We start from the raw sequence: 57413 nt of genomic DNA on the forward strand, positions 1-57413 counted from the left end.
TGTGGGGGATCACGCTCTCACGCCCCCTAACTATCATCGCCTTGGTAAGCCGTTACCCTACCAACTAGCTAATAGTACGCACGCTCATCCCTTACCAATAAATCTTTACTAAACATCCCATGCGGAACATTTAGACTATACGGTATTAATCCCAGTTTCCCGGGGCTATCCCGTAGTAAGGGGTAGATTGCGTACGCGTTACTCACCCGTGCGCCGCTTTCCGGCCCCCGAAGGGACCTTCTCGCTCGACTTGCATGTATTAAGCCTCCCGCTAGCGTTCATCCTGAGCCAGGATCAAACTCTCCATTGTAAAGTTCTTATACCCTATGCCGTAGCATAGGATTGTATGTTGACTTAACTACCGAAAGAGCTCGATGCTGTATAAAAATTAATCAGGGCCATAGTCACAAATCCAGTGTCGCAAACCTTCCTCGAAAAGAAGATCCGGTCGCATTCGTTAATTCTACGGCGTTGAACCTCGCCTGCCATTGATGTCAAAGATCGTGGCGCCGGCAGGTCACCTAAGACCCTCGTTTCAGTCGCATCAGCCCCCTATGGGCCCACGCTGAAACACCAGCTTTTTTCTTCATTTGTTCGCCTTGCCTCCAAAGCGGCTGCAAAAGTACAGCAAGTTTTTTAACTGTGCAAGTGATGGATAAAATTTCTTTTCAAATCATCCGCCCGCCTAGTCAATTTCCCACCGCTCGTTCGCGGGGGCCGCAAAGGTACGATGAGCGATCTTTACTTTCCAAATGTTTCAAAAGAAATTTTCGAAAACTATTCGGAGTAAATTTCCGTCCGGCGCGATCCTTTTCTGCCGAGGCCGTTGCCATCGACGCTTGTAAAAGAATCAGTAATCTGGAAGGAACACCGGCGCCTTTAAAAGGTCCGGTATTGATCGCGCACTTCTCGTTTGCGGGACGGCAAAGATACATAGCCGAGGGGAACTCCTGCAAACTGTAGGTTACTTTTTTCTCTTTTGATTTCAAGTTTTCGGGTCCCGCCCGGACGCGCCGGGGTGGTACCTACGTCCTCAAAGCAAGTGACGCTCTCTCTATCAGAGTGATAGCACTTGACCACGCCACTACGCTCAGCGCGTGAGCTACGGAATACTAAATTCGGTGGTATGCCTGCTGACCAGGTGGCTCGTGTCTAATAGCGTGAACCCATTACCCGGAAAGCATCTTACCTGCGCTCCGACGCCATGCATATATATATAAGGATACGGATTACCCGCCAGCGATGGCCTCCCCTACCCTTTCGACGGCCGCTAAGACTTCTTCCTGCGCCACCTGCAGATGAAAGCGCCGGGACCGAGCGACCGTAGCCAGGACTACCAGTTCCGGCACACCGCTCCGAGCGATAGCCTTCGGATCGTGAATACAAGTGTATGCACTACGCATCGTCGTGATACAGGCCGGGTCAATACGATCGCTCAGGGATTCCACCGTGGCAAGCACCTGGCGGTCGTAAGCCTGAAGATCCGGGCGTAGGACGTTATTGCGAAATGCGAATACGGACGCCAGAAGCGCGCGTAATTCAATGTCTTCAACCAAGTTGACATCCCCGGTATTGACCATGACATCAAAGGTCGTAGGGGAAAAGGTCCGAAAGACGCCCTTATTCAATACCCCATTCATTCGTTGCAATCCGGACTGGAGGCTATCCGGATCGGTTAACCCAAAAAGGCGGATAGCCGCTTCGAGGTCGGCTAAGTCTTTGTTGACGTCGGCCAGATTCATGACATTGGATACCCGCTCCGCTTCGAGGTCCTGGATAATGGCGGCGTAGTAGGCCTGTAACCGGCGATCGTCCTTGCGGGCACCATTACACCGATCGACGCTGGTGGCGATAACCAAACCGACGATGATAAGGGAAACCTGGAGGAGGTAGTCGAGTAATCGTTGCCGAAAGGGCAGGCGTTTTGGGGTAGGCACGCTCCAAAATACAGCGGATTGCAGACATGAAAAAGCCCGGTCCCACGCAAGCGCGAGACCGGGCGAAAAGGTGGGTTCCAAAGGGAACCTGAGCTGATTTAACCTTCTTGTATTTCTTTAGGTAACAAAAAAGAAGGTCAGATCACGAAGTAGTTTAGTTAGACACGGGCTTCACCGTTTTGACGATACGGGCAGCCACCTTGTAGGGGTCGGCGGCACTGTTGGGCCGGCGATCTTCCAGCCAGCCCTTCCAGCCACGCTCGACTGTAGCGATGGGGATACGGATGGAGGCACCGCGATCGGAGATACCGAAGCTGAATTCGTGGATGCTCTGCGTTTCGTGCTTACCGGTCAGGCGCAGGTGATTGTCGTGACCATAAACGGCGATGTGCTCCTTGGTGTAGGGACGGAATGCCTCGCATACTTTCTCGTAGTCCGCCCGGTTGCCGCTCTCGCGGAGGAAGGAGTTGGAGAAGTTGGCGTGCATACCCGAACCGTTCCAGTCACCCTTGAGAGGCTTACAGTGGTACTCGACGTACACACCGTAGGCTTCGGCGGTGCGCTCGAGCAGGAAGCGCGCGAGCCAGATCTGGTCACCGGCTTCTTTGGCGCCTTTATCGAAGGTTTGGAATTCCCACTGTCCGGGGGCCACCTCCGCGTTGATACCTTCCACGTTCAGTCCGGCATCGAGGCAAGCATCGAGGTGCTCCTCGATGATCTCGCGGCCGAAGGCGTTGCGGGCGCCCACGGAGCAGTAGTACTGTCCCTGTGGAGCGGGGTCGCTACCGTCGGCGGGGAAGCCGAGCGGCTTGTTGGTGTCCATGTCCATGAGGAAGTACTCCTGCTCGAAGCCGAACCAGAAGTCCTGGTCTTCGTCGTCGATGGTGGCCCGGGCGTTGGTGGGGTGCGGGGTGCCGTCGGCGTTGAGTACCTCGGTCATGACGATGAAGCCATTCTTTCGAATGGGATCGGGCACGATCATGACCGGCTTGAGGAGACAGTCGGAGCTGCCGCCTTCGGCCTGTTGGGTACTGGATCCGTCGAAGGACCACATCGGGCAGTCTTCCAGCTTGCCGCTGAAGTCGGACTCAATGCGGGTTTTGCAGCGCAGGGTCTGCATGGGCTCGTTACCGTCGAGCCATACGTACTGTAGCTTGTGTTTGGTAGCCATAGATTATGTTAGGTTAAATCAGAAGGTTAAGTAATGAAGTTCTTTTTGCGGCGGGGCGCAGGTAAAAAGCCTTACCGGAAAGCCGTGCAACGTGTCCCCCGGCCGCATGTTTTTGGGATTAGAAGGAGTATATGGCGGCGAGGATGAAGGAAGCCACGCTGTCGTCTTCGTCACCGCCACCAAAATCGATGATCTGATCCTCGAAGGCGTAGGTAGTAGCAAAGTCGCTGCTGGAGTCCAGGCGGAACTCGGGCATGATGCGCAGGTCACCGATCGTGATGTTCCCGGTGGCGGTCAGTGCGGTCACGCTTCTGCCGTCAAGGTCGATCCCATCGGGTACGCTTTCCTGGAAGTACTCGCCGCGCAGCGAAAGGTCGAAACCGTCCGTGATCCCGATGGTGGAATAAAGCGCTACACCGGTAAATCCGTCGGAGTCGCCAATGGTAGCTTCGTCGACGAAGTTCTGCGTACTCTTATTGGTGGCGTTTATGCCGAACATCAGGCTTTCGCTGGCTTCGAAGGTCGCGGTCAGGTCGATCTGAAGTGTCGTGGCGTCATCGTCATTAAGGATATCTTTCTCATCCGTACCGTACAGGAAGTTCAGGTAGGCGGCCAGGCCACCGGTCTCCGCGCTCAGCTGGGCGCCGTAGTAGTAGCCCGGATCGTTGAAGCGACTGTCGGTGTTGTCGAAAATGCCAAGCATGGCGCCAAAGCCTTCAGCAATCGCGAAATCCGCTTTCAGTCCCGTATGGAAGAAGGGTCCGTAGCTGAACATGTAGCTGGTGCTGTAATTCATATTCGCCGGCGCATCGATAACTTCGTAACCAACGAAGGTGCCGAACTGACCGAAGGTAAAGGTGACCGCGTCGCTTGGTGAATAGGTCACGAAAAGCTGCTGAAGATTGGGGAAATCACCGTTAGCTTCATTGGCACGGGGACCGAATCCGACTTGTCCTACGAAGCCAACTTTACCGAAGGTTTTTTCCGCCAGCAAATTCACGTTACCAACACCAAACCCGCGAGTCTCCTGAGTGAAACTGGTCGGAAAGGCTAAAGGCGTATCGGTAATTTCATCGCTTGGATCCGAAAAAACATTCTGGAAGTAAGCATCCACATAACCGCTAAGCTGGAAGCTGGATTCTTCCTCCTCTTCTTCTTCAACGATCAAGACGTCGACGTCCTGAGCGATCAGTTGGGGACCAAAGCATAGAAGCAAAGCGAATAGGGATAGTTGAAAAGTTTTCATTGTATGTATAGTTGGGGAAAGTGGGAGTAAAGTGAGGTTTTTAGTACGGTAGGGGGTAGTAGGTAGGGGGTAGCAGGTAGTCTGTTAGAGCGTTAGTCTGTCAGACTGGTGGGTGTATTGTACTTCGACGCTTAGCGTACCGTACTCATCCGTTGGCGCAGTCGACGACTACCTACTACCGTACTCCTAATTACCGTACGACGCCGCTGCTCGATTCGGTGAGCTGGAATACGCCGTCCTCCTTGGTGAGGCTGTAGGCGTGCATGTCGTGCTCGCCGAGGTCGAGACCGTTGATCTCTTCTTCTTCGTCGACGCGGATACCGAGGGTGGCCTTGAGGATGCTGAAGATCAGGAAGCTGGTGGCGAAGGAGAAGATGCCGACGCTAAGGGTACCGATGAGCTGGGTGACCAGCTGGCCCATACCGGCGCTGGCACCGAAGATCCCGACGGCCAGCGTGCCCCAGATACCACATACGCCGTGTACGGAGGTTGCACCTACGGGGTCATCCAGGCGCAGGGTCTTGTCGAAGAAGACGATGCTCAAAGGAATGATGATACCGGCGATCATACCGATCAGGATGGCTTCGCCACCGCTCATGAGGTCGGCGCCCGCCGTGATACCGACGAGACCGCCCAGGATGCCGTTCAGCACCATGGATAGATCGTAGGTCTTAAAGAGGATGTAGCCCATGAAGAAGGCGGCGACTCCACCCGCGGCAGCGGCCAGGGAAGTGGTCACAAAGACGAGGCTGACACCATTTGCATCGGCACTCAGTACGGAGCCACCGTTGAAGCCGTACCAACCGAACCAGAGGAGGAAGACACCGATGGCGGCCAGGGGCATGCTGTGGCCGGGGATGGCGGTTACCGTTCCGTCGGAGCGGTACTTTCCGCGGCGGGCGCCGAGCAGGATAACGGCGGCCAGTGCGGCAAAACCGCCGGCGGCGTGAACCAGCGTGGAACCGGCGAAATCGTAGAAGCCCATTTCAGAGAGCCAGCCTCCACCCCAGTGCCACATACCCGTGATTGGGTAGCTGATGGCGACGAAAAGAGTAGCGAAAATGAGGAAGGGGACCAACTTGACCCGCTCGGCTACGGCACCGGAGACAATGGTGGCGCAGGTAGCGGCAAACATGGCCTGAAAGATGAAGTCGGAGTAGCCCGTGTAGGTGGCTCCTTCCTCGGCGGCGGCGGCGTACTGTACTACGCCGTCCACTTCGGGAATAGCGCCGGCGGCCCAGTCCATTACGCCGAAGGCGCCGATGAAGCCACCCGCGTAATCGTCGCCGGGATACATCAGGTTGTAGCCGATAAAGTAGTACGTCAGCAAGCCGATGCTGATGATCATGGAGTTTTTAAAGAGGATATTTACGACGTTCTTGCGCTGGACGAAGCCGGCTTCAAGACTGGCGAAGCCGAGGTGCATGATGAAGACCAAACAGGTCGCCACCAGTATCCACAGGTTGTTTACGGTAAACATTGCTTCCATAGCAGTATTATTCTAGTGTTATAAGATGAAGGAGGGGGTCTTACCTAGCGCAGGCCGAGGCAGTTGGGGGTAAAAAACAAGAATAGAAAGCAGTGGCTCGAGTGGTTAAATCGGCCCGGTGCAGTTGATTAAATCGCGCTTTCGTTTTGTTCGCCGGTACGGATGCGAACGATGCGGTCGAGATCGTAGACGATGATCTTGCCGTCACCGACCTTGTTGGTCCGACCGGCGGAAACGATAGCCTCTACGATGGCGTCCACCTTGGTGGAGGGAGCAAGAATGTCGAGTTGCAGACGAGCTATGTAGTCGGCGTCGTAGACGCTACCACGGTAGGTCAGCTGCTCGCCTTTCTGCAGGCCGAAGCCTTTGACTTCGGTGAGGGTGAAAAAATTGACGTCAATGGCCGCCAGGGCATCACGAATGCTCTCAAAGCGGGACAGACGGATGATAGCTTCAATCTTCTTCATAGAAGTGGTTATCTTTGGGCAAGTCGTGGTTAGCGATTTGCTCACGAAAAGAGGTGAACGGAGAAGTCTATCTGGTTAATCGGGCTCTACGAAGGTCGGACGTCTCTTCCCTTCGTTAGTACAAATATGACACTAACCCCGGCAGCTCACGCAGCAAACAACTTTTGCCATTTGTGACGCCTAAAACGGGCGATATTTTTAGAAGACGCTGATTTACAACCTTTTAACTCACCCCGCTTACCCATGCCAACGGCCGTAAAAGACCAGCTATGGAGACTGATAAAGTCTTTAAACAAAGCTGAAAAACGGAATTTCAAGCTCTATGCGACCCGGGCCGGCTCTACGACTGACAATAAATTCATTCAGCTTTTCGACGTTCTCGACCGCCTGGAAAGCCCCGACGACAATACAGTCACCAACCGCCTAAGCCTCTCTTCCGGTCAGTACAGCAACCTGAAAAGGCACCTTTACCAGCAGGTATTGACGAGTTTGCGGTTGATATACATCAACAAGGAAATCGATATCGAACTGCGGGAGCAGATCGATTTCAGTCATATTCTCTACGGTAAAGGACTTTACCTGGACGCCCTGCGTTCGCTGGAACGCGCTAAAAGCCGGGCGGTGGAACACAACCGAGACGTGCTGCATCTGGAAATTCTCGAATTCCAGAAACTGATCGAATCCCGCCACATCACGCTCTCCCGGCAGGTCGATAATAAAATGGATCTGCTCCTCAACGAATCGGCGGAGCGGAGCTATAGCGTGCTGAACACCAGCGAACTGTTCAACCTGAACATTCAGATCCACGGGCGATACATCGAATCCGGCCACAGTCGAAACGATGATGACCGGCAGGAGAACAAAGAATTCTGGAATAGCATCCAGACGCACCGCTTCGACCGGGAAACCGTCAGCAGTACGTTTCACCAAAAGATTAACCGCTTTCAGGCATCGATGTGGTACCACTACATCCAACTGAGTTTCGAGGATGCGCTCGAGTCCGCGATGAACGCCCTGACGCTGTTCCACTTGAGCACGCACATGACGGTAAAGGATCCCGACCTGTACCTGCGCTGCCTGTACTACGTTTCCGTCTTCGCCTATCTGTGCGGGGAGGAGAAGCGCATGCAACGTTACCTCAAAGTCACGGCGGCTTTTCTGAACGACGACCAGATCCAGTTCAACGAAAACAGCCTGTTGATTGGCCGGGTGTACATCGGTCTGATGCGGCTTAACGCCTTCTTCGCCGCCGGCGAGTGGGAGGCGGCGCAGACCTACGGCGCCAAACTGCGGAAGCAATACGAGGCCGGTGATTTCGTCCCGACCGACCACCGCTGGGGGCAGTTCCTCTACAAATTTGCCGCAACGGCATTCGTGCGCAAGAAATACAGTGAGGCGCTTGACTACCTCAACGACATCATCAATATGAAGTCGGGTATCCTGCGCGAAGACCTCCTGCTCAATGCGCGGCTGCTTCACCTGCTCTGCCACTACGAACTCGGCAACCGGGCACTGGTCGATTACCACCTGACCAACTTCAAACGACAGATGCGGCGCAGCAGCGAAACGGCCAAAATTCACGACCTCTGCGCTGCTACCCTACGCAAACTCATCAAGAGCGTAACCGGGGAGCACCCCCCTATTTACCAGAATCTGGATCGGAAACTACGGGAGGCCGCGCGTAGCGACCCCTTTGAACATAAAGCGTTGCTGTATCTGGATCTTACTCACTGGGTGAAACAGCATCTCCCACAACGGGAATCCGACCAACGGCAAAGCTCCGGGTCAGCCTTGCCTTACGGTGTTTCACCATCAGCTCCACCCGCTTGAGCTGGGCGTCGATGAAGCTCACTTCCCGGTTGTTTACCAGGAACAGGGAGCTTTCGCCCCCGCGGAACAGCGTTCGCTCTCCTTCCAGCAACTGGCTGTAATCGTCGGCATTACGTACGGCCAGCACGTACTGGTCGGCCGTGGCGTTGACCTCGTTGGTGGCCGCGGTAATTTTGGCCTCGATATCGGCGATCTTATCACTGAGTTCCAGTTGGGTTTCCGAAAGCTTCACGCGGGTAAGGGCCAGCTTACCGCGCTCTTTGCGAAGCAGGAGGGGTTGGCGGACGGTTACCCCCCACTTATAGTTGTTGCCACTTAATTCCTGAATGGGATCATCTACGCCGCCGGCCAGGAGCGCGTTGTACTTGACATCGACCTGCGGCTTCAGGTATTCGCGCTGCAGCCGCTCGTCTATTTCCAGATCGGCGATCTTCAAGCGGGTGCGGGTAAGCAAGGGGTTATCGTCTACCGGTTGGGGCGTAGCGCTTACGAGCGCAGCAACGGCTACTTCATCGATCGGGCGGGGCAGCGTGGTAGGTTCCAGTTCGACGGGTACCACGCCGTCAATCCAGAGGTAGGCGTTCATGCGGGCGCGGGCATTGGCCAGATCCAGCAGAGCCGTTTCCCGACCCAGCTGCCGGTTCTGAACCAGGATACGGGCCTCGAGCGTATCGATAGCCGGTCGGTTACCGGATTGCGCCTCGGCCAGGACGGCCGCGTAGCGTTGGCGAGCGGCAACCAGGGCATCGTCGTACACCTCCAGCGCGGCGGCGGCTCCCGCCCATTCCCAGTAGATTTGTCCGGCGGAGTAAAGCAGTTCGTTAAGCAGGATGAGGCGCTCCGCTACCGTAGCCTGCCGGTAAACCTGCGCCCGCCGCAATTCCGCCCGCCGCTCGTCAAACATCAGCCCCTGCCCGAGGGAAGCAGTCAGTCCGGCAGCGTAGAGACCCGATTCCGGTACGTTATGCTCGGGGTTAAGGTAGTATCCGTCGTTGCGCTCGTAGGCGGCGTTCAGTTCGATACCGAACCAGGTAGGAACCTTCACCCCACCCTCGATCACGCTGTAATACCGCGTTCCCTTAAAGTACTTCTGGCTGAGGTCGCCGTATATCTTCGGGTCGAAGAACCCACGCGCGCTCAGCATGACCGCCTCGGCCCGTTCCCGCTGTAGGTCGGCCCGCACGGACAGGGGGTGGTGCTGGTAGACCAATTCCAGGAAATCATCCTCCGACAGTACCGCGGGCAGGTCCTGCGCTACCACCGGTACGGCGAGGGTCAGCAAAGCCAGGAACCAGAAAAGCCGTAGACTTATCATTTCGGAACCTTGATTTTTGGTGGGGCGGGCGGAGCACTTCCCCCCTCGGGGGCGTAAAGGTCCGGCGGGAATCCGTTCACCTTCCGCCACAGCTCGTACCAGATCGGGACATTCTTCAACAGGATGAGGGCACTCGCTCCGGATCCGACGCGCAGCGCTTCCGGCCAATCGCGTTCGTCCGGGTCCGGGGCTACCATCATGCGGTATTGTCCGCCTACGTTGCTCGCCCGATCGATGGCTACGATCTTTCCGCGGTAGGTTCCGTAACTGGTATTCGGCCATCCGGAGAACACGATAGCGGGCCAGCCGTCAAACTGGATATTGACCTCCTGACCGATATCCATCAGCGGGAGATCGATCGGTCGCACGTATAGTTCAACCGCCAGGTCGTAGTCCGAGGGGACAATGGTCAGTATCTGCTCTCCGGCGGACAGGGTTTGGCCGATTCCGGCGGACATAATCTGGGTCACGTAGCCCGCCTGGGGGGCGCGTACGTAGTAGAGATCGGTCCGACGCTCGTAGTTGCTGAATTGATTCTGCAGGTCCGCCACCTTGGCTTCGGCATCGAAGCGACCGCTGAGTGCGGTATACCGGTCCGAACTCGTTTTGGCCAGGTCGTCACGCAGTTTCGCCTGGATGGCATTGAGTTCGACCCGGGCGTTGATGACTTTATTCCGGGAAGCGAGCAATTTGTTTTCCGCGCTGATGAGTTCGGCCTGGGCCTGCTGGTAGGTGACCCGGCGGTTCTCCAGGTCGGTGAGCGATTTCAGCCCCTGATCGTACAGGCTTTCGATCCGCTCGTACTGTTCGCGCGCTACTTCGGTATTCAGGCGGGTCGCCTCGAGATCCATGCTGTCGCTGGCGACGGTCAATTGAGCCTGCCGGAGTTCGTTGCGGGCCTGTTCGGTCCGTAGCCGGCCGGATTCCCGCAGGGCATCCATTTGGTCGGCCAGGGCGGCTACCTTGGAATTATAGGACTCCAGCGACATTTCCTGGGCGCGGACCTGGGATTGGGTCCGGTCCAACAGGCTCGTATCGAAGTAAGCATCCTTGGTTTCGGAGAGCCACAATAGGGTATCGCCTTCTTCGACAAAATCGCCCTCGCGGACGTACCACTGGCGTACCTGACCGCCGATCACGGTCTGGATCACCTGAGGTCGTTCGTTGGGGCGTAACGTGGTCAGCTCGCCCGTCGCCCGTACGTTCTGCGTCCAGGGAAGGAACAGGGCAATCAGGAACAGGACGGAGAAAATGATCAGCAGCCGCAACAGTACCCGTCCGGCTTTCCGATTTTCCACGTACTGTAGCGATGACAACCGGCTACGATCCACGTAGCGGTTCACGGAGTTGAGGGAGATGTTAAGCATGCTAAGAAGGGGTTTCCAGGCTAGACTCGGTGACGGTTCCATCCTCCATGCGCAACAGTCGGTGGCAGCAACTACCCAGGTAGTCGGTGCTGCTGACCGCGATCATGGTCCATGGATGGACGGGGTCGATCAGGAAGTCGATGATCTGTTGACGAATGGTTTCGTCGATGGGATCGAATACGTTTTCTAAAAGCAGCAGTTTCGGTTTGTCGGCGATCGCCCGGGCAATCAGCAAACGCTGAACGATACTGCGGGGCAGCTTGTCGCCCGTCGGGTCGAGTTTGGTTTCGTAGCCCTGCGGCATATTCTGAATGGCATTGGTGAGGCCGAGGTTCTCCACGGCCCACTGCACATTATCGAAGGTGGCCGCTTCCCGACCCATCGTAATATTTTCCAGTAGGGTGCCTTCGAATAGTTCGCCGTTCGTGAAACAGGCACCGATGACGGAGTGCAGCGCCTCGATGCTGAGATTTCCCTTCGGCAGGTGGTTGTACGCCACGGTACCCTGTTGGATGTCGTACAGCCCGGCGATGACATAAAGCAGGGTACTCTTGCCTGCTCCGTTTCCACCGGTGATCAGGATGCGTTCGCCTGCGGGTACGGAGAAATTGACGTCCCGCAGGACGGGTTTGGTTTTATTGGGATAAGTGAAAGTGACACCCTCGAGTTGAACGGAAATACCGCTGTCGCCCTTTAGGAGGTCCGCCCCCGCGTCGCCGTCCTTATTGTCCAGCTCCAGGTCCGTAACCTGGCCGATCTTCTCGAGTCCGGTCAGTACGTCGTAGATCGTTTCCAGGCTGAGTACCAATTTTTCAACCGAGGCCATGACGAAGAGGATGATGATTTCCGCCGCTACGAACTGCCCGATGTTCATCCGCTGCTGCATCACGAGCAAACCACCGATTGCCAGCAGGCCGAGGGCGACAATCACCTTGAAGACTACCAGCAAGGAATACTGGCGGATGAGGATCGTAAAGTGGCTCTCCCGGGCGCCCAGGTAGCTGTCTACGTGCCGATTCATCCGCTGCAGGGCCATGTCGGTCTTTCCGGCCAGCTTGAAGGTGCCCGAAGTACGGGCTAATTCTTCCAGCCAGTGAACGGCCGCGTACTTATGCTTGGATTCCTTCAGGCTGGTGGCCAGTCCGCTTTTGGCGGTGAACACGAAAATGAGCACCACCAAGATGACCAGAATGACCCCGAAAAGAATAAAGAAGGGGTGATAAACGGATAGCAGGAGCAGTCCCAGGAGTACCTGTAAGGAGGCCACGGAAAAATCGATCAGGATCTTCGACAGCCCCTTCTGTACGGTCAGTACGTCGAAGAAGCGGTTCATGAGTTCGGGCCCGTAGTGATTGTAGAGTACCTCGGTCCGGATCTTGGGGATCCGGTAAGCGAATTCGAAGGCGGCTCGGCTGAAGATCTTCTGCTGCAAATTCTCCACCACGCGGAGTTGCTGTATCTGCAGAACGCCAACCATCGCGATACCAAAAACTACCAGGCCGACCAGCACCATCCAGGCGGTGCTCACCCGCCCGCCCATGATCAGGTTGACGATCGCCTGGATACCCAGTGGCAACGACAGGTTGACGATACCGGCAAAAAGCGCATATACCCAGACGTTTTTCACCTCCGCCGAGTCCGGCCGCAGGAGTCGCCAGAAGCGTTGCAGCGGCGAAAGTTCGTTTTCAGTTCCGGTCATGATGGGCAATTATCTGATAGTCCGGAAAGCCATTTCCGTAAAAAAACACACGACCGAATCCTCTCCGTCCCGATTATCCGTAATCAGGGGAAGGTGTTCGGCAAAAAAGCGCTGAAGGTGCGCACCCTCGATGATGGTACTCACCAACATATGCGGGTAGGCAAAGTCCGGGTTGAGTTCCAAAATGATCCCGCTGACCTGCTGGATCAGCGATTTGTAATAGCTAAAGGCACCATCCTCGTTTTCGTCGTCGACGTGCCGGTTCAAATACACCTTCAAGCTTTCGGCCACGACGATGCGGTTCAACTTCACCTCGTTGATGTGACTGAAATTGCTGTCCTCGGCGATCTCCTCCGTCAGCAACTTGATTGCCCGGCGAAGGCGGTTTTCGGCATCCTCGACGTTGGCCAGGGTAAAGGCCAGACGGTATTCCATCCAGCCCCAATACCACATGACCAGGTACGTCAGTAGCTTGTGCTTATTCTCGAAGTACCGGTAAACCGATGCCTCCGTCGTACCCACGTGCAAACTGAGCTTGCGAAAGGTGAAGTTCTCCAATCCAAGCTTTACCAGCAGATCGATACTACCGGACACGATGCGGCGTCCGAGATCGCTTGTCTCCGGGTCCTTTAGATAGAGCTTGTCGGATACGGAAATGCTAATCTTTCCGGCTAGATGTTCCAATTAAATAGCATTACTATTAATAATGTAGGAATAACTATTAAACCCCCAAGTAGTTTAGTCACTCCAAAGAATTTTCGCTACCCTAACACCGTTCTTCCGGTATTGATCTATTCCAAAAAAATCACCTGACCGATTTGGCCGTGAAAAAACTTTTACCCCTGATAATCATTGCCGTATGCGTCGGACTCACCGGATACTCTTCCGGCCCCGCAAGCTCCTCCGAACAGGGATTCACCGGTGCCCCCAGTGCGGGAGGCGGTAAGGAAGGCACCTGCGGGAATTGCCACCGCTCGGGAAGCTACGGTACGCCCCAACTTCAAGCTCGCTTCGACGGGATGGAGGACTTAACCTACCGACCGGGTCAAAAGTACACCGTTACGATTTCCGTCCGGCCGGAGATGGGCGAACCCAAGGGCTATGGCTTCCAGGCGCAGTTTCTTGACGGGAGCGATCCCATTTTACAGCCCGCCGGCATCCTCACCGAACCGGACGCGGCTACCCAGATAGCCACCACCGGAAGCGGCCGCACCTACGCCGAGCACAAAAAGCCGAACAGCGACAGCCTTTTTACCTTCAATTGGACCGCCCCGTCGGCAGGAACGGGGGCCGTCTCCCTCTACTTAACGGGCAACCTCACCAACTTGGCGGATGGATCGCAGGGCGATAACGGATCCCGCGATCCGCTGGTCGTTACCCTCACCGAAGGCGATGCAATTTCAACATCGACTACGCATCCCACGCATCCTTTCCTAGCCGAAGCCCCCTACCCCAACCCGGCCACCGACAAGGTGACCGTCCCACTGAACCCTTCGGCAGGCGGTCGCTTCCGCTTCGATTTAATCGGGCCGGACGGCAGGTTGCTGGAATCCAGGGCGAAAGATCTGCCCGCGGGACTACAGACCGTTACGGTCGATTTATTGTCGCGCGCGAGTGGGGTGTACCATTACCGCATTTCGGGTCCGTCGGCTTCCGAGACCGTCAGGCTCTACCGGAAGTAGTTATTGGAGGCCACCTTCCAGGTCTGCCTGTATATCCGCTACGGCTTCCAACCCTACACTCATACGCACCAACCCGTCGGTTATGCCGACCGCCGCGCGCTCGGCGGGGCTCAGTTTGCTATGGGTAGTCGTGGCGGGATGCGTAAGAATGGTACGGGTATCGCCGAGGTTGCTGCTGCGGGTGCATAACTGGGCCTGGTTCAGCAGCTGCCGGGCCGCGGCTTCCCCACCCTTAAGTTCGAAGGTGACGATACCTCCACCGGCCCGCATCTGCCGGCGCGCCAGCTCGTATTGGGGGTGACTGGGGAGGAACGGATAGTGTACCTTTTCTACGCCGGGCTGCTCCATAAGCCATTCGGCCATGGCGAGCGCTGACCGACAGTGGGCATCCATGCGTACCGTCAGCGTTTCCAGGCTCTTGGATATCACCCAGGCATTGAAGGGCGACATGGCGGGTCCGGTATGCCGGCAGAAGAAAATGACCTTCTCCATGATCTCGGCACACCCGAGCAAGAGACCGCCCAGTACCCTGCCCTGCCCGTCCATCCACTTGGTGGCCGAATGCGTGATCAGGTCCGCACCGTAGTCGGCCGGACGCTGCAGGTAGGGCGTGGCAAAGCAGTTGTCCACGATGAAGGTAAGTCCGTGTGCCCGGCAGAAGGCCCCCGCCTTTTCCAGATCGACCAATTGCAGGCCCGGATTGGAAGGTGTTTCGGTGACGAACAGGCGGGTACGATCGGTCACCGCCGCCGGCCAACTTTCGGGATCGTTCGGCTCGACGTAGGTAAAGGTGACACCCCATTTCGGGAGGATCTGCGAGAGAATCTGGTGGGTGCTGCCGAAGACGGCGCGCGTTGCCACGATGTGGTCGCCCTGCTCGACAAGCGCTCCTAGACTGGCGAATACGGCCGACATCCCCGAGGCGGTCGCGAAACCGGCCTCCGTGCCCTCCAGGCTGCACGCCTTGGCGATCAGTTCGTCTACGTTCGGGTTGTTGTACCGGCTGTAAATGATCCCTTCTCCCTGGCCGGCGAAAGTATCCGCCATGGCCTCGGCCGAAGGGAAAGTGAAGCTACTCGTCAGGAAAAGGGGGGTACTATGCTCCCGGTAACCCGTGGGAGACATTTGCTCCCGAATAGCCCGGGTAGATGGATGCTTCTCTTGCATCCGCAATAATACTACATCTTCCGGGTGGCAACCGTCATGTAAGTGTTTAAAGCCGTACCGGTAAGCTCATCCGCCGAAGGTTGCCCTTTCAACTTCAGGTCTACGGTGGTTTGATACTCGGTCGAATAGAACTCGATCATCAGCCCGTCGTCGGTTCGCTCCACCGAACTCAGGTCCACGCTGCTTCCATTTACATTGATGGTACCGTCCAGTTCGTCCCCGGAACCGGTCAGACTAAGTACGCCCTTGACCGTACCACCGGGCGTATCCATCACGGTGATGTCCCAGTCGCCCGCATAGGTGGTATTGCCCAGATCGGGTTCGACCATTTCCTCCGGGGGGGAGGTCGCCGTACGGGGAGTGGAGCAGGCAGCCGTAAGCAAACAGCAGAACAGGATGGGTAAGTAGCGCATGATTGGTTGGTTTGCCGGGGAAGATAGGGGCTCCGCCAGGATTCGCACCGATCAATTCTCCGAGGTCTCCTCTTCACCGAAGGCAACGTCCATGGCCGCGCAGATCTTGGAAACGGCTTCCTGTATGTCCAGATCCGTGTGCGCGCTGCTGACGAAGCCTACTTCGTAACCAGAGGGGCCTAGGTAAACGCCGGTCTGCAGCAACTCGTGGTGGATCATCTTGAAGTACCGCATATTGGCCGGATCGATTTGATCGGCCCGTTCGATGCGCTCAGTGCCGAAGGCCAGCCAGAAGATGCTCCCGACGTGGGGTACGTGCAGCGGATACCCCCGCTGCCGGGCGTAGCCCTCGATCTGCTCGGCCATGGCGGAGGTCCGTTCGGCCAAGCGGTCGTAGAAGCCCGGCTCCAGGCATAGTTCCAGGGCGGCCAGACCGGCGGCCATGGCTACGGGGTTGGCCGAAAGCGTGCCGGCCTGGTACACCGGCCCTACCGGCGCGATGTAGTCCATGATCTCTTTGCTGGCCGCGTAGGCGCCCACCGGAAATCCGCCGCCGATCACCTTACCGAAGGTGATGATATCGGGCTTGACGTCGTACAGCCCCGCCGCCCCTTCGAAGCCAACCCGGAAGCCGGAGATCACCTCGTCGAAGATCAGCAGTACGTCGTGCTTCCAGGCCTTGATGCGCAGGCATTCCAGCCAGGAGCGATCCTGGATGAGCAGGCCGTTGTTGGCGGGAATCGGTTCCACGATGATACAGGCGATCTCGCCGGCGTGCTCCGTCAGGGTCCGCTCAAGTAAGTCGCGGTCGCCCAGGGGCAGGACAAGCGTATCCCGGGCAACACTCTCGGTTACGCCGGCCGACGAACTCGTACCGAAGGTGGCCAGGCCGGAACCGGCCTTCACCAGCAGGTTGTCGACGTGGCCGTGGTAGCAGCCGTCGAATTTGATGATCTTGTTCCGCCCCGTCACCCCGCGGGCCAGACGTAGGGCCGACATCACCGCCTCCGTACCGGAACTGACGAAACGGATCCGCTCCACGTAGCGGTGATTATCCAGGATGAGCTTCCCCAGTTGGTTACCCATCCGGTTGGGGGTGCCGAAACTCGTTCCCTTGATCACGGTTTCGATCACCTTTTCGCGAATGTGGGCATTATCGTGGCCGTGGATGAGCGGCCCCCACGAACAGCAAAAATCGAGGAAGCGGTTCCCGTCCTCGTCGGTCATGTGGCTTCCGTGCCCTTCGCGGATGAACAGGGGCGGTCCGCTCACGCTGCGGAAGGCCCGCACCGGGGAATTTACGCCACCGGGAAAATACGATTGGGCTTCCTCGAAAAGGTCGGCGGAAGTCTGGCGGGGTATGCGCTGTTCGAAGGTCATAAGCTTGGGCTTGGATACTGGCCGCAATGTTAGCACTTCCGGTGGTGGCGGCCGTCTGCCCCAGGTAAAGATGGTAGGCAGCGCGGCAATTTGTCCGGAACTTGGACCGGGCGGTCGGGCGGCTTTGGGGAGTGGTCAACGCACTATTTCTTCCGGCCAACATCACCGCACAGGGTGTAGCCGGTGCGCATAAGCTATATTACGCCCGCACCGGTATATACCGGACTGACAGATCGAAGCAAAAGAATGCAAGGACTTTGGAGAAGGCTTACGACCGCCGTGATTTTCGTGGTTATCATGATCTCGGGCATGTACACCGGCCCCTACACCTTCAATCTCCTGTTTCTGGTCATTGCCGGAGGCTGCCTGTATGAGTTCTTCGGGATGACGCTGGACCGGCATACCCGCCGCGATCGCATCCGCAAGGCGTTCGGCGTGGCCGTCGGTTTGCTGCCCTTCTTCCTCATCAGTGCCTTTTCCCTGGGTTACGTCAGCGACCCGGCCTCCTTCATCCAGGTAGCGAGCCTCCTGTTTGCTCCCTTCATCTTTACCGTCTTTATCTACGAACTGTACAGCAACAGCCAGGACCCCTTCGTCAATATCGCGTACATCGTCCTCGGTCTATTCTATATCGGCATTCCCTTCGCCCTGGTGGATTTCATCGCCTTCGACGGAGATACCTTTTACTATCGCGTGGTCTTCGGCCTCCTTTTGCTGACCTGGGTCAACGATACCGGTGCCTACCTCGTGGGGAGCAAATTCGGCCGGACGCCCCTCTTCCCCCGCATCTCCCCCAATAAGACCTGGGAGGGAAGCATCGGCGGGGCCCTTACCTGTGTACTCTTCGGCTACGTGCTGCACCTCGTCTTCGACGAGATCAACCTGATTCAGTGGATCGTACTGGCCGTTATCGTAGCGATCTTCGGCGGACTGGGCGACCTTGTCGAAAGTATGCTGAAACGCAGCGTGGGTGTCAAGGACAGCGGCAACCTCCTTCCGGGCCACGGGGGGCTGCTCGATCGCTTCGACGCGTTCATCTTCGTCATCCCCTTCGCGGCGGCCTACATTCTGTATTTGCGCTAAGCCCTTTGTTTTTGCGGCGGAGCGCAGGTAGAAACCTTAGTCGAGAACGGCGTCCTGGCCGCGCCGACTGAACACGAGGTACAGGATGCCGCACAACAGCCAGGCCGGCAGCGTCACGAAACTCAGGAAGACGTCAAACTGCACGGAGATAAAGTAGAAGATGCCGAAGCTGATCGCCCACGCCCAGAAGACGGCCGGGTTGTAGCCACGACCCGTCCGGGCTTCGTAATCGGGCAATTCACCTGCGCTCGCCGCAAAAAAGTGCTGAAAGACAATCACCGCGCCGACGGGCGCCAGAATGAAGCCGTAAAGCGCGACGAAGTCCAACAATTTCATGGCGAAGGCGGGAAATAAACCGGCGGCCGTGGCAATGCCACCGGCCAGCACCACGCCAACGGCGGCGCTGGCGCGCTTGGCCGGCAGCAGGGTCTGAAAGGCCAGCCCCGCGCGGTAGATGGTGGGGTTAGCCGTCGTCCAGCCCGCCAGCACCACCGCGATGATGCCAAACCAGCCGATGGCGTTAAAGGCGAGGGGGCCCGGCGCTACCGTAGGTGCGTCACCGGCGTTGAGGACGGCCTGGGCTTCCGGCGTACGCAGGTAAACGGCGTAGAGCAGGGCCGCGGCGATCCAGGCCATGTAATGCCCTACGTACATCCCGGCTGCCGTCGTCCAGCCCGCGCTGGGCTTACGGGCGAAGCGGAACACCGATAGGTCCGACATGCCGATGTGCATGGCCGCGTTGGCGAACCACGACCAGATGGCGACGTGCCAGAAAGTGTACTTGATGTTGTTGCCGATGGGCTGGCTCCCCTCCCCCCAGATGTTCCAGAACTCGGAGAAACTACTCACTCCCAACTGATTGAGGGCGACGATGCCCGCGGCCAGGAAAGCCAGCACGATGACCGGCGACATGTAGTTGGCGGCCTTGGCTACGGTGTCGTATCCGCGGGCGGCGATCAGCGTGATGAAGGCCCCGATAACGAGAACAACGACCACGTAGGTTAGGCTGGTCGGCAGACTGTCCGTCAGCTGCGGCATCTCCATGTCCAGTGGCACCCCGACCGCGGTGGCCGATACGGTGATCATCGATCCTGCCAGGAAGCAAAAGAGGATGCCGTTCGCCACGTTGTAAAATTTGACCAGCTTGGGGCCGCACAACTTTTCGAGGTGGTAGTACAGCGTCAGGCGGTACTTGGTGGCGATCTCCGCCGTCAGGAACCGCCAACTGAGTACCGCCAGGAAGTTTCCCAGCAGCAGCCCGATGATCAGGTCGAAGGCACTGACGCCCGTGGTCAGGAACAGGGGGCCGATCACGAACTCCGTACCGGCCGCATGCTCGCCGGCGTACATACCTAAAAAGCTTTTCCACCCCTTCCAGTTGGAACGGGGTACGGGCTGACGCTCAAATTCACCGCCGGCGATCTCTTCGATGATTTCTTCCTGGGTTTCCTGTTGCAGCATAATCGGGGTTGGGGTTAATTTGGGTATTGGGGAAGGGAAAAGACTTAGGCGTCCGCCGCTTTAATAATGAAGGGTTGGTGCTTCTTCAGCCCGTAATTCTTCTTCAGGAATTTCGAGTTGAGCCCCTTGTCGGAAATGCAGATGGCGGCACCGAGGGCCGAGCCCAGACTGGAGTCCGTCGTGTGCAACTCCAGGTCCCGGAAGCGGTGGGAGATAAGCTCTAAAAAGACTTGGTTATCGCTAAAGCCCCCGTCGATGAAGAGCGTCCGTACGTCCGTCGTTCCGATGGCCGTCTGGATGCTACGCGTCTGCAGCTCCACCAATTCCACCAGCAGATGGTGGTAGGCGTACTCGTAGGAATCCGTCGGGATACGGGTTTGGGCGGGGTTCCCGGGATAGTCGAGCTCCACGAGATGGAACCAGGGCTCAAAGTCCGCCATGATGCCGGTGTAGGCATCGCAGTCGAAGGAAACATCGCGGTGGCGGCTCTCCTCCACCCCGAAGTGGCGGGCGAGTGCTTCCACCTGTAGCTTATATTCCTGACCGAGGAAAAGGCGTGCGGCCTTGACCGGTTTGCCGTCAATGCGCATGTAGTTGATGCAATCGCGGCGCATGTCTTCCTCGGTCAGTTGCCCCGATCCGAAGGGGTTGAGGGAAACGCTCCACGTGCCGGTCGATAGTAAGAGAAACGGATTCCGTTCGCTCCGGATATAGGGCAGCAGAGCGGCCGAACTGTCGTGAATGCCGACCCCGATCTTGATCCGCCGCCCGTTGTAGTTCATATTGATGCTGGTCTCCGTCGAGACGATCGGCGGCATGATCCGCTGCAGTTGCTCGGCGTAGACCCACTCGTGGTAATCTCCCTTCGCATAATCCCACAGCGCCGTATGGCAACCGATGCTGGTGTACTCGCTGATCGGGATGCCGGTGAAAACGTAGCTCAAAAACTGGGGCAGGTGCAGGCTGTACTTGATCCGGGAAAACACTTCCGGTTTGCGGTGCTTCAGCCAGTACAGCTGCATACCCGAATTCAGCATTCCGGAGGTGGAACTGCCTGTCCGGGCCGTAAATTCCGCTTCCGGGCCGTACTGCTCGTAGAATTGAGCGATCAGCTCGGGGTCGTACGGTTTGGTATAATTGTACAGGGGGCCGACGACCTCCCCGTCCGGGTCCAGGTGTACGAAGCTGGCTCCGTAGGAAGAGAAGTTGATCGCGTGGACGTCAAACTCCCGGGTTTCCAAAATCCGGTCGAATACGTCGCGCAGCCACGACTGCAGCGCGGGGAGGTCTTCGGTGGGGTAGCCATCTTCGTCTTCGGTCTCCTCGAAGCGGACGTACTCCCGGTATACCTCCCGGTAATCGTCGTCGAACAGGAAGAACTTCTTATTCGTACGGCCTATGTCGAAGACCGCTGTTACGCTTGGCTTATCCATCCTACAATCCGGTAGCTACGGTATGCTTACCGCGTTCCCGAATGAGTTCCTCGCGAACGCCGAGGCTACGGTAGGCCCGTAACGGATCCAGTGCTCCTCCCCTGCTCAGCCGTGCGCGTTGTACCAGCGGCCGCACGTCGGTCCGGTAAGCATCCTGCAGGATCTCCTGCGCGAGCACCACGTCGTGGTCACGCTGGGCCGCCGCGAGTTTATCCTGGTCGATCAGCAACGCCTTGGCATAGGCTTCCTGGATGGCTTCCAGCGACTGGATCAGATCCTCCAAGGGATCCTTGATGTTGTGGCTCGCATCGATCATCCAGGCCAGGTCGGGATTCTGCGGGTTATTCCGCATACCGTAGACCAGTTCGTTGAAGATCAAAAACAGGGCGTAGGGCTTGATGCTGCCCACCGTGAGGTCGTCATCGCCGTACTTGCTGTCGTTAAAGTGGAAGCCGCCCAGCTTGCCCTTCAGCATCAGGGTAGATACGATCTGCTCGATGTTACTGTTGGGCAGGTGGTGGCCCAGGTCGACCAGGGTAAAGGCCCGGTCACCGCAGGCATTGGCGAGCATGAAACTGGTCCCCCAGTCCTGGATCACGGTGCTGTAGAAATTCGGCTCGTAAGGCTTGTATTCGATGAAGAGCTTCCAGTCCTTCGGCATACCGGCGTAGATCTGCTTGAGGCTGTCCTCGGTCTGCAGCAGGCTTCGCTGAAAATTGCGTTGCCCCGGGAAGTTGGTGCCGTCGGCCAGCCATACGGTCAGGCTTTTCGAGCCCAGCTTAGCCCCGATGTCGATGACTTCCAGGTTGTGCTCGATGGCCTGCCGGCGGGACTTTTCCGCCGTGGCACTGAGTGAGCCGTGCTTGTAGCTGAACTCCGCATCTGGCTGGTCCTGAAAGGTATTCGAATTGATGGCGTCGAAGGTCAGACCATGTAGTTCCGCCCGCTCCCGCACGGCTGCATAATCGGTGGGCGTATCCCAGGGGATGTGCAGGGATATCGCACCGGCCGTCTGCGTGAGGGCGTGCAGGATACCGACGTCATCTATTTTCTGTTCCAGGTTGCCGGGCTCGCCGTGAAAGGAAAAGCGACCGAAGCGCGTCCCCCCGGCCCCGAGCGCCCAGCTGGGCACGGCTACCTGGAAAGCCGCCAGGTCGTCCACGATCCGATCCGTACCGATACCCTGCTCCGCCAGGCGGTCGGAAAGGTGGGTGAAGTTATGGTGGTGGCGATCCAGTTGACGCTGGTCGAGGGCCCGGATTTGATCTTTATTTAGTTGCATGGTCTTGTGTTGTGGTAGATACCAGGGGTGAAGGAGATAAGGGGTAAGGGGGATAAGGGATAAGGGGTAAAGGGAGGTGCACCTCCTTAGCCCCTTTACACCCTATCCCCTTTACCCCTTCCCTATACTAGCGCACGAAGGCGTTCGCCATTCCTCCATCCACGTTGAGGATGTTGCCGGTCGACTTGTCCAGCATGGTGAAGGCGAAGACGCCGTCGGCGATGTCTTCCGGACGGATGATGCGGTTGAGGAGGTTCCGCTTGGCGTAGTGGGCGGGTAATTCCTCGACCGTGATGCCGTAGGCCTTGGCGCGGCCTTCCGCCCAGTCGCCCTCCCAGATCTTACTGCCGATGATGACGCCGTCGGGGTTGACGGTATTCACACGGATGGCGTATTCGGCCAGCTCCGCGGCCAGGAGGCGGGCCATATGCTGTTGGGCGGCTTTGGCCGTGCCGTAGGCTACGTTGTTGGGGCCGGATACCAATCCGTTCTTGCTCGCGATGGGAATGATATCGCCACCGAGCCCCTGTGATTTCATGATGTTAGCTCCTGCCTTGGCGAGTTCAAACTGCCCCTTGACCAGTACGTTCTGGAGGATGTCCCAGTCCTTTGCAGTGGTCTCGTGGAGCGGCTTGGAGATGGCCAGTCCGGCGCTGTGTACGACGATGTCTACTCCGCCGAATTCCAGACAGGCTTTGTCGAAGGCATCGGTGATCGAAGCCGAGTCGGTCACGTCACAGACGGCGTAGGTCGCCTCGTCCTTGCCGTAGGTGGCCACGGCCTCCTGCAGCCGATCTTCCGCGATGTCGGTCAGTACGACTACGGCACCCTCCGCGGAGAGCTTGTCGGCGATGGCTTTGCCGATTCCGCCACCGGCACCGGTGACGACGGCGATCCTGCGGGAAAGCGGCTTCTCCTTGGGTTGGCGTTGCAACTTCGCTTCCTCGAGGAGCCAATATTCGATGTCGAAGGCTTCCTGGCGGGGTAAGGACGTATAGGACGTAATGGCCTCCGCCCCCCGCATTACGTTGATCGCGTTGACGTAGAACTCGCTCGCAACCCGGGCCGTCTGCTTGTTCTTGGCGAAGGTGAACATACCGACGCCGGGGTAGATGATGACCACCGGATTGGGGTCGCGCATGGCAGGGCTGTTCGACCGCTTGTGCTGTTCGTAATAGGCTTTGTACTGATCCCGGTATTCGGCGAAGGCCGGCTTCAATTTGTCGAGCAAGGCAACGGGGTCGGATACGTCCTGCTGGGTCTGCAGGTCCAGGACGAGCGGTTGGATTTTGGTCCGCAGGAAGTGGTCCGGACAGCTGGTTCCCATGGGGGCCAGCCGCTGTAAGTCATAGCTGTTGATGTAATGGAGCACGGTGTCGCTGTCGGTGAAGTGGCCGACCATCCGGTTCTCGGAGGAAGCCAGTCCGCGCAGTAGCGGCATCAGTTTGGCGGCCTTGGCCTTGCGCTCGTCGGGCTTGAGGGACTTCACTTTTTCGCCTCCGAAGACCTTACCCTGCTCCTTGACCTTTTTCTCGATGTATTCGGACGCCATCTCGATGACTTCCAGGCTGTTCATATAGCACTCGTAGGAGGTATCGCCCCAGGTGAACAGGCCATGGCTACCGAGCACGATGCCGCGAATTCCAGGGTTCTCGGCGAGCGCCTTTTCCAGCTGGAGACCCAGGTCGAAACCGGGCCGCTGCCAGGGCACCCAGGCCATGGTATCCCCCCAGATATCCCTGGTCACCTGTTCGCTGTTCTCGGCCGCGGCCACGGCGATGACGGCGTCCGGATGGAGGTGATCGATGTGCTTGAAGGGCAGCAGGCCGTGCAGGGGGGTGTCGATGGACGGGGCCCGGCTATCGAGATCGTAGATGGCGTGATTGAACAGGCCGACCATCCGGTCCTCGTCCTGGAGCCCGCCGTACACCTTCTTAAGGTCCCGCAGGCGACCGGTATACAGGCCAGCGATACCGGCGCGGTTCAGGGTGCCGATGTCTCCCCCGGACCCCTTGATCCACATGACCTCCACTTCCTCGTTGGTCAGGGGGTCCTTTTCAAGGGTTTTGCAACTGGTGTTTCCGCCACCGTAGTTCGTGATCCGCAGATCGGAGCCCAGGATATTGGAACGGTACAGGAATAGCGCTACCTGGTCGTCGCCGAGCTTTTCGGCCTTTTCCTCGTCCCAGAGGTAATCGACGTATTTGAATTTGGTGGTTGCGGTGCTCATGGTCTTGTTGCAGGTTTCTATGTTATGGGCTCCAAATTAGCCGGATAGGTTATTTACCCTATCCTGTACTGTCCGGGGTGGCATCCAATTATAAATATTCTGCGGAACTTGCCTGCCGCATTCGCTTGCCATACTTCGGAGACCTACTTACCTTGCCCGTCCCCGACGGACTCTTTACCTGCGCTCCGCCGCCCTTCTTAAACCCCTTATGGCAGTCACCTACATCACCATCGCGGAAGAGTCCCGGATCCCGAAGTACCAGCAGATCGTCGACGGGATCATCGACGGTATCGCCCGCGGGGAACTCGAGATAGAAGACAAGATCCCGTCGATAAACGCCCTTAGCGAAGCCTTCGACCTGTCGCGCGACACCGTCGAGAAGGCGTACAACATCCTGAAGGACCGCAACATCATCACCTCCGTAAAGGGAAAGGGCTTTTACGTCACCCGTACCAAACTGGTTTCCAAGGTCAACGTACTGTTCCTGATCAATAAGCTGAGTTCGTACAAGATGCGGATCTACAACAGCTTCGTGAACCGGGTAGCCGGGGTGGCGCATACGGATCTCCATGTCTACCACTGCGACGATTCGATCTTTCTCAATCTGCTCTCCCGCGATCTCAACAGCTACGATTACTTCGTCATCATGCCGCACTTCAAGACGGCGGATCTCCGTCACGCGAGCTTCACCGACGACGTACGACAGGCGATCGACAGGATCCCTAAGAACAAGCTGATCATCATGGATAATCAGTTGGAATTAGCCGGCGACTACGCCGAAGTATACCAGGACTTCCAAAACGATATTTACGAAGCCCTGAAGGAAGGGATCGATAAGATCCAGCGGTACCGAAAACTCATCCTGGTCTACCCTACCCGCTCGGTCTATCCATACCCCAAGCGGATCCTGCACGGATTTCGGCAATTCTGCGTGGAGTACAAACTCCCATTCGAGATCATTGACGAAATCTACGAGGACACGATCCTGCACCGGGGTGACCTCTTCATCGTCATCGTGGAATCGGACCTGGTCAACCTGGTGAAGCAAATCCGGGACAAGGAATTTGAATTGGGGGTAGACGTCGGGGTGATCAGCTATAATGAAACGCCGCTGAAAGACTTATTGGGCATAACCGTGGTCTCCACCGATTTTGATGCGATGGGCACCACGGCCGCCGACCTCATCCTCGACCGCAGGTTCGAAAAGGTCAAGAACCCTTTTCGCTACATCGAACGAGAATCGCTGTAGCGGCCGTAGGCGCAATTACTTACCTAAGCTGAACTTGACCGGGAGCTTGAATTCCGTCCGAACCGCCTCGCCCTCTTGCATACCGGGGTTCCACCGTGCGCCGGATGCATTCATCCCCTTGACGATACGCAGTACCTCGGCGCCCATACCGTATCCCGGGTCGCGGTAGATCGATGCCTGACTGATAGTGCCGTCTTTCTCAACCACGAAGCTTACTACGGCCATTCCCTCGGCCTCGGCCTCCCGGGCTTCCGCGGGGTATTTCACGTTATGATAAACGTAGGTGAGCATCGCGTTATCCGCGCAGGCCTTGTAGTCGTCGCCCTCGGGGCAGTCCGCCTTGAAAGTAGGCATTTGCTCGACTTCCTCGTAAACGCCCTGCTCGTTCGGCTGGGGCGATTCGCCTTCGCTCTGGGCGTGCACGGCGATGGGGAGACTGAGGAGAAATAGGTAGATGAAATGTCGCATAGTCCGTGTTTTGATAGAACGATGCCATTCGTATACATTTTGGCGTGCGGCTTGGTAGAAAAAGCTACCGATCACCGGCTTCGCTACCGTGCCCGGTATCGGGATATATTTACTTTACGCCAAATCCCGACCATGATGACTCGCAAGGCCTTCAAAATGACCGTTTACGCCGATCGCATCGACGAATACAAGAAGCGGCACGATCCGATCTGGCCCGAACTGGCGGAAACCCTGAAGCGCCACGGCGTCAGTAATTACGCCATCTTCCTGGACGCCACCACGAATACGCTGTTCGGTTACGCGGAGATCGCATCGGAGGAGCAGTGGACCGCGATTGCCGAAACGGAGATCTGCCAGCGGTGGTGGACCTCGATGAAGGAACTGATGGAGACCAACCCCGATGACAGTCCGGTGAGCGTAGACTTAGAGCAAGTGTTCCATTTAGACTAGCGGCCGGCACCTACCCTCCGGGGGTACGATTCAGCCACCGACCATCCTCCCCGAGGCAGAGTTCGTCGCGGTCGGAACGCCAGTCGAGGTACCGCGCGATCACCTCGGTCTCGGCGGAAAGGAGCTTGAGGAGGTTGCGCAGTCGCCGTTCTTCGATATCGAGGAGAAGTTGCGGGTCGACGCCCGCGCGTGCAGATGCCGCGCCGGCGAGGCGGGCCAAGTCCTGGTCCTCCGATTCGAAGGCCCGTCGGAGCTGCTGATAGAAATCGATGGCCGTGAGCAGTTCGCGGCGGGAGGCGGCCCGGCGGGCGCTTTGCATTTGATCCTCGAGGGTTCCGTTGGCCTCGATCCACTCCCGTTCGAGTTCGAGGCTTCGCACCTTCAGCTGGCGGTCGCCGGAGTTCTCCAGGCGAAAAGCCAGGCCTACGTGAAAACGCTGATCGAGCTCATCGTTCGGATTGCCGCGGTAGCGGAACTGCACGAAATCCAGAATACCCCGCTCCTCGGCCTGCTCCAGTGCGATTTCCCGGTCGATAAGCGCCAATTCGTAATCGCGTTCCGCTTGGGCATACACGGGTGTCCGGGGGGAGACGAGCAAGGAAGTAATTTGCTCCGCCGTGGGCATTTCCGCAAAGGTTAGGCTGTCGCCGACGAGCCCGTATACTTGTCGGAGCCCTTCGTCTTCGGCGGTACCCTCCTGGCGGCGCAGGGTTAGGTCCGTCCGCGCCGTGCGCAGGTCGAACAGTTCGTCGTAGTCCAGCCGGAGCCGACCGATGTCCAGGTCGTAAAGGCGGCCGCGGTCGTCGAGCACGCGTTGCAGGGAGTCCAGAATCTTTCGATGGCGATCCTCGTGATAGAGTCGCAACCACGCATGGTACAGATCCTCGACAAGCTCGCAGCGGGCCTCGCTTTGCTCCAGATCCGGGGCCTCCCGCAGGGTACGGAAGAGGTCACGCTGGGCGCGGGCCAGCCCGGGGGCGGCAAACTGCAGGCGTGCGGTGTACTCCTGCCGAGCCGGATCAAAACGGTCTGTCTCCGTACGCAAATCGTAGGCCGTGATCAGGGGCGTTCGCAGGGGGCGCGTGTCCATCCGGCCCGGCACGTCATCCGGTGGCAGCGTTTGTGCAAAAAAGACTTGTACGTCGACCGTCTGCGCGGACAGCATGCCGGTACAGACAAGAAAAACCGGTAGAAAAAGGCAGAGCATCCTCATCGCTTCGCTGCCTTCCCGAGGTAGCGCAGTCCTACTTTCTCCTTTTGTAGAAAACGGTTGTCTACCGGTATGGCGACGGTCACCTCCCGCCCGTAACTCTTTACCTCCGGGAAGCGGCGGAGTCGTTCCGGAATTTCCACGATGCGGCTGCCCAGACCGATTACCTTGCCTTCGTAATAGAGCGATTCATCCTGCAGGCTTATCGCGCGGAAGCGATCGCCGTTGTTGACCGTCACGGCCTGATCCTCGTGCACATAGCCCTTGACCAATTCGCTATGTGGCTCGTAAAAGGTGACCAGGGTGGCGAAGGCTGATTTGAATTCCCCCTCCCGGCAGTTCAGCCCGCCAATGTAGCCCCGTGCGGGAGCGGTCAGTACGATCTCCTGTTCCAGATTGGCCCGCTCGTATTCCGCCTCGGCCTCGATACGCCGGATGCGCTCGCGGTAGGGCGCTTGGCCGTAACGCAGTTCGCTGCGGATTGCCCCGACCCGCTGGACGTAACCGGCTGTAATTCGCTCGCGCTCGTTGTGCAGGCTGTTCCTCCGGTCGATAAGCGGCTGGTAATCGCCTTCCGCCAGGGTTATGCTGGTCAGCTGGCCGGCGGCGGTACGCCGATAGTCGATCTCGGATTCCACCTCCGCCAATTGCTCGTCGATCTTGGCCAGTTCGGCGGTTTCCTCCGTTTTCATTCGGTGGAGTGCCTGCTCGCGCTGATCCCGCCAGGCCGCCTCTTCGGCCTGTAGTTCATCGATCCGGTAGGGTTGGTCGGCAAGGCCGGCCTCGGGATTACGGCGTACCAACCGCAGCAAAGCCTGACCGCTGTCGACCGGCTCTCCCGCCCGGACAAGGATCTCCGTAACCTCCACGGGGTAGTTGTAATTGACCTCCGTTTCGATACTTTCCGCGAAGCCGTACATGGATAATCCTCCGCCGGGGGGATCACTGAGGAGCAAGTACAGTCCGGCGCCGGCAATCAATACCATTAGGTAAAATAAATTGAACTTCGAACGACTCATAGACGGCCGGTTTCGTGGCGCAGGCGCAACCGCACCTCCCTCACGCCGTGCAGTCCGCGTAATCTATCGGCCAATTCTTCACCCCGGTGGTCATCGCGTAGCCGCAGCGCGTAGTTCAGCTGCCGCTGCGGGGGCTCGCTGTCGAGGTGACGTGCCTGCTCCAGCCGGTGAAAGGCGCAGTACTGGCCGAGCTGCTCCTCAATGACGGATGCGTTATCCGCTGGTTGCAAGCTGCGTACACGCAGATCTCCCACTAGATTGCCCTGCCGACTGAGGGGCGAAAACCGAAGGATGATGGCGGCCAGGCAAAAAATGAGCGTTCCGGTTAGCGCCACGGTGAAGCCGAGTACTCCAGCGGCAATCCCCACTCCGAGGGAGGCGAAAATGAAGGTGATGTTGCGGGGGTCCTCCATCGCCGTGCGAAATCGAATGATGCTCAGCGCACCTAGTATGCCCAGGCCCCGCGCTACGCTGTCGCCGATCGCCTGCATGATCAGCGCCGCCACCATACCGATCAGTACGATGCTCTGGATGAAGTGCGCGCGCCGGTACAGCCCCACCGTGGTGATCTGGTAGGTTATGGCGATCAGGGACGACAGAAAAAACGAGAATAAGGTCGCTACCAGTATTCCGTAGAAACTGGGCGTGTCGGGGTCGTAGGTAAGCAGGTCGAAATCGAACATCGGTCGGTAAAGATAGACACTCCTGCGGCGAGGCGGTACGCCACATCCGGACGGCTACCCCAATAGACGTAAATCGCACATCAAAAGGTTGGCCCCTCCCTCCCCCGAACGATTCTTTCGCGCCCGGCGATACCACGACAGCCCTCCGGACCGGACGGTATAGGTCTCCAAAACGGCGTTATTCGGAATGGTCCAAAAGACAATTCCAATACTCCCGGGACAATCGTCCAATCGCGCGGGGACAATCGTATGATAATTATCCTCACCGCCTTTAAACGCCCGATTATGGGTAGCATTAGATCATTATTTCCCTAAATGGGCGACGAAAAAATTTACGGTCGCCCTGCCGGCACCGTTCATAGTCTACTCAATTCCGATCATGCAAGTACGCGTTAACCCGAACAGGCTCCGTTGCGGCGGTACCTTCCTCATTTTGTTCTTTCTGAATCCCCTCATCGCATTCGCCACTCCTTTCTTTGCGGAGGTCTCGGGAACCGTTACCGGCCCGGATAACGAGCCCCTGATCGGGGTTACGGTACGGCTGGCGGGCACCACCACCGGCACCGTAACCGACCTCGAGGGGCAATATGCCATCAACAGTCCCGTACCCGCTAGCGATACCCTGCTATTCTCGTATACCGGCTTTGCAACGCAGGCCATTGCGGTCAATGGCCGAACCGTTATCGATGTTATTATGCAGACCGATGCCCAGACGCTCGATCAGGTCGTGGTGGTGGGTTACGGAACGGTTAAGAAAAGCGACCTCACCGGGGCGGTTTCCTCCATCAAATCCGAGGAGATCACCGCCTATCCGACCGCCGGTGCCGAGCAAGCCCTGCAGGGCCGAGCCGCCGGCGTGCAGATCTCGGCGAATAACGGTGCCCCCGGTGCCGGTTACCGGGTGCGCATCCGGGGCGGTACGTCCATCAATGCCAGCAGCGACCCCATCTTTGTAGTAGACGGATTCGTGGGCGCCAGCCTGCCGCCCCCGGAAGATATCGCGAGCATCGAAGTGCTAAAGGATGCCTCGGCGACGGCCATATACGGCTCGCGCGGCGCCAATGGCGTAGTGATGGTGACCACCAAGCGTGGCACGGCCGGCCGGACCCGCATCGAACTGAACGCCAGCCACAGCCTGCAGAACGAGGTCGACCGGCTGGACCTACTCAATGCCGACCAGTTCGCGGCCTACCAACTGGAAGTGAACCCCAGCTTCGAGCAACAGAACGGCAACACCGATTGGCAGGACCTGATTTTCCAACAGGGTTCCGTACAGAACTACCAGCTCGGCATCCGGGGCGGTTCCGAAGACGTCCGCTACTACCTCTCCGGTACCTACTTCCAGCAGGAAGGGATCATCGTCAATTCGGACTACGAGCGGTTCTCCGTGACCAGCAACATCGACATTTCCGCATCGGATCGGCTGGATATCGGTCTCAACCTGCTGGCCAAGCGGGAAAACTCGAACAGCGTGGCGACCCAGGAAACCGGAAGTGTGGTCGGCGTCGCCTACCGTTTCGAGCCCGACGTGGGCGTGCGGGACGAGACCGGACGCTACACCCAGGCGCGCATCAGCGATCGCTACATCAATGCGGTGGCCCTGGCTAACGAACCCATAGATCAAAACAATGTCGACCAGTTTAGGGGAAGCGTTTACGGAAACTACCAGATACTGCCCGGTCTAAGCCTGCGATCAACCTTCAATGCCTCCACCAATAACGGACGAAGCGGGTTTTTCTCCCCCCGCACCCTCAACCCGGATGCGGGCATCAACGGAACCGGCAATGTGCGCAACGGACGCAATATGTCCTTACTCACCGAGACATATATGACCTACACCCGTGACTTTACCGCTTCCAGCCTGACCGTGCTGGCGGGCTACTCCTTTCAGCGGGAAACGAGTGAATTCTTTGCGGCCGGTAACCGGAACTTCGTGACCGATGCGGGCTACTTCTTTAATCTGGGCGGCGGGTCGGAACCCTCGATTCCCAACTCCGGACGCTCGGAATCGGATATCTCCTCCTACATCGGGCGTATCAACTACTCCCTGAACGATAAGTACCTCTTCACCCTGACCGGCCGCTACGATGGCACCTCCGTATTCAGTGACGGCAACAAATGGGCGGTCTTCCCTTCGGGAGCCGTCGCCTGGAATATGGCGCGGGAAGACTTCATGTCGGACAGTGACCTCTTCAGCACCTTCAAGTGGCGGGCCAGCTACGGACTTACCGGTAACCGGGCCATCGGGCCCTACAGTACGCTGGCACGCTTCAGTGATGTCTTCGTCGTGCAGAACGGTCAGATCGTCAACGCCGTATCCCCTACCTCGGTAGCCAATAACGACCTCACCTGGGAGACCACCAGCCAGCTGGATATCGGCGTTGATGTCGGCCTCTTCCAGGGGCGGCTGAACCTCACCGCGGACTACTATAGCATGGAAACCTACGACCTGCTGTTCGCCCTGCCACTGCCGGAATACAGTGGATACAGCACGCTACTGTCCAACATCGGCCGGGTGGGTAACAAGGGGTTCGAGCTATCCATCGATACCCGAAACCTGGTCGGTGATTTTCAGTGGAATACCAACCTGAACTTCTCCCGGAACCGGAACGAGATCCTGGAGCTTCCCGACGAAAACGACATCTTCTACGGTTCCGGCCCCGGCCACATCGTCGGATTGGGCAGTACCCAGATCCTTCGCGTCGGCGACCCGGTGGGTGTTTTCTTCGGATTCGACTACATCGGGGTGTACCAGAATGAGGGAGAAATTCTTCCCGGCGGCAGCTTCGACCAACAGTTGGGCGGGGAACGCTTCCGGGATGTGAGCGGAGACGGCACCCTGGATTCGGACGATCGCGTGGTGATCGGCAATCCCCAGCCAGACTTCATTTTCGGCATCACCAACGAATTCTACTACCGCAATTTCGACCTGAACGTCTTCGTGCAGGGAAGCCAGGGCAACGACATCTACAGCTATACGCTGCTGGAACTGGACCTCCTGGCGGGGCTGAATAATGCCACGACCGATGCCCTGAACCGTTGGACGCCCACCAACACCAATACCAACGTACCGGCGGCGCAGTCCGGCCGCAGTCGCCGCTCCTCCAGCCGCTTCGTCTACGACGGCAGCTACGTCCGGCTGAAAAACATCGCCCTCGGCTATACCCTACCGGCCGCCGCGCTGGACCGCCTCGGATTTTCCCGGCTGCGGGTATACGTCAGCGCGCAAAACATCCTCACCCTGACCAATTATCCCGGTTACGACCCGGAGGTGAACTACCGCAGCGGCGGCGGTTCCTCGGGCAATCAAAACGTCGGGCTGGACTACGCCAGTTACCCGAACGTCAAGGGGGTCACCATCGGTCTGAATCTCGGCTTCTAGACAGGCCGCCTAAAAAAAACAACCATGAAACATATATATATCTTCTTGCTGTTTGCCGTAGTCGCCACGGTACCATCCTGCTCCAACCTGGAGGAGGACCCCATCGGGCTGCTGGCGCCGGAAAGCTTTTTCCGCACGCCGACCGACGTAGAGACCGCCACCCTGGGAGCTTACGCCTGGTTGGCAAACGAAAGCCTTTACGGACGAAGACTTACCCTCACCCTCCAGCTACGTGGTGACATGTGCGACATCGGCGACCGCAACACCCCCGGCCGCCGGCAGAACGTGAACGATTTTGAAATGGGCCCCGACAATGGCATGACGGTCGAGATCTGGCCCACCTTTTACCAGCTCATCGGCACGACCAACGCCGTGATCGAAGGAGCGCAGCAACTACCCGACGGTCCCGACGCCGCGGCCGCCTACGTGGCCGAGGCACGCTTCCTCCGCGCCTTCTCTTACTATCACCTCGTGCGCCTGTTCGGTGAAATCCCGTACATCGATTTTTTCATCACCGACCCCGCCTCCGTGGGAAGCATTGAGAAAACATCGGTCGACGTGGTGTACGAGAATATCATCGCTGACCTCCAGGCCGCCAAGGCCGGTCTGCCGGATGCACAGCCCGGCGGCGTGCGCAGCCGCCCGACCCGGGGCACCGCCGCATCTTACCTCGCCTCCGTGTACCTGACGCGCGGCAACTGGCAGGAGGCCTACAACGAGGCCAAGTTCGTCATCGACAATCGCGACGCTTTCGGGTACCGTCTGATGGAAGACTACGCGGATCTGTATAAAGCGCGTACGGCCGACGGTCTGGCCGAGCACATTTTCGCCGTTGATTTTCTCAATAACCAAAGCGGACCCAGCGGGCAGAACGTAGACTTCCTGGGCCCCGTGACCGGCATTCGCGCCGTTACCACCCCCGACGCCCCGAACGGCGGATGGAGCGTGAGTGTGCCGTCACTCAAAGTATACACCACGTGGGACGATCGCGACTACCGGAAGGAGGTTAGCTTTATCGATTCCGCCATGGTCGACGGGGTATGGTCGGGCTACGAAGCATTCGCCCCGAACCACAATTCCCCCCGTCCGCACATGTCTAAGTTCTTCGAGTTCTGCGGCGACAACCGGGGCGACTGCGGTGTTTCCGATAATAACTACGTAGCCTTCCGCTACGCCGAGGTGCTGCTCATTGCCGCCGAGGCAGGGCTGGAAGCCGGTATCGCGGAATCCGAAGTTCTCGGCTACCTGAACGAGGTCCGCGAGCGTGCCCGTTTCGGATCCGACTTCCCCATGGACGTAGCGCCCGGAATGGCCAAAGACGACTTGATCGACCTCATCCTGGACGATCGCCGGTTAGAGCTTTCCTTCGAATTCAAGCGCTGGTACGACATCAAGCGTCGCCAGCTCGGTACGGAGGTCTTCACCGGTGACGACAGCCTCGAGCCGCATCCCAATTTCGATCCCAACCGGGATTACCTGATGCCCATCCCCCAGGACGAACTGGACCGGAATGCGAATCTAGGGCCGCAAAATCCTGGCTATTAAGTCTTAAAACAGTATGTTTCAACAGGGCTCCGAACCGAAGTTCGGGGCCCTTTTTTCATCTTCTCATGGCGACGGAGCGCAGGTGAAGTATCTTTTCCCAAAATCGAGCTATGCGGATGTATCCGATTTTTCTGTTAGTCTTGGTCGTTGCCTATTCGGGTGCGGGGCAGACTGCGCACACCCGAGACTATGTTTCGAGGGTCGATCCCCTGATAGATACCCACAAGTCGCGGTGGTTCTACTTCAGTTCCGCCAGCCGCCCCTTCGGCATGGTGAACCTCAGCCCCGATACGCAACTCCGCGGCAGCTGGGAGAGCGGCTACATCTACGACAGCACCTCGGTTAAGGGCTTCAGCCACATCCATGGGTGGCAGATATCCGGCATACCCGTCATGCCGGCCACCGGGGCGATGCAGGGGCACCTCGGACCGGACGCTTACCAATCCGGCTTCGATCACGAAACGGAAGAGGTATACCCCGGATACCACAAACTCATGCTCGACCGCTATGGCATCACCGCCGAACTGACGAGCACCGTCCGGGTGGGCATGCACCGCTACACCTTTACCGACGACGGCAAGGCGCGCTACCTCTATTTCGACACGGGCACCTTCCTGGCGCACGATTCTACCCTGTACTCCGAGGTGCGGCAAGTTTCCGACGATGAAATTGAAGGGTTCGCGGTGATGGGCCCCACGAACCGCCGTCCAAAACCCTTTACCGTGTACTTCGTCGCGCGGACGGATCGTCCCGTGCAGTCTTTCGGCGGGTGGATTCGGGGCCGACCCATCACCCGCCGCGTTAGCTCGGTGGCTGGCAAGGATGCCGGGGCGTATCTACGCTTCGCCGACTCGACCTCCTCCCTGCAACTCAAAGTCGCCCTTTCCTACACCTCGGTCGGCAATGCCCGCCACAACCTGGTGAGCGAGCTCGACCACTGGGACTTCGACCGCACGGTCGCGGACAGCCGCGCGGAATGGAATTGGGAGATGGGCAAAATTGATGCAATCGGCGGGACGGAACAACGGCAGGTCAAATTCTATACCGACCTGTGGCATAGCCTCCTCGGCCGGCGAATCGTAAGTGATTTTGCAGGTTGGTATACGGACAATACGGGTGACGACCCCGTAGTGCGCCGCATGCCACTCGACGCATCCGGCCGGCCGCTGTTCCCGCACTATAATTTCGATGCCTGGTGGGGCAGCCACTGGTCGCTGAACCCGCTGTGGGCCCTCGCCTACCCCGAACGGATGGATGGGTTCGCGGCCACGATGCAGGCGATGTACGAGAACGGCGGCATGATCCCCCGCGGCCCTTCGGGTGGGAACTACACCTTCGTGATGATTGGCGATCCGGCGGCCTCCTTCATTGCCACGGCCATCAACCACGGCATTGACCGGGGCTTCGACCCGGAAATGGTGTACGCCGGCCTGCGCAAAAATGCCTTTCCCGGCGGTATCCGCGACAAGGCCGGCTACGAACACAACACCCGGCTGGGCGGCGGCATGGCCTACTACGTCGATCGTGGCTACGTTCCGGAGGGCCTGCCCGGGAAAGGATACCACAAAGATGGCGCGTCGATGACCCTCGAGTACGCCTATCAGGATTGGTGCCTCGCCCAGATCGCACACAAGCTGGGAAAGAATGCCGACTACGATCTCTTCACCAAGCGGTCGACAAACTACCGCCACCTATGGGACCCCGGTACCGGCTGGATGCGTCCCCGGGAACTGGACGGCAGCTGGATGAATGACTTCGCCCCGGTGGCCGAAGCGGATCAATTTAGCGCCCGTGGCTTCTGTGAGGCCAACTCCGCCATTTACAGCTTTTACGTTCCCCACGATATTCCCGCCCTCACTGCCTTATTCGGGGGACGGGACTCGCTGGTGCAGCGCCTCAATGAAAGCTTCGAGAAGCAAAGCCGGAACTGGCAGGGGACGAACGACAAGAATCACGCGGTCAACTGGGTAGACTATGCCAACCAGCCGAGCACCGGTATGGCCCACCTGTTCAATAAAGCGGGCGCGCCCTGGCTGAGTCAAAAGTGGGTGCGGGCGGTAAAGGACCGCTACGCCGACACCGACCCCTACGGCGGCTACCACGGTGATGAGGACCAGGGGCAAATGGGCGCGCTGGGCGTACTGATGGCAATGGGGCTATTTAGTGTGGACGGGGCGGCCAGTACGGAACCCAGCTACGAGATCACCACGCCGGTGTTTAAGGAACTGACGATCCGGCTTGACCCCGCTTACTATCCGGGAGGGAGTTTCTCCATCCGCACCACGGAAGATCCGGAACGGAAACCTTACATCCAGTCGGCGAAACTGAACGGAGCGACGTGGGATAAGGTATCTCTGCCCTTCGATACGATACGCGCTGGTGGCGTACTGGAAATATCCGTGGGAGCAGAACCCAATAAAGCCGGGGGACTGAATCAGCAGTAAGGTCGGGAAACGAACAAGTGGCGCTCGGGAAGTACTTCTTACAGTACACACAATGACCGGAACATTCGGTCGTCCGTATGCACTATCTTGCTTTCCTCCTCCTATTCTTCACCAGTTGCCATACTCCTATGCAATCCGATACCACCCACCTTTACGATTTCACCCAGCATGCCTCCAGTGATTGGGAGGTAGAGGACGACACCGTAATGGGTGGCGAGTCTTCGGGCAACTTCACCGTAACCGAGGATGGTCACGGCCGTTTCTACGGTCACGTTTCCCTGGCCAACGACGGTGGATTTTCGTCCATTCAGGCAAATATGGAAAAGGGGACCGATGTCGGCAAGGCGAAAGCTTTCTCGATCCGCCTGAAGGGCGACGGCAAGCGGTACACCCTACGCGTTCAATCCAAACCCGACCAGAACTACCTACACGAAGCATCCTTTCCCACCTCCGGCAAGTGGGAGACCGTAACCGTCCCATTCGAGACCATGGAAGCTATGCACCACGGGGAGCCGGTGGACGTCGCCGAATTCTCTGGCGGTCCGGTGCATAAACTGCAATTTATGATTGGGAACCGTAAGGAGCAGGACTTCGAAGTATTGATCGACTGGATCGGAACCGTAGCGAACTAATTCAATTGAAGTCCGGCGTACTAAAAGTCTTCCAGCCGTATATCGAAGACCATGTCCGAGTTAGCCGGAATGATGCACTGCTGATTTCTGGGGTCACGCAAGGGCTGGTCACCGTAGGCGAGTTCGAATGGGATGAGCAACCTGATTTCGCCGCCCTTTCCAATCAGCGGAACGCCCAGTTGCCAACCTTCAATGACATCAGTTAGCTGAAATTGGGCCGGGCCGTTCGCGGTGGTCGTTTGATCGAAAATGACGCCATTGGTGAACGCGCCGCGATAGTGGGCAACCACCGTATCGGATAGCACGGGTTTATCCATGGAACCGGAGTCCGAGATGAAGTAGTATAAACCGGTGCTGTTCAGTTCGGAGTAAGCAATCGAATCGCTATCTATGAACTCCTCAAGGGAGATGGTTTCACTGATGCAGGGGTCTACCGGGAAGTCGTCATCTTCGCCACAACTCGCGAGGAAGAGGAAGACCGGAAATAGAAGGGTTATAAGGCCTAGGTTTTTCATAGGTAGTTATATTGGGGGGCGCAAAGCTACCGCTTTTCCCGGTTCCTGGCTTACATCCCGGAGAACGATTGCGGAGAGACTGACGCAGTGCCGCCCTCGTCTCACCCCGCCATGTACTCCCAGGCGGTTTGGTAAGTGCCCTGCCGCTCGACGTAATCCAGGAAGCCCCCGAAGAAGGGATCGTTGCCGATGGTGGCACTGTCGCCGATGACGACCAACTGTAATTTAGCCCGGGTAAGGGCTACGTTCATCCGGCGGTAATCGGAGAGAAAACCGATCTCGGCCCGGGTATTGCTCCGCACCAGGGAGAGGTACACAACCGCTCGCTCCCTGCCTTGGAAGCCATCGATGGTATTCACGGAAATGTTGAGGCCGGCCAGCGCGGCTACCCCTTCGATACGGTCTTCGGCCCGCACGACCTGTTCCCGGTACGGACTGATAACGGCAATGCGCGGTAGCGGATACTCCGGCGGTATACTCCCCTGCAGCAATAGCAGGTGCTCGATGATGAGGTCCAGTTCGCCGTCGTTGTAGCGACTTTTGAATTGCGGGTGTAGTTTTTCCTCAAAGCCCGTACCGGCCGTGTCGATGAAGACGACGCTTTCCGAGAGGCTTACGCCGGGCAGGGTGCGATCCGCTATCCCCGGCCCTGCGCGCAACTGCCCGTCGTAGAAGTACTCGTTACTAAAGCCCATTATGCGCTCGTTCATCCGGTACTGCACCTTCAGCAAGGCGTTGCGGCCGTGCAGCGCCAGGGATTTCTCCAGCAGCGTGACGCCAAATCCGCCCCGCTCGGCTTCCTTGCTCTTGACCGTCGGCGGCAGTTGAAAAGGATCGCCCGCCAGAACCACCCGGTTCGATTTGGCGATCGGAATCCAGGTAGCCGGCTCCAGGGCCTGGGCGGCCTCGTCGATAATGCAGGTCTTGAACTCCCGGTCGCCCAACACCGAACTGGCGGCACCCACCAGGGTACAGACGATCACCTGCGCCGAATCCAGTACGTGATCCAGTAAATGATCCTCCAGTTGCCGTGCCCAGCCGCTCAGGCGGCCCGCTTCCGCGAAGGTCATGCCCTTGTCGCGCCCCCCGCGCATGCGCTTGGCCTTGCGCCGAAGTTCGCTCGCCTCGTGGCGCAATTTCTTCACCTGCTTGGTATCGGGGTGCTCGGCCGTTTGTACTTCCAGGGTGTGCTGCATCACGTCGTCCTCCACCCGGCTGATGTTACCGGTTCGGACCACGCGGATGCCCCGTGCTGCTAGCCGTAGCGTTACCAGGTCGGCCGCGCTGTTGCTGGGGGCACAGAAGAGGACGGTGGATTCGGTCTCCACCAACTTACCCACCGCGGCCACCAGGGTGGTCGTCTTGCCGGTCCCGGGAGGGCCGTGAATGAGGCTCAAATGCTCCGTGCTCAAAATTTCCCGCACGGCCTCCCGCTGGCTGTCATTGAGCTCCGTCAGGTCATTCACCCGTTCGTCGGCAACCGGCCTGAAGCCGGCGGGTCGTACACCCATGATGACGTCCCGTAGTTCCGCCGTTCGGTTCCCCCGCGCCCCGGCGACCCGTTCCATGGCTTTATCCATCTCCACGTACGTCCGCTCGTCGAACATCAGGTCCACCCCCACTCCGCCCCGCTGTAGCCAGGAGGGGGCTTCGTCCCCGCCCAGGATGATCTTCATCCGGTTTTTTTTGACGTACTGGATAACGCCGCTGCGCTGCGGGGAGCGCGCGTCCGCCTGGGTGGTAAAGAGGTTCACCGACGTGCCCGCGCGAAACTGGTGGGCCTCCTCCCCTTCCCGGGTCACGATGACGTAGGGGCGCTCCCCGATTCCGTAATCGGACTCAATTACCTGGAGGGGATACCAGCTGTAGCCCTTCTCCACCCGCTGTACCAGTGGCATAGCCTGAATGACTTCCAGGTGTAATCGTCGTTCCTCCTGCCGCTCCAGGTCTATCAGCTCCCGTAACCGGCTAATTTCCGCTTGTTGTTTGTCCGTCATGCCAGCCGCAAGTTAGCCATGCGCTGCCCTTAAGCCGTCCGGATCCGGCGAAGACGCTGTTTTTGACGGTTAGCCGCGCATTTGGTTGGCTTCCGACCAATCGCATATGAGCGTATCCGCCTAAACATCGTAGCGGTCCGCATCCCGCGCACCGATATAAAAGCATGGAGTGGAGTAAGTAAATGAAATTTTGACGGCGGCAACCGTCAAGTCGTCCGTACGCCGAAGAAAAAATGTCAAATTTTCACTTCCCCATCATTCTGCACGGTATTTGATTGCCTTCAGGGGACAATTCATCGTTCACTTAAATCTCTGAGTCATGCGTAGCACTAGCATTCTTCCCGCCGTCTCCAGGTTTTTGGATGACGACTGGAATCAACTTTTTGACTGGCGGAACCGCAATTTTTCATCCACTACCACCACCCTGCCCGCCGTGAATGTGCGGGAGACGGGCGATGAGTTCGTGGTAGAGATGGCGGCTCCCGGTATGAAGAAGGAAGATTTTGAAATCGAATTGCACAACAACGTACTAACCATCCGGAGCGAACGCCAGCACACGGAGCTGCAGCCAGCGGGTGACGATCGCTATTCCCGCCGGGAATTCAGTTACCAGTCTTTCCAGCGCAGTTTCAACCTGAATAATCAGGTGGTGGATGACGCTCAGATCAACGCCACCTATCAGGACGGCATCCTCCGGCTCACCCTGCCCAAGCGGGAGGAGGCCCGGGAAAAGCCAGCCCGTCAGATCCAGGTCGCGTAAGCGCCCACCAATCCTTAATCTTCAATAGGGTTTAGTCCATAGGGGCTAAACCCTACTTTTTTGGTTATATCCGACAATTATCGAATGCCGCCACACCATTTCGGGATAAAGGGAACATGCGCCCTCAGGTTGTGTTAAAATTACACATATCATAACCTAACTAACTAATTATGAAAGTTTTATCTACCATCACGCTATTCGCATTAATGCTATTCGCTACCGGATGCGGCCCGCAGGTCACTACCGCACAGCCAACTATGGCGGACCTGAGTAAATACAGCACCTTCGCCTATCTGCCCAATGCCGATATTGAAATGACTAACGCCGATATGGACCAGGAGGAAGTCAATCAGCGCATCATCGAAACGGTAAACACCCAGATGCAGAATCAGGGATACCAGATCAACCGCGACAACCCCGATCTGCTGGTACTCATCAGCGTAAAGCGGAACCAGGAAACCGAAACGGAAACCGACCCCGTCTACGCCACCTATCCCTACGGAACCTACGGTGTGAATACCGTAAGCCCGTACTATAACAACTATTACTACAATGACTTCTACAACTACGGGTCGGTAGTAGGCTACGACACGGATACGTATAACTACACCGAAGGAACCCTGGTCATCAGCCTGGTTGACCGGGAAAGCCGGAATACCGTCTGGAAGGGTATGACCTCCGAAGCCATCTACAGCGGTTCGACCACCGATGAGATTGTACAGTTGGTCGACGACATTTTTGACGAGTACCCCGTTAATGGACGCGCTCGGAAGTAATCGATCCGTCGATCTCCAGCACATAATCAGGCCGTTGCCCCTCCGGGCGACGGCCTTTTTTTATTTCATTTCCTTTATGCGGGCTACCCACTCTTTCGGCAGCGGCGCCTTCGCCAGCTTACCGTAGTCGTACGGCACGATCACTTGCTCCGTGACCGCGGCGAGCCGGTCGTGTTCCTCGGAAAAGATCGCGGTCTGCATAGTGAATCGGTCCGCCTGCACGCCGATGGTCCGCGTACCGACCAGCGCATTGTCCGGATAGGTCATCGGAAAAACGTATTTGCAATCCTGGTAGGCCAGGATGGCACCCGTATCACCGGGCGCGAATTCGGTATTGATCCCGATGGCCTCGAAGTACAGGACGCGTGCCGTTTCCGCCCAGCGCAAATACACCAGATTGTTTACGTGTCGCGCGCTGTCCATGTCCCCCCAGTGTACCGGAAAACGGTGGAGCACGCTAAAGTCGTCAGACGTAATCTTCATAGCCCGCAAGATAGTTCGGTCGTCATTCCTCCATCACCCGCAACGCCCATTCGACGAGCTCCGCTTTATCCACCTCCAGCCAGGTATCCGTCTGCTTTTTCATTTGGTAAGTCGCACGGCGGAGCGCAGGATCCGAGACAATCAGTTCGGCGCGCGGGTTTTCGGCCAGACTTGTGTCGTGGGAAATCAGGAGCGAATCCGCCCGCAGCTTCTACATATCCATCATGCGCTGACCGCCCTATTGGTTGCAGCCTAGCGTCCCTGAAGCAAGACCGCTAACGCTTCCAGGCTGTTATCCTGTTCCAAATAGCGCCGGGCCAGCCGGTGGAGGGCCGCATCGCCCTCCCGCAAGGCTTGCTGTACCTCCTCCCGTTCCCCTACGGATTTTAGCAAATCCCCACCCGGCAGTTTTTCGAGATTACCCAGGCGTCCTAAGTTATTGCCCGTCAGGATGTTACTGTTCCGGATATGATGTGGTAGTTGATCCACTCCCATACCGAGATTACGCAGGGGTTTGGGAATCTCAAAGAGATTGTCCGGCGTGGCCCGGCAGTAGTAGCTGCCCCCCATACGGGCCACCAGGTCTAGCTTCACGGTGTCGAGGTTACCGTCTTCGTCCAGCATGCCTTCATCCAGGTGGATGCGCACCACGCGGGCAACGACAAGATTACCCGCTCCCCCACCGTCACCCAGGGCGATCACCTGGTCGACCGTACATTCAAAACTTACCGGAGACTCCTTCACCCGGGGCGGACGAACCACTTCGCTGGCCTCCTCCGTGAATCCGGCTTTATCAAATTCATTGACACCCGTTTCGTATTCCGTACTCGCTAATGACGTTTGCTCCACCATATCGAAGTTCACGACGCTGATGGTGACCTCGGCTATCTCGTTAATGTTATTCAGCGTGTCCTTTGCGCTGCCATCCCGGCCCCGGCGGATGGGCGAGAAAACCAGTATCGGCGGCACCGAACTGAAGACGTTGAAGTAGCTGAAGGGACTCAGGTTGACGCGCCCCGCCCCGTCTACCGTCGAGGCAAAGGCAATCGGCCGGGGAGCCACGGCTGTAGAGAGGATGCCATAAAGTTCTTTCGTTTCGAGTAACTGAGGATCAAGTGTCATAAAATGCTATTCGTTTGCCGGAACCTCGGAGTGTCTGTAAAACCCGCGAGTATTCCGCAAATATGTGTATTGCCGCCCAGAACCTCGGAGTGTCGGAACGACCTGCGAGTGTTCCGCTAAAAAGGTTTTGCCGCCCGGAACCTCGGAGTCTCGGAACGACCTGCGAGTGTTCTCGATACAACATTTGAATGGTTGCTTACCCCTCACCTACTTATCACCCTAGCCGGCAGCACCATCCCACTCACATCCCCAAATCCTACCCGATGCTTTCCCGTACCCGCATGCGCGGTCATCGTCACGGTATCACCGTCCTGCAAAAAGTCGCCGGACTTGCCGTTATCCGTGATCTCAAGCAGCGAGCCGTAGCTGTCCGGACGCTGCCCCGAAATGGTTCCCGAAGCCATCAGGTCACCGACGCGCACGTTACAGCCGTTGCTGGTCTGGTGCGCCAGTTGCTGGCGGATGTTCCAGTAGAGGTATTTCGTGTTGGAGCGGCAGACGGAACGGTCGTTCACTGCCACCGATAGCTCGATGTCGTAGTTGGCATTTTCCTCCGTGCGTAGGTAAGGCAAAGGCTCGGGGTTCTGTTCCGGCCCCCTCACCCGGAACGGTTCGAGCGCTTCCATCGGAACGATCCACGGAGACACCGATGAAGCAAAACTCTTCCCCAGGAACGGTCCGAGCGGAACGTACTCCCAACGTTGGATATCACGGGCCGACCAGTCGTTGAAAAGTAGCATCCCGAAGATGTATTCTTCCGTATCGGCGATGTCTACTGGTTCTCCCAGTTCGGAATCTTTTCCCACCACGAATGCCATTTCCAGCTCGAAGTCTAAGCGTTCGGAAGGCTGAAAGCCAGGACTTTGCGATGCCGAACCTACTACTTGACCTATGGGGCGACGGATCGGTGTTCCGCTTACAACCACGCTGGAGGCTCGCCCGTGATAGCCCACCGGAAGATGTCGCCAGTTGGGCAGCAACGCATTCTCCGGGTCGCGGAACATGCGCCCGACGTTTGTGGCGTGCTCGATGCTGGAGTAGAAGTCGGTGTAGTCGCCGATCCGGATGGGTAAGTGTAAACTGACTTCCCCGATGCGATGGAAATGTTGCTCGTCAACCGGTTCGCCTACCTGCTTCTCCAGCCAGCTTTTTACCTGCGCCCGCGCCGCACTCGTCTTCGCCCGCCCGAGGGCGATGAAATCGTTCAGCACCGGTACGCTCAGTACCGTCGAGTCAAAATCGAAGCCCACCTCATCCGCTACGGTGGCCAGATCGAGTACGAAGTCACCCACCCGTATACCCGCCCGGTGAGCGGTACCGGCGGTGGAGAATATGCCGAATGGGAGGTTCGCAAGGGTAAAGTCGGACCCGTCCGGAATGCTGAATCTAGTCATGCGCCAGCCAGCTCTGGTAGTACTTGCCATCGTCGATCTTGGCGGCTTCCTCGGTCACCTGCAGGGGGCTGAAGGTGTCGATCATGACCGCCAGTTCTTCGGTCGATTTCTTGCCGATACTGCCCTCGTAGGTGCCCGGGTGCGGTCCGTGCGGGATGCCGCCGGGGTGTAGCGTCAGGTAGCCCGGGCCGATCCCCGTCCGGCTCATGAAGTCACCGTCGACGTAGTACAGCACTTCGTCCGAATCGATGTTGCTGTGATTGTACGGGGCGGGAATCGCCTGCGGGTGGTAGTCGTACATCCGCGGGCAGAAGGAGCACACCACGAAAGACTTTGTCTCGAAGGTCTGGTGGACCGGGGGCGGCTGATGGACACGCCCGGTAATGGGTTCGAAGTTGTGGATGCTGAAGCCGTAGGGGTAGTTGTACCCGTCCCACCCGACCACGTCAAAGGGATGGCTGGCGTAGACCAGCTCGTGGAGCATGCCCTGCTTCTTGATCTTGATGATAAACTCCCCTTCCTCGTCGTGGGTTTCCAGTTCGCGGGGAAGTTTGTAGTCACGCTCCGTAAAGGGTGAATGTTCAAGCAGTTGCCCGAAGTGATTGCGGTAACGCTTCGGGGTATAGATGGGATCGGCGGATTCCGTATACAGGATGCGATTATCCTCCGAATCAAAGTCGACCTGGTAGATCACGCCACGTGGAATAACGAGGTAGTCGCCGTACTCGAAGGGGATATTCCCCAGCATGGTGCGTAGCGTGCCCGTGCCGCGGTGAATAAACAGTAACTCGTCGGCGTCGGCGTTTTTATAAAAGTATGCCCGCAGGCTCTTACGCGGGGCCGCCACGCCTACCTGCACGGTGCTATTGACGAGCAGCGGCTTGCGGGCCTCCAAAAAGTCGTCGGCCGGGGCCACGTCGAAGCCGATCAGCTTACGGGCTGTAATGGTCTTCTCCTCGGCGATCTTCGGGCTCAGATCCACCTTGCCCCGGATTTCCCGTACCTGCGTGGGTCGGCCGACGTGGTACATAAGCGAGGACATCCCGTCGAAGCCGACGGTACCGAAGAGCTGTTCGAAGTACAGGCTCCCGTCCTCCTTGCGGAACTGGGTATGCCGTTTGGGGGGCAACTTCCCCAGGTGATGGTAAATGGGCATGATCGTTGACTTTGTTGTTAGGACAACTTTGAACGGTCCAATGTTGTGCGCCGGCGTCACCCGGCGGTAGCCAAAGATCGCACCCGCGAACCGGAAAGACAATTCCCGCAGGCTGCTCCCTATATTACGCCCATGCCAAGTTTCTCCACCCTCCAATTCTCCATTTCGGACCGCATCGCTACCCTCACCATAGACAATGGCAAGGTCAACGCCATCAATACGGCACTCGCCCGGGATTTGCACGCAGCCTTCCTCGAGGTGGAAGGCAACGACACGATCGACGGGCTCGTCCTCGCCGGGCGCCCCCACTGCTTCAGCGCCGGTCTCGACGTCATGATGCTCGCCACGAGCGATCACCAGGGGCTGGCCGACTTTTTCGCGGCCTACCTGACGGCGCTGCAGAGCATGGTGCGCCTCGACAAACCCATGGTGGCGGCCATGACCGGATTTGCTCCCGCGGGCGGCACCATCCTGGCGCTCACCGCCGACTACCGCATCATGGCCAGGGGCGAGAAGCACACGGTAGGCATGAATGAATTCAATATGAGCCTCCAGATCCCGAAGATGATGGCCGATATCTATGCCTATTATCTGGGCGAACCCCGGGCGTGGGCGGATATCCAGGCGGCCCGGATGTACGACAGCGAAGCGGCGGTCACGCACGGCCTGGTCAACGAATCCCTTCCCGAGGAGGAGGTACTGCCCCGCGCGCAGGCCTACTGCCGGCGACTGGCACGCGTGCATCCTCCCGTCTTTAAGCGCACCAAACGCTACCTGCGCCGCGGGCTGTTGGCCGCGGTGGACCAGAACGTGGAAGGCATGGTAGAGGTCATCGCCGAAGACTTCAAGGATCCGGTGTTCAAGAAAATGATGGAACTGTTCGTGAGTAAGCTGCGGTAGCCCGTCAGCTCCGAACGTTGGTGGTGGCAAACAGCCGCCGCAGGCGGTATTTTCCACTCACGTGCGTAGCCGCCAGCAACAGACCGCCCATAATGCCCAGGTTTTTCATGAAAAACAGACTCTGGAGCCGGAACTCTTCCGTGCCTTCGGTGACGTTCCAGAAGTCGTGCACGATGAAGGTGAGGGGCACCCAGTAGACCAGCAACAGCACCGCCCCCAGCCGCATCCGGTAGCCCAGCAGGATCATCAGTCCACCAAGTAAAAGCAAAATGATAGCGCCGTAGAGCAGGAAATCCTGGTTCCAAGTCAGTCCGTAGATCGTCATGGCCCGCCGGTTCAGCTGCTCGAAGGCAAAGTAATCGTAGGCTTCGAAGAAGAAGATGAACGACAGCAGTATCCGGCCGATGAGATCGAAAATGTCTTGCATTTCAGCAAAGGTACGTCCGATGCGGGGGATAAGTTGGGCGGCGGAGCGCAGGAAATTAGCGGTATCGAAAACCGGAAATTTCCCGGCTCTCCCGATCGGTCGGTACCCCGACGGCTACGGCTCGCCGGTATCAACTTTATAGGGCGATAAAGCCTTTTCACACCGGCGGCGGGTAGTCGTCACTACTTACCAACCTATGCGCTTAGTACCCCGTCTCCAAGCAATCTTTGCCCTGTTCGGCCTCGGTCTCACCGCGGCCGTCGGTGCCCAGGGAACGGCACCGGCCACGCTGGACGAATCGGACGCCGCTTTCCTCCTTCCCTCAACGGAAGATACCAGCTTACTCTGGCAGATCTCCGGTGACGATCTCTCTTCGCCAAGTTTCATTTTCGGCACCATTCACCTCATTCCCGCCGAAGACTACTTTCTGCAGGGCCACGTCGTGCGGGCCATCAATGACGTGGACGAAGTACTCTTCGAGGTCGATCCCCGCGAGATGACCAATCCGGCGAATATGATGGGCATGATGAATAAGATCAACATGCGCAACGACACCTCCCTGCGCGACCTGCTTTCCGAGGCGCGTTACGATAGTGTCAGCACCTACTTCAATGACCTGGGACTACCCTTCATGTTCTTCGAGCGCATGAAGCCGATGTTCCTCTCCGCCATGGTCGGCCAGGACATGGGCGCCGGCAATCCCTTCGGCGGCATGGGGGGTGACGACTCCGAGGGCGGCGGAACCAAGAGCTACGAATTGGAGCTCGTCCAGATCGCCGAGGCGGGCGACAAAGAAATTGGCGGTCTGGAAACCATAGACTTCCAGCTCGGGCTTTTTGACAGCATCCCGTACTCCGTTCAGGCGGAGATGCTGTTCAAGGCCATCGACAACGATCTCAACGCCAAGATGCAGGAGGGCGACAGCCAGTACGAGCAGATGGTCGCGATGTATAAGCGGAAGTCGGTAGCGGAAATGTCGGCGCTCATCAGCAGTGAGAGTGAAGGTTTCGGCGACTTCGAGGAAATGCTGGTCACGCGCCGCAATGAAAACTGGGTACCCAACATCATCGGGCGCCTGGCCGACAAGCCCAGTATGTACGCCGTAGGTGCCGGTCACCTGGGTGGAGAACACGGCGTGATCGCGCTTCTCCGCGCTGAAGGGTATACCGTGGAGCCGGTTTATGAGTAAGTTTGGCCCATGGTCGTACTTAAAATCGGGGGCAACGTACTCAATAACCCCGCTACCCTACACGAAGCACTAGACTATTTCGCCGGACAGGTCGAGCCCGCCGTACTCGTACACGGTGGCGGACGGCGCGCCGATGAGGTGCTGCGGTCCATGAATCAGCAACCCCGGATGATCGAAGGTCGGCGGATTACCGATCACGCGACACTCGATGTCGTCACCATGGTCTACGCGGGTTCCATCAATAAGCATATCGTCGGGCAACTACAGGCCCGGGGCACCAACGCCATCGGCCTCAGCGGGGCGGACGGCAACGCCATTCTGGCCACGAAGCGGCCGGTCGGGAAGATCGACTACGGCTTTGCGGGCGATGTCGTGGCCGTCAATGCCCCCCTCCTGGATGCCTTGCTGCGGCTGGGGCTTCGTCCGGTTCTCTGCCCGATCACCCACGACCGGCACGGACAGCTACTGAATACCAATGCGGACACCATCGCTAACGAAACGGCGCGTGCTCTGGCGGAAGCCGGACATACGGTCCGCCTCGACTATTGCTTCGAATTCCCGGGCGTCATGCGGGACGTTAACGATCCGGAATCGGTGATCGATCGACTCGATCCCGGGAAGTATGCTGAATATCGGGAAGACGGGGTCATCTCCGGGGGAATGATTCCCAAACTGGACAACGCCTTTTCGGCCATCGCCGCCGGTGTGGACAGCGTGGTCATTGGCAGTATCCAGGCATTACGCTCCGGAGATGGTACCCGGCTGCGAGCGAGCTAGACGGGGGTTGCGGAACTGATCTTGTGCAGGCGTTCCACGCAGTCCGCCAGGGCTTCCCGCCAGTGGCGGGGCGTACCGACGACCCCTGCGATCTTATGCGTGTCGAGCACGCTGTAGTGAGGCCGGGCCGCGGGCGTGGGATATTGCGCGGTGGGAATGGGCTTGACCCGGCAGTCGACGCCGGCCATCTCATGGATGGCCAGGGCCAAATCGTACCAGGAACAAACGCCGCTGTTGCTGTAATTGTATATGCCGGGCTCGGCATCAGAAGTTGCCAGGTGGATCGCCGCGGCGGCCAGGTCGGCGGCGTAGGTCGGGGAACCGACCTGATCGCAGACTACACTAAGTTCATCGCGCTCCTTCCCGAGTCGGATCATCGTCCGCACGAAGTTTTGCCCGTACTCGGCAAAGACCCAGCTGGTGCGAAGGATATAGGCCCCGGGGTGGCAGCTTAATACCTCGTTCTCTCCCTGGAGCTTCGTGCGGGCGTAGACGCTGGAACCTTCCGTCCGGTCCGTCTCCTTAAGCGGGCGGTTGTACCCGTCGTCGTAGACGTAGTCGGTACTAAAGTGAACGAAGTCGATACCGGCATCGCGGCAGGCAAGGGCCAGGCGTCGACTGCCCTCGACGTTGACCAGCCGGGCTTTATCGGCATCCGACTCGGCCCGGTCGACCGCGGTGTAAGCGGCGGCATTAAAACAGATGTCCGGCCGGGCTTCGGCGAGGGCCGCTTCGATATCTTCCGTTTTGGTGATGTCGAGGGAGGAGCGGTTGTAGGCGAATATGCGCCAGTCGTGCGGGGCCGATTTGGCGGCGCCGATAAGCTTCTGGCCTAGCTGCCCGCCCCCTCCGGTGATCATTACTCTCTTCATTGCCGCAAAGGTAATGGATAGCTTTAGGACAAGCATCCAATCCATTGCCTGGCCTTTACCTACTTTTGCCGGAAACAAATAGCGCCATGCGCATAGTAGGCCGGCTACCGGATCCCCGGATGCAGATTACCATATTTGAGAACGATGGCCGCTTTCCGGTTCAGTTCGAGCTGGGCGGCTTGACCCAGACCTATCGTTTCCGTAAGGGTGCCCGCCTGTCGAACATCGGCCACCTGCGCGAGTACGTCGACGATGCTTTCCGGGAATCGGTCTACCGCCAGTTCAGTGTGATGCGCGGTATCCATACGGAGGTCGAACAACGTATCCAGCCTCCGGAAGATCCCCTTGACGCGCTTCCCGAGATCATCTAACCCTTAAAGATCGTTATGCAAATTACCGCCGCTGCCCTGGCTAAAATGGTTGACGCCACCGTTGAAGGGGACCCCGAAGTGATCATCACCGGCCCGGCCCGCATCGAGGAGGCCAGCGACGGCCAGATCACGTTTCTGGCCAATCCGGCCTACGAGCACTATCTCTACGATACGAAGGCCACCGCCGTTCTCGTGAGCCGCGACTTCCAGCCCCGGGCCCACGTTACCCCTACCCTCTTACGCGTAGACAATGTGTACGAAACCGTTTCGGGTCTCTTGCAGGTGTACCAGCAGGATGAGGCGGCTAAAACGGTTCGCCAGGTCAGCCAGCACGCCGTGGTCGACGAAACGGCCAAACTGGGCGACCGCGTCCGCATCGGCAAGTTTACCGTAATCAGCGAACAAGCCTCGATCGGGGCGGGTACCGTCGTTCTCGATCAGGTCTTTATCGGCCCGAACGTCCGCATCGGAGAAAATTGCACCGTTTATCCGGGAGCCCGCATCCTACGCGATTGCGTGATCGGCAACGACTGCATTCTACATGCGAACGTGGTCATCGGTGCCGATGGCTTCGGATTCTTGCCCGACAGCGAGGGAAATTATCAGAAAGTCCCTCAGGTCGGAAACGTCATTCTGGAAGACCGGGTGGAAATCGGCTCCAACACGACCATCGACCGGGCTACTATGGGTTCGACTATCATCCGGCAGGGGGTGAAACTGGATAACCTGATCCAGATCGGCCACAACGTGGAGATCGGCGCCAATACCGTAATTGCCGCCCAGGCCGGCGTTGCGGGGTCGACGAAGATCGGTGCCAATTGCCGCATCGGCGGTCAGGTCGGATTCGCCGGGCATTTGACCATCGCCGACGGAACCAAGATCCAGGCGCAGTCCGGAATCGCGCGCCACGTCAAAGAGACCGGGCAGGAATTAGCGGGCGCTCCGGCCTTCGGCTACCGGGACTGGATCAAAAGTTCCATTCTCCATAGCCGACTACCCGAATTGTACAAGCGCATCACCCGTCTCGAAAAACACCTGAAGGAATGAAAATCTATACCCGCACGGGTGATGCCGGGCAAACCGGGCTGTTTAGCGGTCGCCGCGTCAGCAAAGCCGACTTACGCGTGGAAGCCTACGGCACCGTCGACGAACTGAATGCCACCATCGGTCTCCTGCGCGACCATCTGACGGAGGCGGACAGCCGCGCGACCGAAGTCCGCCGCCAACTCCTCGTCCAGCAACGTCACCTTTTTGCCCTGGGCGCTATGCTGGCCGACGACCGGCCGGAAGGCAACTACCGGGTTCCCGCCTCCGCCGCTACCGACTTGGAGGGCTACATGGATAAAATGGACGAAGCCCTCCCCCGCATGACGCACTTCATCCTCCCCGGCGGATCGCCCGCCATCAGCTTCGCACACCTGGCGCGTACGGTTTGCCGGCGGGCGGAGCGACGTATCGTAGTTATGGAGGAATCGGATGCCGACGCGATCACCTACGTTAACCGCCTGAGCGACTACCTATTCGTGGTGGCCCGATACCTGGGCAAACTGGAAGGGGTGGAAGAAATTCAGTGGTCGCCCGATCCGACCTAATCGGCTATCGATAATCGGCCGCGTGATTGGACGAAGACGCTGATCGGCAGCGATGGAAAGCAAGCGGGGAAGGTTCCCCTGACCCTTCTGTACAGGTTTGCGGCGGGCTGACCCGTGACCCGAAAATAGAAAAGGGAGGCGGATCGTACGACCCACCTCCCCCGTGAGCTCTTTGGAGCCCGGTTTGAGTAAATATGCTTCGGATAGATATCTTTTAGTGGGCGGGAGTTCCGATTCCGGTGATAAGACGGTAGGCAGTATAAAGAATCAGAGCCAGCGTGGCCAGAATCAGCATACATATTAATGCCAGGGCGAAGAAGTCCATAGGGTAAGAATTTAGTGCTAGTGTAAAAATCAGTATAATATACGAAATTTTCAGGATTTCGCATAATAATTTTTACATTAATACGATGCACCTTGTTTTATACCGTTTGGACGACCAGCGTTCTGGTGCGCCGACACCCTCCTACCTCATCGTTTGATGACCCGCCGTTGCTCCTCCCCCAGATAAAAGAAATACACGCCCGCCGGCAGTCGGCTCATGTCTACTTCGAGCCTGCCGTTGCCTGGGATAAGCACCACCTTCTCCGTGATCGGGCGCCCCATGCCGTCATACAGGGCAGGACGCAGATCGGAAAGCGCCTCGCTCTCTACGTAAAATACTTCTCGTACGGGGTTCGGATAAAGGCGTAGACCCGGATTCTCCGATAGCAGCACGTGTCTGACCTCGGAGTAGCGCCGGGTACCGTCGAGGTCAATTAAGCCTACTCGATAGTACCAGCTCCCCCTTTGGGACAACCGGTCTTCAAAATGGTAACGGTGATGGCCACCTTCGGTCGTACCACCGGGCACGAACCCTACGTTTCGCCAGTCAAAGCCGTCCGAAGAGCGATGAACCTCATATCCGGAAACGGCCGTTTCGTTCCGAACTTCCCACTCCAATTGTATGGCACGATCAGCTACGGCTTCCACTTCGAATCGTTCCATGTCCACGGGTAGCACCCCACTGGCATCGAAGGACAATACCCCCACCGTCATGCGGCTCCCGTCCAGGTGACCCGTTACGGCGCTGAGCGCGTACGTGTCGCCTCCGGCATGGGTGACGCCCGCGATGGGAGACTCGTCGGAGAAGAACCCATCGTTATTCGTATCGATGATAAGCGCCAGCTTGCCCGCCTCCCCCGGATCATAGCCAGGTAGTTCAAATGACACGTCTATTGCGCCAACCGATACCGGTGTGTAGGTCAGATTGGTTTCACTGATTCGCCAGGTTCGATCGAGCAACGCTTCGGTGACGGCTGGGAGGTCGGAAGTACGACTAAAGGTCAGCGCCCCGCCGTCGTGCCCCCAAATCAGGTATTCGTCTACATCCAGATCGTCCGGATTCTTTACGGTAAGGACACCTGAACCTTGGGCCTCGGTGATCGCGGTTGCCGCATCCATACGTCCGATACCCGCGATGTCAAAGTCAAAATCGCCTTGCGCGGGATCGTCCTGTTTGTACACATCGGTCGTAGTTAGTGACAAACCATACTTACCGGCGAGATAATTATTGACCAGCAATCGCTCCAGGTCGTTGACGGCGTAGTTGAAGTGGATGACTTCGGCGTAGTCCGCTGCAATGTATCCCCGGTAGTTGTTGTTCAGCGCTCCGATCGTCAGAACCTGGTTGCTGTTCGGTAGCGAAGCGCTGCTTTCACGAAAGGATAGCTTATGCGAGTCATCTTTGTACATGGTCGACCGAGATGCTTCCGGTCGGCTCCCGTCAAAATCCCAGCTGAGCAGGTAATTCTCGTTGTTCTGAAAGGTTACCGACGACAGTGCGGTACGGTTGTTTTGGGTGTGCACGTCAAGGTTCATCTTTTGACCCGTCCAAAAAAACCAGGTGTAGGCATACTCGATATCGGTAGTGTAGGTGATCCGCTTACCCAGGATCCCCTTCGGATCATTGCCCAGGTTGTACGGACGAATCACGACGAAATAGCTGATGCTGCTGGTATTGTCTAAAATGTCGACATCGTCAACGAGCAGACGATCGTCAACACCGTCAAGACGAACGATCGGCATACCGTTAAGCGCACTCGTGGTATGATACACCGGACGCTGCACCGCGGTATCCTGCCGGGCGTGGTTGTCGTTGCCTGACAGATCTGCCCAGTCAGTTAGTACATCCCCTTCGGCTAGGTCCAAGGCATCGGTGCGCAGCCACAATCCGTTAGTCGCGGCGTTTCCTACCCCTCCCGGGCCCGTTTGAGCAAATAAGGTGGTGAAATACAGAAAAGCTCCCAACCAGAGAGCGGTCGATCTGAGCATGCTATTGGTCTGTCAGTGTCCTAAATCAAGGCTCATCCGGACGAAAGGCGGCCAAATAACCGCCTGTCCGAATCCAAACGACCGATCTCTACTCCGCCTAATCCGGAAGTAGAATGATCGCTGGAACGCCTATGAATAGCAACGCCAGCCCGGCAAAAAATGTATACTGTTAACGCCGAATTGGTAAGCTGAGCGGCCGGTGCAACCAATCGCAAGCCCACCCGTTTAACAACTTTCCCCACCACAACTAAGCTATCTATGGCCCAGGCCAAAACTCTCGGTGAGCTGAAAGCGAGCGGATACACGCCCCGCACGGTCAAGCAGGAACTCCGCGACAACTTAATATCCCGTCTAAAGAATAAAGAAACCGTATTCCCCGGCATTATTGGTTTCGACGATACGGTACTGCCAGATATACAGCGGGCTATTCTGAGCCGGCATAGCATTCTGCTCCTCGGTTTGCGTGGTCAGGCTAAAACCCGCATCGCCCGCCTGCTGGTCAATCTGCTGGATGAATACGTCCCCGTCGTGGCCGGCAGTGAGCTGAACGATGATCCACTGCAGCCCATTAGCCGTTCTTCCGCCGACCTGATCAAGGAAATGGGTGACAATACACCCATCGACTGGTGGCACCGCGAAGACCGCTACGTCGAGAAGCTGGCTACCCCGGACGTGTCCGTGGCCGACCTGATTGGCGACGTCGATCCCATCAAGGCCGCCACGCTGAAATTGACCTATGCCGACGAACGGGTCATTCACTACGGCCTCGTACCCCGTGCCCACCGGGCCATCTTCGTAATCAACGAACTTCCCGATCTCCAGGCCCGTATCCAGGTTTCGCTCTTCAATATCTTACAGGAAGGGGATATCCAGATTCGTGGGTTCAAGCTTCGCCTGCCGCTCGATATTCAGTTCCTATTCACCGCTAACCCGGAAGATTACACGAACCGGGGCAGTATTATCACGCCGCTCAAGGACCGGATCGAAAGCCAGATCCTGACGCACTACCCCAAAACCTTGGAGGTTGCCCGCGCCATTACCAGCCAGGAAGCGACGCTGACCGACGAACAAGCTAACCTGGTCGACGTACCGGAGTTGCTCAAAGTGATGCTGGAACAGCTGTCGTTTGCCGCCAGGGAAAGCGAGTACATCGACGAAAAGTCCGGCGTATCCGCCCGCCTAAGTATCACCGCGTTGGAGAATCTTGTCTCCACCGCCGAGCGGCGTGCACTCATCAACGGTGACGATCACACAGTGGCCCGCATTACCGATTTCTGGGGCGTCGTCCCGGCCATTACCGGTAAAGTGGAGCTGGTCTACGAGGGCGAGCAGGAGGGTGCCTACGGGGTTGCCATGAAACTGCTGAGCAAGTCCATCCGGACCAGCTTCCTCGCCCACTTCCCCGATCCATCGGAGGTATCCGCTGACGGCCGCTCGGAAAGCGACCCATACGGGATCATCCGCGCTTACTTCAGCGGCGGGAACGTGGTGGAACTGCTCAACGACGGCAGCAACGCAGAATACCGTAAAGCCCTGGACAAGGTTGCCGGCCTGCGCAAATTCGTCGAGAGCCATATTGAAGAAAACCTGACCGACACCGAAATCTACCTTTATATGGAGCTGGTGTTGCAAGGACTCGCCGAAATGGAGGTACTGAATAAGGAGGCCCTGAACAATAGTCTAAACTTTAGGGACATCCTCGCCGATATGTTTGGGAACGACGACCTGGATTTCAGGTAGTCACAAACCAGATACATGCTGTTACTCGTAGGCGCCTACACCATCGATATGGGAGAAGATGCTCCGGGCCGGGCCCGGGGCATCAGTGCCTATGACTTTTCACCCAAGATGGGTTTACTGGAATACTGCGGCTTTACCGAGGAAGTCAACCCCAGCTATCTCGTCGTCGACGATAACAACCATGTCGTCTATTCCGTCCGGGAGTGCCCGGAAGAGGACGGCGCTGCGGTGGCGGCCTACCGGATGAAACGCGGGGCCCGTCGATCCGTAGTCTTCGATTTCCTGGGCGATGTCTCCTTACACGGTGATCATCCCTGCCACCTGACCAAGGTCGATCAAACACTCGTGGTAAGCTGCTACAGCAGCGGTTCCGTGCACGTTATCGAACTCGAGGAGGACGGAAAACTGGGCAAATACCTACAGCGCGTCGATCTCAACGATGGAGATAAGCAGGCGCACGCCCACTGTGCAGCCTACGATAAGCCCCGCAATCGCCTGTACGTATGTGACCTGGGCAGCGACAAACTGCGGACCTACGACCGGCATCCCGACGGTAGTCTAGCCGAAATGACGGACTACGCCCTATCCTTTAGTGCGGACTCCGGTCCACGGCACTGCGTCCTTCACCCGGGTGGCGACCATTTACTGGTCAACTGCGAATTCCGGGGCCGCGTAGCCGTATTTGATTTACGCGGCGACGGTCCGAAGGAAGTTACCAATGTGCCCGCCCTTCCGCAACGAGCGGTGGACGGGGCAAGCGGTGCGGCCATTCGTGTAGACCGGCGTGGAAAGAACGTCTACATCAGCGAGCGGAATTACAGCGTCATCAGCACGCTTCGGCTGGACGTGGAAGACGATTCCGTCAAACTCTTTACCCGCGATACTTATCCAAGCGGAGGCGTTCGCCCGCGGGATATCTCCCTGTCTCCGGACGGCAACTGGTTGCTTTCGGCCAACCTCAAGGACCACAGCATTGGCGTCTTCCGCATCGGAGCTGGCGGGGCCTTACAGCTTCAGCGGGTCATCCGCAAAATCAAAAGCCCTACTTGCCTTGCCTGGATGTCGGGGATATAGTTAAGTCAGGCGACGCATGCGTAGCGTCAGTGTATATCCGGAGCGGTCGTCAATGGTCAGTTCCGCCCGCAATCGCTGGGCGCGCATACGCATATTGTCCTTGCCCTGGCCGGTCTTCGGGGTAAAGCGATTACTGGAGTACGTCGGGTTTTCCTCCTTCTTCTTCCCCGATCCATTGTCTCGGATAAACATCTCGAAGGTCTGGGCATACTGCTCCAGTT

Annotated in this window: 49 protein-coding genes and 1 rRNA gene (1 of these 50 running past the window's edge); 19 read left to right on the forward strand and 31 right to left on the reverse strand. The window is 57.9% G+C overall.

The features are described 5' to 3' along the window. From DRW39_RS07275 to DRW39_RS07300, 6 genes are all read right to left on the reverse strand, one after another. A 16S ribosomal RNA gene (locus DRW39_RS07275) occupies positions 1 to 310 on the reverse strand; the annotation flags it as partial. Positions 311 to 1229: 919 nt separating this feature from the next. After that, positions 1230 to 1937, reverse strand: a complete 708-nt coding sequence (locus tag DRW39_RS07280) for a hypothetical protein (RefSeq protein WP_116106371.1) — start codon at positions 1935 to 1937, stop codon at positions 1230 to 1232. Positions 1938 to 2091: 154 nt separating this feature from the next. Continuing rightward, the gene (locus tag DRW39_RS07285) at positions 2092 to 3108 is read right to left on the reverse strand and encodes a glutamine synthetase beta-grasp domain-containing protein (protein WP_116106372.1); all 1017 of its coding nucleotides are present in this window, start codon (positions 3106 to 3108) and stop codon (positions 2092 to 2094) included. A 118-nt stretch (positions 3109 to 3226) separates the two neighbouring features. Next, positions 3227 to 4354 carry a porin gene (locus tag DRW39_RS07290; protein WP_116106373.1) on the reverse strand — a complete coding sequence of 376 codons (1128 nt, stop codon included), beginning with the start codon at positions 4352 to 4354 and terminating at the stop codon, positions 3227 to 3229. A gap of 190 nt (positions 4355 to 4544) precedes the next feature. Further along, positions 4545 to 5843, reverse strand: a complete 1299-nt coding sequence (locus tag DRW39_RS07295) for an ammonium transporter (RefSeq protein ID WP_116106374.1) — start codon at positions 5841 to 5843, stop codon at positions 4545 to 4547. 128 nt (positions 5844 to 5971) lie between these two features. Next, on the reverse strand, positions 5972 to 6310 hold the full coding sequence (locus tag DRW39_RS07300) for a P-II family nitrogen regulator (protein ID WP_116106375.1): 339 nt from the start codon (positions 6308 to 6310) through the stop codon (positions 5972 to 5974). A 243-nt stretch (positions 6311 to 6553) separates the two neighbouring features. Here DRW39_RS07300 and DRW39_RS07305 point away from each other — a divergent pair, with 243 nt between their 5' ends. Continuing rightward, a complete protein-coding gene (locus tag DRW39_RS07305; protein WP_116106376.1) occupies positions 6554 to 8140 on the forward strand; it encodes a hypothetical protein in 1587 nt (528 codons plus the stop codon). On the opposite strand, the gene DRW39_RS07310 is transcribed toward DRW39_RS07305, so the two are convergent. The 4 genes from DRW39_RS07310 to DRW39_RS07325 are packed head-to-tail and all read right to left on the reverse strand — an operon-like array spanning position 8034 to position 13205. Continuing rightward, positions 8034 to 9455, reverse strand: a complete 1422-nt coding sequence (locus tag DRW39_RS07310) for a TolC family protein (RefSeq protein WP_116106377.1) — start codon at positions 9453 to 9455, stop codon at positions 8034 to 8036. The two genes, DRW39_RS07305 and DRW39_RS07310, sit on opposite strands and share 107 nt — an antisense overlap. After that, on the reverse strand, positions 9452 to 10822 hold the full coding sequence (locus tag DRW39_RS07315; RefSeq protein ID WP_116106378.1) for an HlyD family secretion protein: 1371 nt from the start codon (positions 10820 to 10822) through the stop codon (positions 9452 to 9454). The genes DRW39_RS07310 and DRW39_RS07315 overlap by 4 nt, the downstream gene beginning before the upstream one ends. 1 nt (position 10823) lies before the next feature. Beyond that, the gene (locus DRW39_RS07320) at positions 10824 to 12521 is read right to left on the reverse strand and encodes a peptidase domain-containing ABC transporter (RefSeq protein ID WP_157975983.1); all 1698 of its coding nucleotides are present in this window, start codon (positions 12519 to 12521) and stop codon (positions 10824 to 10826) included. Positions 12522 to 12530: 9 nt separating this feature from the next. Next, positions 12531 to 13205 (reverse strand): TetR/AcrR family transcriptional regulator, encoded by a 675-nt coding sequence (locus tag DRW39_RS07325; RefSeq protein WP_116106380.1) that lies wholly within the window; start codon positions 13203 to 13205, stop codon positions 12531 to 12533. Positions 13206 to 13345: 140 nt separating this feature from the next. On the opposite strand from DRW39_RS07325, the gene DRW39_RS07330 reads away from it, so the two are divergent. Further along, a complete protein-coding gene (locus tag DRW39_RS07330; RefSeq protein ID WP_157975984.1) occupies positions 13346 to 14203 on the forward strand; it encodes a choice-of-anchor V domain-containing protein in 858 nt (285 codons plus the stop codon). Here DRW39_RS07330 and DRW39_RS07335 read toward each other — a convergent pair whose 3' ends face one another. From DRW39_RS07335 to hemL, 3 genes are read right to left on the reverse strand one after another with little or no spacing between them, the layout of a single operon-like run. Next, complete coding sequence (locus tag DRW39_RS07335) at positions 14204 to 15370, reverse strand: trans-sulfuration enzyme family protein (RefSeq protein ID WP_116106382.1); 1167 nt, start codon at positions 15368 to 15370, stop codon at positions 14204 to 14206. Between the two features lie 11 nt (positions 15371 to 15381). After that, the gene (locus tag DRW39_RS07340) at positions 15382 to 15783 is read right to left on the reverse strand and encodes a hypothetical protein (RefSeq protein ID WP_116106383.1); all 402 of its coding nucleotides are present in this window, start codon (positions 15781 to 15783) and stop codon (positions 15382 to 15384) included. A 51-nt stretch (positions 15784 to 15834) separates the two neighbouring features. Further along, a complete protein-coding gene (gene hemL / locus DRW39_RS07345) occupies positions 15835 to 17163 on the reverse strand; it encodes a glutamate-1-semialdehyde 2,1-aminomutase (protein WP_116106384.1) in 1329 nt (442 codons plus the stop codon). 246 nt (positions 17164 to 17409) lie between these two features. On the opposite strand from hemL, the gene DRW39_RS07350 reads away from it, so the two are divergent. Further along, a complete protein-coding gene (locus tag DRW39_RS07350) occupies positions 17410 to 18246 on the forward strand; it encodes a phosphatidate cytidylyltransferase (protein ID WP_116106385.1) in 837 nt (278 codons plus the stop codon). Positions 18247 to 18282: 36 nt separating this feature from the next. Here the strand turns inward: DRW39_RS07350 and DRW39_RS07355 are convergent, their stop codons facing one another. The 4 genes from DRW39_RS07355 to DRW39_RS07370 all read right to left on the reverse strand — a co-directional run bounded on the left by DRW39_RS07355 (position 18283) and on the right by DRW39_RS07370 (position 24652). Next, complete coding sequence (locus DRW39_RS07355) at positions 18283 to 19707, reverse strand: purine-cytosine permease family protein (protein WP_116106386.1); 1425 nt, start codon at positions 19705 to 19707, stop codon at positions 18283 to 18285. Positions 19708 to 19751: 44 nt separating this feature from the next. Further along, positions 19752 to 21140: an FGGY-family carbohydrate kinase gene (locus DRW39_RS07360; protein ID WP_116106387.1), complete on the reverse strand. Its 1389-nt coding sequence runs from the start codon at positions 21138 to 21140 to the stop codon at positions 19752 to 19754. Position 21141: 1 nt separating this feature from the next. Continuing rightward, the gene (locus DRW39_RS07365) at positions 21142 to 22422 is read right to left on the reverse strand and encodes a sugar isomerase (RefSeq protein WP_116106388.1); all 1281 of its coding nucleotides are present in this window, start codon (positions 22420 to 22422) and stop codon (positions 21142 to 21144) included. Between the two features lie 127 nt (positions 22423 to 22549). After that, entirely contained in the window at positions 22550 to 24652 is a 2103-nt protein-coding gene (locus tag DRW39_RS07370) for a bifunctional aldolase/short-chain dehydrogenase (RefSeq protein WP_116106389.1), read from the reverse strand. Positions 24653 to 24860: 208 nt separating this feature from the next. Here DRW39_RS07370 and DRW39_RS07375 point away from each other — a divergent pair, with 208 nt between their 5' ends. Further along, a complete protein-coding gene (locus tag DRW39_RS07375) occupies positions 24861 to 25901 on the forward strand; it encodes a GntR family transcriptional regulator (RefSeq protein WP_116106390.1) in 1041 nt (346 codons plus the stop codon). 15 nt (positions 25902 to 25916) lie between these two features. Here the strand turns inward: DRW39_RS07375 and DRW39_RS07380 are convergent, their stop codons facing one another. Continuing rightward, entirely contained in the window at positions 25917 to 26369 is a 453-nt protein-coding gene (locus tag DRW39_RS07380) for an energy transducer TonB (protein WP_116106391.1), read from the reverse strand. Positions 26370 to 26504: 135 nt separating this feature from the next. Between DRW39_RS07380 and rhaM the strand changes: the two genes are divergently transcribed. After that, a complete protein-coding gene (gene rhaM / locus DRW39_RS07385; protein WP_116106725.1) occupies positions 26505 to 26819 on the forward strand; it encodes an L-rhamnose mutarotase in 315 nt (104 codons plus the stop codon). A gap of 10 nt (positions 26820 to 26829) precedes the next feature. Here the strand turns inward: rhaM and DRW39_RS07390 are convergent, their stop codons facing one another. Genes DRW39_RS07390 through DRW39_RS07400 form a run of 3 tightly spaced genes read right to left on the reverse strand, consistent with a single transcriptional unit; the run spans position 26830 to position 29731 of the window. After that, positions 26830 to 28032 (reverse strand): hypothetical protein, encoded by a 1203-nt coding sequence (locus DRW39_RS07390; protein WP_157975985.1) that lies wholly within the window; start codon positions 28030 to 28032, stop codon positions 26830 to 26832. Further along, on the reverse strand, positions 28029 to 29048 hold the full coding sequence (locus DRW39_RS07395) for a hypothetical protein (protein WP_157975986.1): 1020 nt from the start codon (positions 29046 to 29048) through the stop codon (positions 28029 to 28031). The genes DRW39_RS07390 and DRW39_RS07395 overlap by 4 nt, the downstream gene beginning before the upstream one ends. Continuing rightward, positions 29045 to 29731, reverse strand: a complete 687-nt coding sequence (locus tag DRW39_RS07400) for a DUF4956 domain-containing protein (RefSeq protein WP_116106394.1) — start codon at positions 29729 to 29731, stop codon at positions 29045 to 29047. Before DRW39_RS07400 ends, DRW39_RS07395 begins: the two co-directional genes overlap by 4 nt. 379 nt (positions 29732 to 30110) lie before the next feature. Here DRW39_RS07400 and DRW39_RS07405 point away from each other — a divergent pair, with 379 nt between their 5' ends. From DRW39_RS07405 to DRW39_RS07420, 4 genes are all read left to right on the forward strand, one after another. Then, positions 30111 to 33113 (forward strand): SusC/RagA family TonB-linked outer membrane protein, encoded by a 3003-nt coding sequence (locus DRW39_RS07405; protein ID WP_116106395.1) that lies wholly within the window; start codon positions 30111 to 30113, stop codon positions 33111 to 33113. A gap of 24 nt (positions 33114 to 33137) precedes the next feature. Further along, on the forward strand, positions 33138 to 34658 hold the full coding sequence (locus DRW39_RS07410) for a RagB/SusD family nutrient uptake outer membrane protein (protein ID WP_116106396.1): 1521 nt from the start codon (positions 33138 to 33140) through the stop codon (positions 34656 to 34658). A gap of 116 nt (positions 34659 to 34774) precedes the next feature. Further along, complete coding sequence (locus tag DRW39_RS07415) at positions 34775 to 37102, forward strand: GH92 family glycosyl hydrolase (protein ID WP_232830093.1); 2328 nt, start codon at positions 34775 to 34777, stop codon at positions 37100 to 37102. A gap of 77 nt (positions 37103 to 37179) precedes the next feature. Continuing rightward, positions 37180 to 37734: a CIA30 family protein gene (locus tag DRW39_RS07420; protein ID WP_116106398.1), complete on the forward strand. Its 555-nt coding sequence runs from the start codon at positions 37180 to 37182 to the stop codon at positions 37732 to 37734. Between the two features lie 20 nt (positions 37735 to 37754). Here DRW39_RS07420 and DRW39_RS22485 read toward each other — a convergent pair whose 3' ends face one another. Continuing rightward, on the reverse strand, positions 37755 to 38249 hold the full coding sequence (locus tag DRW39_RS22485) for an FKBP-type peptidyl-prolyl cis-trans isomerase (RefSeq protein ID WP_198664818.1): 495 nt from the start codon (positions 38247 to 38249) through the stop codon (positions 37755 to 37757). A 101-nt stretch (positions 38250 to 38350) separates the two neighbouring features. Continuing rightward, a complete protein-coding gene (locus DRW39_RS07430) occupies positions 38351 to 40246 on the reverse strand; it encodes an AAA domain-containing protein (RefSeq protein ID WP_116106399.1) in 1896 nt (631 codons plus the stop codon). A gap of 319 nt (positions 40247 to 40565) precedes the next feature. Here DRW39_RS07430 and DRW39_RS07435 point away from each other — a divergent pair, with 319 nt between their 5' ends. After that, positions 40566 to 41006, forward strand: coding sequence for an Hsp20/alpha crystallin family protein (locus DRW39_RS07435; RefSeq protein WP_116106400.1), 441 nt, complete (start codon positions 40566 to 40568; stop codon positions 41004 to 41006). A 170-nt stretch (positions 41007 to 41176) separates the two neighbouring features. After that, positions 41177 to 41782, forward strand: coding sequence for a DUF4136 domain-containing protein (locus DRW39_RS07440; RefSeq protein ID WP_116106401.1), 606 nt, complete (start codon positions 41177 to 41179; stop codon positions 41780 to 41782). A gap of 60 nt (positions 41783 to 41842) precedes the next feature. Here the strand turns inward: DRW39_RS07440 and DRW39_RS07445 are convergent, their stop codons facing one another. From DRW39_RS07445 to DRW39_RS07460, 4 genes are all read right to left on the reverse strand, one after another. Further along, positions 41843 to 42265, reverse strand: a complete 423-nt coding sequence (locus DRW39_RS07445; protein WP_116106402.1) for an acyl-CoA thioesterase — start codon at positions 42263 to 42265, stop codon at positions 41843 to 41845. Positions 42266 to 42517: 252 nt separating this feature from the next. Continuing rightward, a complete protein-coding gene (locus DRW39_RS07450) occupies positions 42518 to 43387 on the reverse strand; it encodes a flavin reductase family protein (RefSeq protein ID WP_116106403.1) in 870 nt (289 codons plus the stop codon). Positions 43388 to 43590: 203 nt separating this feature from the next. Next, positions 43591 to 44781, reverse strand: coding sequence for a fumarylacetoacetase (gene fahA / locus DRW39_RS07455; protein WP_116106404.1), 1191 nt, complete (start codon positions 44779 to 44781; stop codon positions 43591 to 43593). After that, positions 44774 to 45937, reverse strand: coding sequence for a homogentisate 1,2-dioxygenase (locus tag DRW39_RS07460; RefSeq protein ID WP_116106405.1), 1164 nt, complete (start codon positions 45935 to 45937; stop codon positions 44774 to 44776). The genes fahA and DRW39_RS07460 overlap by 8 nt, the downstream gene beginning before the upstream one ends. 132 nt (positions 45938 to 46069) lie before the next feature. Between DRW39_RS07460 and DRW39_RS07465 the strand changes: the two genes are divergently transcribed. Next, positions 46070 to 46837: an enoyl-CoA hydratase/isomerase family protein gene (locus DRW39_RS07465; RefSeq protein ID WP_116106406.1), complete on the forward strand. Its 768-nt coding sequence runs from the start codon at positions 46070 to 46072 to the stop codon at positions 46835 to 46837. A 4-nt stretch (positions 46838 to 46841) separates the two neighbouring features. Here the strand turns inward: DRW39_RS07465 and DRW39_RS07470 are convergent, their stop codons facing one another. Continuing rightward, positions 46842 to 47264 (reverse strand): DoxX family membrane protein, encoded by a 423-nt coding sequence (locus tag DRW39_RS07470; RefSeq protein WP_116106407.1) that lies wholly within the window; start codon positions 47262 to 47264, stop codon positions 46842 to 46844. 196 nt (positions 47265 to 47460) lie between these two features. Here DRW39_RS07470 and DRW39_RS07475 point away from each other — a divergent pair, with 196 nt between their 5' ends. Then, entirely contained in the window at positions 47461 to 48453 is a 993-nt protein-coding gene (locus tag DRW39_RS07475) for a TraB/GumN family protein (RefSeq protein WP_116106408.1), read from the forward strand. Between the two features lie 9 nt (positions 48454 to 48462). Beyond that, positions 48463 to 49230, forward strand: a complete 768-nt coding sequence (gene argB / locus DRW39_RS07480; RefSeq protein ID WP_116106409.1) for an acetylglutamate kinase — start codon at positions 48463 to 48465, stop codon at positions 49228 to 49230. On the opposite strand, the gene rfbD is transcribed toward argB, so the two are convergent. Then, positions 49227 to 50102, reverse strand: a complete 876-nt coding sequence (gene rfbD / locus DRW39_RS07485; RefSeq protein ID WP_116106410.1) for a dTDP-4-dehydrorhamnose reductase — start codon at positions 50100 to 50102, stop codon at positions 49227 to 49229. The two genes, argB and rfbD, sit on opposite strands and share 4 nt — an antisense overlap. A gap of 86 nt (positions 50103 to 50188) precedes the next feature. Here rfbD and DRW39_RS07490 point away from each other — a divergent pair, with 86 nt between their 5' ends. Genes DRW39_RS07490 through DRW39_RS07500 form a run of 3 tightly spaced genes read left to right on the forward strand, consistent with a single transcriptional unit; the run spans position 50189 to position 52065 of the window. Then, entirely contained in the window at positions 50189 to 50473 is a 285-nt protein-coding gene (locus tag DRW39_RS07490; RefSeq protein WP_116106411.1) for a hypothetical protein, read from the forward strand. 15 nt (positions 50474 to 50488) lie between these two features. Further along, the gene (gene lpxD / locus DRW39_RS07495) at positions 50489 to 51520 is read left to right on the forward strand and encodes a UDP-3-O-(3-hydroxymyristoyl)glucosamine N-acyltransferase (RefSeq protein WP_116106412.1); all 1032 of its coding nucleotides are present in this window, start codon (positions 50489 to 50491) and stop codon (positions 51518 to 51520) included. Further along, complete coding sequence (locus DRW39_RS07500; protein ID WP_116106413.1) at positions 51517 to 52065, forward strand: cob(I)yrinic acid a,c-diamide adenosyltransferase; 549 nt, start codon at positions 51517 to 51519, stop codon at positions 52063 to 52065. The genes lpxD and DRW39_RS07500 overlap by 4 nt, the downstream gene beginning before the upstream one ends. Before the next feature lie 471 nt (positions 52066 to 52536). Here the strand turns inward: DRW39_RS07500 and DRW39_RS07505 are convergent, their stop codons facing one another. After that, on the reverse strand, positions 52537 to 54378 hold the full coding sequence (locus DRW39_RS07505; protein WP_157975987.1) for a T9SS type A sorting domain-containing protein: 1842 nt from the start codon (positions 54376 to 54378) through the stop codon (positions 52537 to 52539). Between the two features lie 258 nt (positions 54379 to 54636). Between DRW39_RS07505 and DRW39_RS07510 the strand changes: the two genes are divergently transcribed. Further along, entirely contained in the window at positions 54637 to 56118 is a 1482-nt protein-coding gene (locus DRW39_RS07510; RefSeq protein ID WP_116106415.1) for a magnesium chelatase, read from the forward strand. A 15-nt stretch (positions 56119 to 56133) separates the two neighbouring features. Further along, a complete protein-coding gene (locus tag DRW39_RS07515) occupies positions 56134 to 57192 on the forward strand; it encodes a lactonase family protein (protein WP_116106416.1) in 1059 nt (352 codons plus the stop codon). On the opposite strand, the gene DRW39_RS07520 is transcribed toward DRW39_RS07515, so the two are convergent. Then, positions 57193 to 57413 carry the 3' portion of a triple tyrosine motif-containing protein gene (locus DRW39_RS07520; protein ID WP_116106417.1) on the reverse strand. Its footprint extends 2881 nt past the window's final position, so only the last 221 of its 3102 coding nucleotides appear in the window; the start codon falls outside the window, past its right edge; the stop codon is at positions 57193 to 57195. It abuts the gene before it with no gap.

The organism is Lewinella sp. IMCC34191, assembly GCF_003390935.1.
Lineage (GTDB): Bacteria > Bacteroidota > Bacteroidia > Chitinophagales > Saprospiraceae > Neolewinella.

What these genes read in the sequence shown, in the direction of transcription:
- DRW39_RS07285 (WP_116106372.1), bottom strand. Translation starts at nt 3,108, where the DNA reads ATGGCTACCAAACACAAGCTACAGTACGTATGGCTCGACGGTAACGAG.
- DRW39_RS07290 (WP_116106373.1), bottom strand. Translation starts at nt 4,354, where the DNA reads ATGAAAACTTTTCAACTATCCCTATTCGCTTTGCTTCTATGCTTTGGT.
- DRW39_RS07295 (WP_116106374.1), bottom strand. Translation starts at nt 5,843, where the DNA reads ATGGAAGCAATGTTTACCGTAAACAACCTGTGGATACTGGTGGCGACC.
- DRW39_RS07300 (WP_116106375.1), bottom strand. Translation starts at nt 6,310, where the DNA reads ATGAAGAAGATTGAAGCTATCATCCGTCTGTCCCGCTTTGAGAGCATT.
- DRW39_RS07305 (WP_116106376.1), top strand. Translation starts at nt 6,554, where the DNA reads ATGCCAACGGCCGTAAAAGACCAGCTATGGAGACTGATAAAGTCTTTA.
- DRW39_RS07310 (WP_116106377.1), bottom strand. Translation starts at nt 9,455, where the DNA reads ATGATAAGTCTACGGCTTTTCTGGTTCCTGGCTTTGCTGACCCTCGCC.
- DRW39_RS07315 (WP_116106378.1), bottom strand. Translation starts at nt 10,822, where the DNA reads ATGCTTAACATCTCCCTCAACTCCGTGAACCGCTACGTGGATCGTAGC.
- DRW39_RS07320 (WP_157975983.1), bottom strand. Translation starts at nt 12,521, where the DNA reads ATGACCGGAACTGAAAACGAACTTTCGCCGCTGCAACGCTTCTGGCGA.
- DRW39_RS07335 (WP_116106382.1), bottom strand. Translation starts at nt 15,370, where the DNA reads ATGCAAGAGAAGCATCCATCTACCCGGGCTATTCGGGAGCAAATGTCT.
- DRW39_RS07340 (WP_116106383.1), bottom strand. Translation starts at nt 15,783, where the DNA reads ATGCGCTACTTACCCATCCTGTTCTGCTGTTTGCTTACGGCTGCCTGC.
- hemL (WP_116106384.1), bottom strand. Translation starts at nt 17,163, where the DNA reads ATGACCTTCGAACAGCGCATACCCCGCCAGACTTCCGCCGACCTTTTC.
- DRW39_RS07350 (WP_116106385.1), top strand. Translation starts at nt 17,410, where the DNA reads ATGCAAGGACTTTGGAGAAGGCTTACGACCGCCGTGATTTTCGTGGTT.
- DRW39_RS07355 (WP_116106386.1), bottom strand. Translation starts at nt 19,707, where the DNA reads ATGCTGCAACAGGAAACCCAGGAAGAAATCATCGAAGAGATCGCCGGC.
- DRW39_RS07360 (WP_116106387.1), bottom strand. Translation starts at nt 21,140, where the DNA reads ATGGATAAGCCAAGCGTAACAGCGGTCTTCGACATAGGCCGTACGAAT.
- DRW39_RS07365 (WP_116106388.1), bottom strand. Translation starts at nt 22,422, where the DNA reads ATGCAACTAAATAAAGATCAAATCCGGGCCCTCGACCAGCGTCAACTG.
- DRW39_RS07370 (WP_116106389.1), bottom strand. Translation starts at nt 24,652, where the DNA reads ATGAGCACCGCAACCACCAAATTCAAATACGTCGATTACCTCTGGGAC.
- DRW39_RS07375 (WP_116106390.1), top strand. Translation starts at nt 24,861, where the DNA reads ATGGCAGTCACCTACATCACCATCGCGGAAGAGTCCCGGATCCCGAAG.
- DRW39_RS07380 (WP_116106391.1), bottom strand. Translation starts at nt 26,369, where the DNA reads ATGCGACATTTCATCTACCTATTTCTCCTCAGTCTCCCCATCGCCGTG.
- rhaM (WP_116106725.1), top strand. Translation starts at nt 26,505, where the DNA reads ATGACTCGCAAGGCCTTCAAAATGACCGTTTACGCCGATCGCATCGAC.
- DRW39_RS07390 (WP_157975985.1), bottom strand. Translation starts at nt 28,032, where the DNA reads ATGAGGATGCTCTGCCTTTTTCTACCGGTTTTTCTTGTCTGTACCGGC.
- DRW39_RS07395 (WP_157975986.1), bottom strand. Translation starts at nt 29,048, where the DNA reads ATGAGTCGTTCGAAGTTCAATTTATTTTACCTAATGGTATTGATTGCC.
- DRW39_RS07400 (WP_116106394.1), bottom strand. Translation starts at nt 29,731, where the DNA reads ATGTTCGATTTCGACCTGCTTACCTACGACCCCGACACGCCCAGTTTC.
- DRW39_RS07405 (WP_116106395.1), top strand. Translation starts at nt 30,111, where the DNA reads ATGCAAGTACGCGTTAACCCGAACAGGCTCCGTTGCGGCGGTACCTTC.
- DRW39_RS07410 (WP_116106396.1), top strand. Translation starts at nt 33,138, where the DNA reads ATGAAACATATATATATCTTCTTGCTGTTTGCCGTAGTCGCCACGGTA.
- DRW39_RS07415 (WP_232830093.1), top strand. Translation starts at nt 34,775, where the DNA reads ATGTATCCGATTTTTCTGTTAGTCTTGGTCGTTGCCTATTCGGGTGCG.
- DRW39_RS07420 (WP_116106398.1), top strand. Translation starts at nt 37,180, where the DNA reads ATGCACTATCTTGCTTTCCTCCTCCTATTCTTCACCAGTTGCCATACT.
- DRW39_RS22485 (WP_198664818.1), bottom strand. Translation starts at nt 38,249, where the DNA reads ATGAAAAACCTAGGCCTTATAACCCTTCTATTTCCGGTCTTCCTCTTC.
- DRW39_RS07430 (WP_116106399.1), bottom strand. Translation starts at nt 40,246, where the DNA reads ATGACGGACAAACAACAAGCGGAAATTAGCCGGTTACGGGAGCTGATA.
- DRW39_RS07435 (WP_116106400.1), top strand. Translation starts at nt 40,566, where the DNA reads ATGCGTAGCACTAGCATTCTTCCCGCCGTCTCCAGGTTTTTGGATGAC.
- DRW39_RS07440 (WP_116106401.1), top strand. Translation starts at nt 41,177, where the DNA reads ATGAAAGTTTTATCTACCATCACGCTATTCGCATTAATGCTATTCGCT.
- DRW39_RS07445 (WP_116106402.1), bottom strand. Translation starts at nt 42,265, where the DNA reads ATGAAGATTACGTCTGACGACTTTAGCGTGCTCCACCGTTTTCCGGTA.
- DRW39_RS07450 (WP_116106403.1), bottom strand. Translation starts at nt 43,387, where the DNA reads ATGACACTTGATCCTCAGTTACTCGAAACGAAAGAACTTTATGGCATC.
- fahA (WP_116106404.1), bottom strand. Translation starts at nt 44,781, where the DNA reads ATGACTAGATTCAGCATTCCGGACGGGTCCGACTTTACCCTTGCGAAC.
- DRW39_RS07460 (WP_116106405.1), bottom strand. Translation starts at nt 45,937, where the DNA reads ATGCCCATTTACCATCACCTGGGGAAGTTGCCCCCCAAACGGCATACC.
- DRW39_RS07465 (WP_116106406.1), top strand. Translation starts at nt 46,070, where the DNA reads ATGCCAAGTTTCTCCACCCTCCAATTCTCCATTTCGGACCGCATCGCT.
- DRW39_RS07470 (WP_116106407.1), bottom strand. Translation starts at nt 47,264, where the DNA reads ATGCAAGACATTTTCGATCTCATCGGCCGGATACTGCTGTCGTTCATC.
- DRW39_RS07475 (WP_116106408.1), top strand. Translation starts at nt 47,461, where the DNA reads ATGCGCTTAGTACCCCGTCTCCAAGCAATCTTTGCCCTGTTCGGCCTC.
- argB (WP_116106409.1), top strand. Translation starts at nt 48,463, where the DNA reads ATGGTCGTACTTAAAATCGGGGGCAACGTACTCAATAACCCCGCTACC.
- rfbD (WP_116106410.1), bottom strand. Translation starts at nt 50,102, where the DNA reads ATGAAGAGAGTAATGATCACCGGAGGGGGCGGGCAGCTAGGCCAGAAG.
- DRW39_RS07490 (WP_116106411.1), top strand. Translation starts at nt 50,189, where the DNA reads ATGCGCATAGTAGGCCGGCTACCGGATCCCCGGATGCAGATTACCATA.
- lpxD (WP_116106412.1), top strand. Translation starts at nt 50,489, where the DNA reads ATGCAAATTACCGCCGCTGCCCTGGCTAAAATGGTTGACGCCACCGTT.
- DRW39_RS07500 (WP_116106413.1), top strand. Translation starts at nt 51,517, where the DNA reads ATGAAAATCTATACCCGCACGGGTGATGCCGGGCAAACCGGGCTGTTT.
- DRW39_RS07505 (WP_157975987.1), bottom strand. Translation starts at nt 54,378, where the DNA reads ATGCTCAGATCGACCGCTCTCTGGTTGGGAGCTTTTCTGTATTTCACC.
- DRW39_RS07510 (WP_116106415.1), top strand. Translation starts at nt 54,637, where the DNA reads ATGGCCCAGGCCAAAACTCTCGGTGAGCTGAAAGCGAGCGGATACACG.
- DRW39_RS07515 (WP_116106416.1), top strand. Translation starts at nt 56,134, where the DNA reads ATGCTGTTACTCGTAGGCGCCTACACCATCGATATGGGAGAAGATGCT.